Here is a 57,069-nt window from a genome sequence, read left to right as displayed (position 1 = left end):
TCACGGTGCGCACCAGCTCGAAATCGTCGAGCTCCTCGGTCAACGCCTCGTTCAGCCCGGGCAGCACGGTGGTCTGGATGAACGCTTCGCTCACGGCGGTGGCGAGGTCGTTCTTGTCGGTGAAGTACCGGTACAGCACGGTCTTGGACACGCCGACGTGCCCGGCGATCTCGTCCATGCCGACGTCCGGGCCCAACGCGCGCACCGCCTCCATGGTGCCGAGGATCAGTTCGGTACGACGGGCCTGCTTGTGCCGGGCCCACCGCTGCTTACGGCCGTCCGAGGTCACGGCGTCCACGGCCGGCGCGAGGAGGCGCTGTTCGATCTCGCGCGTCAGGATCGCGGCAGCGTTCACCGCGGCGCGCGCAGCGCCGGCCGGTCGGGGTGGGGTAGCCATCACGTGGCCACCCTAATGGGTCATGGGTGACACTGGTCTGATGTCCACCACCTTGCCCGCACCGCCCTCCGTCCGGACGTCGCCCGGCGGACTGACCGAGCCGGACGCCGAGCGGCTCGCCAGCCTGCGCCGAATGAAACTGCTGGCGGTCTCGTTCCTGATCTTCGCCGCCATCGTCTACCTGATCATGCGCTGGTTGGAGCACCGCGACGGCGCCGACGTGGCCGCCTGGGTGGGGTACGTGCGCGCCGCCTCGGAGGCCGGCATGGTCGGTGCGCTCGCCGACTGGTTCGCGGTGACCGCGCTGTTCAAGCACCCGTTGCGACTGCCGATTCCGCACACCGCGCTGATTCCGCGGAAGAAGGACGAGATCGGCGAACAGCTCGGCGGGTTCATCGAAGAGAACTTCATGATCCCGGAGGTGATCGCCGAGCGGGCGCGCACGGTGAACCTGCCCGGGCGGGTGTCGGGCTGGGTGGCCGATCCCGCCAACGCCGGGCGGGTCAACGACGAGGTGTCGCGCGCCTTCGGTCTCGTCTCGGAGATGCTGCGCGACGAGGACGTGGAGACGTTCATCCAGTCCGTCCTCAAGTGGGCGGCCGAGCCGGTGTGGGCGCCCCCGGTGGGTCGCGTGCTGCAGCAGTTGGTCGACGAGGATCGCCTGGAGCCGGTGATCCAGCTGCTGTGCGACCGCGCGCACGACTGGGCGCTGGGCAGCCAGGGCCTGATCGACCGCGTCGTCGACCGGGACGGCCCCGCGTGGACGCCGCGATTCGTCAACAACCTCGTCGGCGACAAGATCTACCGCGAGCTCACCGAGTTCACCTTCAAGGTGCGCGCCGACCCCGACCACGAGCTGCGGCTGGCGATGATCGAGTTCGTCCACAACTTCGCCGACGACCTCCAGCACGACGGCGTGATGATCGCCAAGTTCGAGGGCATCAAGGAGGAACTGCTCGGCCGCGACGAGGTGACCGGCGCGGCGTCGACCGCCTGGCAGGCCGGCAAGGCGGTGATCGAGCAGATGATCGACGACCCGAAGTCGACGCTGCGCACCTCCCTCGCCGACGCGGTGGTCCGATTCGCCGTCCGGGTTCGCGACGACGAGCCGCTGCTGGAGAAGATCAACAGCTGGGTGGCCCGCGCCGGGCAGCACGTGGCGGAGAACTACTCCACCGAGATCATCTCGGTGATCACCGAGACGGTGCGCGGGTGGGACGCCGAGGAGACCAGCCGCAAGCTCGAGCTGCAGGTGGGTCGCGATCTGCAGTTCATCCGGATCAACGGCACCGTGGTGGGCGCCCTCGCCGGACTGGCGATCTACACGGCCTCGGAGCTGCTGTTCGGCTGACTTCCCGCAGAGGACGCCGGGGTGTCTGGTTGCTCTCACGACCGGCGTTGCGCTTGCACTTGTTAGCGCGGTTTCGGGATACTTGAGCCGAGAGGACGGCACCGGTGAGCAGCGACGACGATAAACAGGGCAGTGACAACTCCACGCACGACATCGGGGGTTTCATTCGCGCACAACGGATGGCCGCCCAGGTCTCGCTGCGCCAGTTGGCCGAGCGCGCCGGGGTGAGCAACCCGTACCTGTCGCAGATCGAACGCGGGCTCCGCAAGCCCTCCGCCGACGTGCTGGCGCAGATCGCCAAGGGCCTGCGGGTCTCCGCCGAGGTCCTGTACGTGCGCGCCGGCATCCTCGAAGAACGGCCGGCCAGCCCGGTCCGCGATGCGCTGCTGGTGGACACCACGATCAACGAGCGTCAGAAGCAGATGCTGCTGGAGATCTATGACACCTTCCGCAACGAGAACGCCGCGCACGCCGAGGCCGACGCTGCCGCGGAAACCGACTGAGTCGCACGCGGTTACAGTGGTCGATGTGAGTGTGGGCTGGATCGTAAACCTGATCATCTTCATCTTGATGCTCGTCCTGACCGTCCTGACACTGGTCGGGGCCGTGGCAGGGCTGGTGCACGCGGTGGCGACCCGGCCCGATGCCTATCCGGCCATCGACACCAAGAGCAAGGGCTTCTGGGTGGCTATCCTCGCGGTCTGCTCCGCGGTGGCCGCACTGTTCGGCGTGCTCCGCGTCCTGACGCTGCCGATCGCCTACTCGGGTGCGGTCCTGACGTCGTTCGCCGGCCTGTTCCTGCTGGCCTCGATGGTCGGCACCAGCGTGTACCTCGTCGACATCCGTCCGCGGATCGACGAGATTCAGGGCCGCTCGTGGTTCCGCAAGGCCGCGTGAGCCCCGTGGTCGCGCACCTCGGCGGCGTGCGGTGAGCGAGTATCGGATCGCGGAGCTCGCCGAGGTCTCCGGCGTCAGCGTCCGCAACATCCGGGTCTACCAGGATCGCGGCCTGCTGCCGCCGCCGGAGCTGCGCGGCCGCAGTGGCTGGTACTCCGAGGAGCACCTGGTCCGCCTCAACCTGATCTCCAGCCTGCTCAACCGCGGCTACACCTTCGCCACCATCAGCGAACTGCTGATCGCGGCCAGCCGCGGCATGAAGGTGGAGCACGTGCTGCGCGGCAAGCCGCGCCCCGCCGGTCGTCTGCGCAGCCTCAAGCGGGCCGCCACCATCACCATCACCGAACTGCGCAAGACGCTCGGCGCCAGCGACCGCTCCATCGCACTGAGCCAGAAGCTCGGTCTGCTGGCCAAGGACGGCACCCAGTTCGCCGTGCGCAACCCGGAACTCCTGGAGGGCGCCGAGGTGCTGGTCAAGGGCGGCATCGACATCGACACCCTGCTCGACCGGTGGCTGCGTGTGGAATCGGATCTGGCCGACGTCGCCGCCAGCTTCGTCTCGATCATCACCGACAAGTATTTCGACGAGAACCTGCCCACGCTCAGCGAGCAGTCGGTGTCCGAGCTCGCCGAATTGATCAACACCGTGCGTCCCATGGCGCACGACATCGTGGAGACCGCGTTCAGCAAGGCGCTCGACGCCGAGATCTCCAAAGCCATCGGTACGGCTACCAAGTATTTCGATGAGGAGACCGGGGATGAAGAGCACTGATCTGCGTCGTTGGGGGAAGGGTCTCGCCTGGGCGGGCGGCGGCGCGGCCGCGCTGCTCGCGGCCGACCTGGGGCTGGTGGTCGCCGGCATCCTGAAAGGCGCGTTGGCCTTCCCCGACCCGATCGACGACGGCCCGGACCCGCTGCTGATCGATCCGCACGGCCGCACCCGCTCCTCGGTGGTGGCCACCGCCGACGGCACGCTGCTGCATGTGGAGACCTCCCTCGATCTGGAGACGCATCCCAGCGACGAGGTGGTGGTGCTGGTCCACGGCTGGACCTGCAGCACGCGCTTCTGGAACGCGCAGGTCAATCATCTGGTCGACGAGCGGCCGATCATCGCCTACGACCACCGCGGGCACGGGCTGTCGGAGCTGGGCACCGCGCCGGTTTCCGTCGACATACTGGGTCAGGACCTGCAGGCGGTGCTCGACGCCGTGCTGCCGGAGGGCAAGCGCGCCGTGCTGGTGGGCCACAGCATGGGCGGCATGACCATCCTGTCGTGGGCGCGGCAGTTCCCGTCGGGCATGGGCGATCGGGTGGCCGCCGTGGTGCTGGCCTCCACCACCCCGCGCCACGTGGTGCAGGAGCAGCGGCTGACCGCCGACGACATGCCGTGGTTCGAGGAGTTGGTGAAGCCGCTGGTGGCGCGGTCGTTCGTGTCCTCGCCGGTGCCGCTGCCGAACAATGCCCTGACCAGCCGACTGACGCACTTCATTGCCTTGGGGCCCAAGGCCCGCCAGGCGCACGTGGACTTCGCCGACGACCTGATCGCGCGCGGCTCGCCCGTCGCCCGCGCCGCGTGGGGCCGTGCGATGTACAGCCTGAACATCATCGGCGCGCTCGAAGCGATCTCGGTGCCGACCATCGTGGCCGTCGGCAGCGAGGACCGACTCACCCCGCCGATGCACGCCGACTACATGGCGCAGGTGCTCGAGGACAACGGCGTGCTGTTGGAGTACGTGACCTACGACGGCGCCGGCCACATGATGCCGATCGAACGGGCCGCCGAGTTCAACCGCCTCCTCGACGACCTCCTGCACTCCCTCTAGGCGGCCGCGCAGCCCGCTCGTAGCGTCGTGACATCGGCCAGGCGGGGACCGGTCGGTTGCGGATTGCTCACCCGGGTAACGGTAGCCTGATCGCCATGGCGAGCAACTTCGAGCATTCGGTCAGCTACCCGTTCTCCGTGGCGACACTGTGGACGCAGCTCAGCAACGAGCAGTACTGGCGCGACCTGATCGAACGCACCAACGCCGAGCACGGCAGCCTGGTGTCGTTCGCCCACGACGGCGACCGCGTCACCGTCACCACCAAGCAGGGCGTCGGCGCGGAGAACCTGCCGTCGGTCGTCACCGCGGTGCGGCCCGGCGACGTCGAGATCCCGCGCACCATCGAGTTCGTCAACAGCGGCGCCACCATCATCGGTCAGATGGAGGCGTCGGTGTCCGGCTCGCCCGCCAAGATCCACGGCGACATCATGATCATGGGCGATTCGGCCACCGCCGACTACCACGGCAACTGCGCGGTGAACATCCCGTTCGTCGGCGGCAAGATCGAGCGCGCGATCATCGATCAGGTGAAGCACCTGCTCAACGCCGAGCGCGATGCCACCGTCGAGCTTGTGCAGGGCACGGGTCAGTAATTACGCTCGATCCCCATGGCACGACGGCTCAGCTATTCGGCGCGGTTCAAGTTCCCCGCGGAGAAGTTCTACGAAGCGCAGATGGAACGGCAGTACTGGCAGGACCTCGTTGACGGTTTCCGCATGCTGACCCCGGTCTCCGAACTCGACGAGTTCACCGCCGGTCCGGACGGCATGCGCGTGGTCCTCAAGCAGGCCATCCCGCGTGACATGCTGCCGCCGGTGGCGCAGACCGTGATGCGCAAGGACATGATGATCACCCGCGTGGAGACGCTCGGCGCGTTCGACACGGCGGCCACCGAGGGCACGTACACGGCGTCGATCCCGGCCGGCCCGGGGTCGCTGAACGGCGAACAGATCCTCACCGACACCGAGACCGGAAGCACGCTGCGCAAGACCACCGAGGTGAAGGTCTTTCTGCCGTTCGTCAACGGCACGCTGGAGCAGCTGATGCTCGTCAACCTGGTGGACCTGTTCCGTGCGGAGGCCGAATACAGCCAGCACTGGGTGGGTAAGCACCTCATCTAGCCCGTGCCGATCGGCCGCATCACCCGCGGCACCACCAACCTCAACCGCCTGCGGCGGGTGGATCGGTGGATCTGTGCCGACCCGCGGATCCGGTCCGTCCTGACGCACGCCGCTGCGCCGTTGGTCGTCGACCTCGGGTACGGCGCACGCCCGGACACCGCCTTGGAGCTTGCCGCTCGCCTCCGTGCGGTGGATCCGCGCGTGCAGCTGGTGGGGTTGGAGATCGATCCGGAGCGGTTGGCGCCGCCGTCGCCCGGCGTCCGGTTCGCGCTCGGCGGCTTCGAGCTGGCCGGGCTGCGGCCCCATCTGGTGCGCGCGTTCAACGTGCTCCGGCAATACGACGAGGACGAGGTGGCCGCGGCGTGGACGCAGCTCTGCGGCGGCCTGGCCCCCGGCGGTTTCCTGGTGGAGGGCACCTGCGACGAGATCGGGCGTCGTGCCTGCTGGGTGCTCCTCGACGGGCACGGGCCGCTGGAGTTCACCATGGCGTGGGCGCCGACGCACAGTGACCGCCCGTCCGACCTGGCGCCCCGGCTCCCGAAGGCCCTGATCCACCGAAATGTTCCGGGCGAGCCGGTGCACGCGCTGATCGAGGCGGCCGACCGCTGCTGGGACCGCGCGGCCGGGCACGCGCCCTTCGGTCCGCGGGAGCGTTGGCGGGTGGCGCTGGAGGTGTTGCGGGCCGAGGGCGTTCCGGTGCGGATTCGTCGGGGCCGGAGCGTGGACAATCTGCTCACGGTGCCCTGGTCGGCGGTCGCGCCGAACCGGTGACGGGCTGTTTCGCCGAGGGGGTCCGCGAGACTGTTGCACTTGGTGGTCACAGCACACCAAGTGCAACAGTCTCGCGACACCCCTCGCGGATTCGTTCGGGCACCCCGGTCCGCGGGTGTGCAACGCTGGAGGAAGCGGGCGCCCCGAGCCCGTCGAAGGAGTCGCAGCGATGAGAATTGCGATGGCGCAGTGTAATTCCGGCACCGACCCGGCGGCGAACCTCGAGCTGCTCGGTGCGTGGACCCGGGACGCGGCCGCACAGCGCGCTGACCTGGTGATCTTCCCGGAGGCCATGATGTGCCGCTTCGGCGTGCCACTGGCCCCTGTGGCGGAGCCGCTCGACGGCCCGTGGGCCGCCGGGGTGGCCGAGGTGGCGGCAGCGACCGGAGTCGCGGTGATCGCCGGCATGTTCACCCCGGCCGACGAGGGCCGGGTGCGCAACACCCTGGTGATCGCGGTGCCCGGGGAGCCGGTGCGCGGCTACGACAAGATCCACCTGTACGACGCGTTCGGGTTCGCCGAGTCGGCGACGGTCGCGCCCGGCAGCGAGCCGGTGGTGGTGGAGATCGCCGGGCATCGGGTCGGCGTCGCCACCTGCTACGACATCCGGTTTCCCGCGCTGTTCGTGGAGTTGGCCCGCCGCGGCGCCGAGGTGATCGCGGTCCCGGCGTCGTGGGGCGCCGGACCGAGCAAGTTGGAGCAGTGGCGACTGCTGGCCGCGGCGCGGGCGCTGGACAGCGCCACCGTGGTCGCCGCCGTCGGACAGGCGTTGCCCGACGACCCGGAACTCCGAAATTCACGGGCTCCCACGGGGATCGGCCATAGCCGACTCACAGATCCGTTCGGTAGCGTGATCGCAGATCATGGTGCCGGGCCGCAGCTGGGTGTCCATGACGTAGATCTGTCCACGATCGGGACGGCGCGTACGGCGTCGGCGGTGCTGACCAACCAGCGCGACATCCCCCGATCCCACCCGAACGACTAGAGGTCCATGAGCGACGAGAAGCCGGACGCCGACAAGCCCGACGCCGAGACGCCCGACGCCGCTGCGTCGGACGCCGCTGCGTCGGACGTCGAGATCCCCGCGCCCGAGAGTGCGGCGGCGGAGACCGCCGAGACCGAGAGCCCGGCGTCGGCGGGTTCCGAGTCGACGACGTCGCTCAGCGAACCGACCACCGACTCCCTGCCGGTGGTTCCGCCGCCGCCCGCGGTCGGCCTGCCGGGCACCCGCCCGGTGACGCAGCAGATGCCGGCCGCAGATCTCGGGGCCGAGGAGTTCGCGTCGAGCGGCCCGTCGTCGACCGTCGTGCGCTCGCGTCCGCGATGGAGTCGGCTCGGTAAGAGCCGCGGCCGCACCATCGGACTGGTGGCCACCGCGGTGGTGCTGCTGGTGATCATCGCCGGGGTCAGCACCGAGCTGTACGTGCGCAACCGCGTCACCGGCTGCCTGGAGGACGCGTTCGGCAACCTCACCGGGACGTCGACGTCGGTGTCGGTCCCGCGCGGCCCGATGCTGGCGGCGTGGTTCACCGGTTCGGTCGCGTGGGTGCAGATCGACACCAACGATTCGTCGTCGGGCACGGCCATGCGGCTGCACGCCCGCGCCGACGACGTCGCGCGCGACGGCCGGTCGGTGAAGAGCCTGCGCGGCAGCGCCTTCATCCCGTACGACCGCGTGCAGGAGATGGCCGCCGACAACGGGTCGGGCCAGCAGACGAGCGGGGCGGAGATCCAGTCGGTCACCGGCAACGCCGACGGCACCATGACGATCGACGCGAGCTATCCGGTGGCCTTCTTCTCGGTCCCGGCCACCGTGGTGATCAGGCCGACGCAGGTCGACGGCAAGGTGGAGTTCCGCGTGGAGGACACCACGGCGTTCGGGATCGGACTGCCCAACGACTTCGCCCAGGAGATGGTCGACCAGGTGACCGACGCGATGCTCGGCCCGCTGTTCGCCGAGATCTCGGTGGACGACCTGAAGGTGTCCGACCGCGGCATCGAGGTCACCTTCTCCGGTCAGGACGTGAATCTGCAGGCGGCCTCCGCGGTGACCGGCGGGCAGACCACCTGCACGTAGTCGGCTGGGCCCGGGCGGCTCAGGCGAAGACGACGGTCTTGCGTCCGTGCACCAGGACCCGGTCCTCGAGGTGCCACCGGACGCCGCGGGAGAGCACCAGCGTCTCGATGTCGCGGCCCTGCCGGACCATGTCGGCGGGCGTCTGGTCGTGATTGATGCGGCCCACGTCCTGCTCGATGATCGGGCCGGCGTCGAGGTCGGCGGTGACGTAGTGGCAGGTGGCGCCGATCAGCTTCACGCCGCGGTCGAAGGCCTGGTGGTACGGCCGCGCGCCGATGAAGCTCGGCAGGAAGCTGTGGTGGATGTTGATGGCGCGCCCGGCCCATGCCTCGCACAATTCGGCGGGCAGGATCTGCATGAAGCGGGCCAGCACGATGGCGTCCGGCTGGTAGCCGTCGACGATGCGGCGGACCTCGTTGAACGCGGCGGCCTTGCCCGCGGGGTCGCCGGCCGGGAACGGCACGTGGTGGAACGGGATGCCGAAGCGGGTGGTCAACGACTCCAGGTCGCGATGATTGCCGATCACCGCCGGAATCTGCGCCGGCAGCTCGCCGCGTTCGGCGCGCGCGAGGAGGTCGGTGAGGCAGTGGCTGTCCTTGCTGACCAGCAGCACCGCGGTCTTGGGCGTGCTGGTGTCGCTGAGCTGCCATTCGCTCTCCGGGCCGAGTGCCTCGTCGACCACGCGGGTGAAGCGTTCGCGGATCTCGTCGACGGTGAGATCGACACTGTCGGCGCGCACTGCCTGGCGGGTGAAGAACCAGCCGGAGGTCTCGTCGGAGTGGTAGGCCGCCTCGGTGATCCAGCCGCCGATGTCGGCGATGAAACCGGAGATGGCGGCGACGATGCCGGTGCGGTCGGGGCAGCCCAGGGTGAGCACGAAGCTGCGTCCATCGTCGGGGCGGCGGGAGGTCTCGGACTCGGTCACAGGGTCCAGTGTGCCAAGCTCGTTGGTGTGACTGAAACCAACCTGCGCCGGGCCGACGTCGCGGCCCTCGTCGACCACACCCTGCTCAAGCCGGAGGCCACCCGCGAGGACGTGGCGGCCACGCTCGCCGAAGCCGCGGAGCTGGGCACGTACGCGGTGTGCCTGTCGCCGTCGATGCTGCCGGTGAATTCGGGTGCGCAGAAGACCTGCGTCGTCGTCGGGTTCCCGTCGGGCAAGCACCATTCGCTGGTCAAGGCCGCCGAGGCGCGCCTGGCCGTCGACTCCGGGGCCGCTGAGGTCGACATGGTGATCGACGTCGGGGCCGCCGTGGCGGGCCGCTACGACGAGATCTTCGCCGACGTGATCACCGTGCGCGAGGGCGCCGGGGACGCGGTGCTCAAAGTGATCGTCGAGTCGGCGGTGCTGCTCGACACCATCGGCGCGGAGGGTCTCGCCGAGGTGTGCCGCCAAGCGGCCGCTGCCGGGGCCGACTTCGTGAAGACCTCCACCGGCTTCCACCCGGCCGGTGGCGCGAGCGTGGAGGCGGTGCGCGTGATGCGTGCGGCCGTCGGCGACCGCGTGGACGTCAAGGCCTCCGGTGGTATCCGGACCGCCGAGTTCGCCGCCGAGCTCATCGCTGCCGGCGCCAACCGCCTCGGCCTGTCCGGCACCGCCGCCGTGCTCGACGGCTTCCCCGAGTAGGCACTCTCCCGAGCGCGTGCCGCGGTCAGTCGAGTTCGCGGAGGTGGCCGAGGACCAGGGCCAGTTTGTGGCGACCGCGGTGGCAGCGGCTCTTGACGGTGCCGGGTGCGACGCCGAGGGCACGAGCGGTCTCGCCGACGGAGCGGCCCTCGAAGTCGATGGCGATGATGGCCGCCCGTTGGTCGGCTGGCAGCACGTCGAGAGCGCGGCCGATCGACAGGCGCAGATCGACGGTGTCGGTGAAGTCGTCCTCCCCGTGGTCGGGGAGCGCGTCGTCGGACTCGGGAAGCGGCCGGGTGTCGTGGTGTTTGCGCCGTCGGATCCGATCGAACGCGGCGTTCACGACGATCCGGTGCATCCAGCACTGCACCGACGCGTCCGCCCGGAATCCGACCGCTGTCCGCATGATCGAGAGGTAAGCGTCCTGCAGGGCGTCGGCAGCGTCTTCCGGGTCGCCGGTGGTGCGCAGCGCGACGGCGTACAGGTATTTCTCGTGTCTGGCGAACAACGCTCCGAAGGCTGACTTGTCGTCCCGCGCCCCCGCGAGCAACAGATCGGCATCGCTGACCAGTTCTAACATCCCCCATGTCATGCGAGAACAGTAAATGCAGGTGGGGGCCGGGAAAGTCGATTTTTTCGGGTCTGTGGAAAGCGCGTTGAATGTGCACGGAACCGTTGACAATTCGGCCGAGAAGGCAGTGCTACGGGCCTGCACACTGGAGTGTGTGCTGGCCCGTGCCGCTATCCGGTGCGGAGGTTGCGGCGCGCGTCCACCTGATCGCGCGGCATCAGCACGATGCGGTCCAGGTTCACGTGCGGTGGCCGCGACGCGACGAAGGCGATGACCTCGGCGACGTCATCGGTGGTGAGCGGGGTCAGGCCGTCATAGACGTGCCCGGCGCGCTCGGCGTCGCCGTCGAACCGGACCAGGGAGAACTCGGTTTCGACCATGCCGGGGCAGATCTCGGTGAGCCGCACGGGCTGGCCGAGCAGCTCCGGACGCAGGGTGCGGTGCAGCACGCTCTGGGCGTGCTTGGCGGCGGTGTAGCCGGCGCCGTTGTCGTAGACGTCGAGCGCGGCGATCGAGGTGATGGTGACGATCAGTCCATCGCCCGAGGCGATCAGCGCGGGCAGGAGCGCCTTCGTGATGCGCAGCGTGCCGACGACGTTGGTCTCCCACATCCAGCGCCAGTCGTCGAGGTTCGCCTCCGCGACGGGGGCGAGGCCCTTCGCGCCGCCGGCGTTGTTCACCAGGACATCGACGCGTTCGAGGGTGGCCGCGAAGCGTTCCACCGAAGCGGGGTCGGTTACGTCCAAATACATTGCGCGGCCGCCGATCTCGTCCGCGAGTGCGTCGATGCGGTCGACACGACGGGCGCCGATCACCACCGAGTAGCCGACGGCGGCCAGGGCGCGGGCGCTCGCCGCGCCGATGCCCGAGCTGGCACCGGTCACCACGGCGACCTTCCCGTTGCTCTGAACTGCTTCCGTGCTGCCCGAGTTCGTCATGCCCACCAGTCTAAGACGCCGATCTACGCCGGGTGCGGCTGCTAGATTCGACGCCATGAGCGCCAGCGGAGTGGTCGCGGCACAGCTGCGCGTCGGGACGGCGCCGTCGAGCTTAGTGCTCAACGCGATTCGCGTGGGCGGGCCGTCGGTCCGCGACCAGATCGCCGCGCGCACCGGCCTCTCGGTCGCGACGGTGAACCGCCAGGTGGTGGCGCTGGCTGCGTCGGGCCTGGTGCAGGAGCGGCCCGATCTGCACGACAGCCGCGGCGTCGGCCGCCCGAAGGTGCCGATCACGCTCGACCGCGACCAGTTCTGTGTGGCCGGCATGCACGTCGGTGCCCGACGGACGACGCTGGTGATCGCCGACCTCGGCGGCCGCACCCTGTACAGCCACGCCATCGCCACCCAGGATCTCGCCGGGGTGTCCGCGGAAGCCGCGGTGGAGCGGTTGTGCGGGCAGCTCGCCGAGCTCGCGGCGCGGTTCTCCGGTCGGCGGCTGCTGTGGGCCGGGGCGGCGCTGGGCGGTGCGGTCGACGCCGAGACCGGGGTGGCCGATCACCCGATCCTGGGCTGGCGCGATCAGAAGCTGGGACCGAATCTGCATGCGGCACTGGGCGTTCCGGTGACGGTGTCCGAGCACGTGCAGGCGATGGCCGCGGCCGAACTGCTCCTCGGCGGGGAGGTGGAGCCGCACGGTGCCGCGCTGTTCTTCTACGCCCGGGAGACCGTCGGCATGGCGATGATCATCAACGACCAGGTGCACCAGCCCACGCGCGGCGCCGGTTCGATCGCGGGGCTGCTGGTGGTGCCCGGCCCGCTCAGCGAAGCGCCGGTGGCACCGCTGCAGTCGGTGGTCGGCTCGTCGGCGCTCAAGGCGGCGGCGCAGCGGCTCGGCACGGCGGACGACGACCGGGCGCTCGTCGATGCGCGGGCTTCGGCCCTGGGGCAGGCGGTGGCGTCGATGCGTGACGTGATCAACCCGGACTCGGTGATCGTTGCGGGACAGGCGTTCACGGACCATCCGCGTGGTCTGGCCCCGGTGCAGGCGGCGTTCGACGCCGCGACCGCCACGCGCGAGCCGAGGGAGATCACGCCGACCCGATTCGGGCTGCACGTCACCGATGCGGCGCCGATCGCGGTGGCGCTGGCGGCGGTCTACGCCGATCCGCTCACCGTGGTCACCGGCGACTAGTCCCTGAGGCGCGCTACCGCCGCGCGGCCACGAACTCCAGGACCGTGGCGACGTGGTCGGTGGTGGGGACGCGGAACGCGGCACCCGTCTCGCCGGACCCCACCTTGATCCCCACGTCGCCGCTGTCGGTGCGCAGGTGCGCGAAGGCCTTCTCGTCGGTCACGTCGTCGCCGAGGTAGAGCACCGCGTCGGCACCGAACTCGTCCCGAAGTCGGTCCAGCGCAAGGCCTTTGCTGGTCTCGATCACCGCGAGCTCCACCACCGCCTTACCCTCGGTGACGTGCACGCCGGGCCACGAGGCGGGGCCTGCGGCAGCGAGAGCGAGCGCTTCGGCGGCATCGGACTCGGATGCGTTGCGTACGTGCAGGGTGGTGCTGGCGGGCTTGGTCTCCACGCTGGTCCCGGCGAATCGTGCTGCGAGGGAACGGAACTCGTCGATGATCCGGTCCAGCAGGGCCTGCTGGTCGACGGTCAGCGGCTGGTCGAAGCCGGTGTCGAACTCGGCGCCGTGACTGCCCACCAACACCAGGCCGTCGGTCGGTGCGTCGGCGACGCCGGAGATGGCGGCGAGGTCGTCGCGGGCGCGACCGGAGACCATGGCGGCCAGGGTGTTCGGGCGCTGGGCGCAGTCGCGCAGTGCCGCGAGCGATTCCGGGTGGGGCACGGCCATGTCCGGGCGGGGCTGGATCGGCGCGATGCAGCCGTCGTAGTCGGAGGCCACCAGGACGCGGGCGCGAGCGCAGAAGGCTTCGAGCGCGTGCCGCAGGTCGTCGTCGAGCTCGGGTGCGCTCACCGCGTACTCACTTTCCGGTCAGCGTGTCCAGGAAGCTGCGGGCCCACTGGTCCACGTCGTTGTTCATCACCTGATCGCGCAGGATCTGCATCCGGCGGCGGCGCTCGGCGTCGTCGTCGGTCGCGGCGGCCACCACGGCATCGTCGGTGGCGGCGTCGTCGTACGGGTTCATCAGGTAGGCCGCGTCGAGTTCCATTGCGGCGCCGGTGAATTCACTGAGCACCAGGGCGCCGCCGAGGTCGGACCGGCAGGCGATGTACTCCTTGGTCACCAGATTCATGCCGTCGCGCAGTGGGGTCACCAGGGCCACGTCGGCGGCCACGAAGTAGGCGAGGAGTTCGGCGCGCGGCACCGGCTGCAGCAGGTAGCGGACGGGCGGAGCGTCGACCGTCCCGTAGGTGCCGTTGATGTGCGCCACGGTGCGTTCCACCGTGTTGCGCAGCGTCGCGTAGCTCTCCACGTTCTCCCGGCTGGGGCTGGCCAGCTGCACGAAGACGGTGTCGGCCGGATCCAGTCGGCCGGACGCGAACAGGCGCTCCAGCGACTCGATGCGGACGTCGATGCCCTTGGTGTAGTCCAGGCGGTCGACGCCGAGCAGCAGCGTCCGGGGATTGCCGAGGCTCTCGCGGAGCTGCGCGGCGCGTGCGCGGACGGCGGCGGTGTCGGCCTGCGCGGCCACGCCGGCGGAGTCGATGGAGATCGGGAACGACCCCACCTGGACCGTCCGGCCGTCGACCTCGACGGTGCCGAAGTTGCTGCGGACGCCCACCGGTTCGGTGGAGACGGGCAGCCCGGTGAGGCGGTGGGTGAGACCGAGGAAGTTCTGTGCGCCGCCGGGCAGGTGGAAGCCGATCAGATCGGCGCCCAGGAGGCCTTCGACGATCTCGCGGCGCCACGGCAGTTGGCTGAACAGTTCCAGCGGCGGCCAGGGAATGTGCAGGAAGAAACCGATCTTCAGGTCGGGCCGCAACTCGCGGAGCATGGCCGGGACCAGTTGCAGCTGGTAGTCCTGCACCCAGACGGTTGCGCCGGGGGCGGCGGCCGCGGAGGCGGCTTCGGCGAAGCGCCGGTTGACGGTGATGTAGACGTCCCACCAGTCGGCGCGATATTCCGGCTTCACCAGGACGTCGTGGTACAGCGGCCACAGCGTCGAGTTCGAGAAGCCCTCGTAGTAGTCCTCCACCTCGGCCGCGCTGAGCGGCACCGCGTGGATGTCGATGCCGTCGACATGCGGATCGTCGGCGGAATCGGGCTGCCCGGTCCAACCGACCCACGCGCCCGGCTGGCTGTCGAAGACAGGGGCCAGGGCGGTCACCAGGCCGCCCGGTGCGCGGGTCCAGGTGACGGTGCCGTCGTCGCCGACCTGCTTGTTGACGGGCAGGCGGTTGGCAACGACCACGAAGTCGGACCCCGCGGTCGAGGTGTCGGGCCGCATACGACTAGTCGTCTTCTCCCGGAGCGATGCCCAGCATGGAGAACAACATCACGCATTCTTCGGCGTCGGTGGCGTAAGCGGCCACCACACGACGGGCCGCAGCGGCGGTCTCATCGGCGAGGGTATCCAGCTCTTCGTCTTCAACAAGGTCAGTAGTCTTCGGCGGCATGAGGGCCATTCTACCTGGTCGCGCGCCCGGATGCCGTATCGGCCGCAGCGCGATCGGCGTTCGCGACGATCGCATCGCGCACGAACACGGCCAGGCCGGGTTCCAGCGCATCGTAGGTGGCGGTGAATCGCGGGTCGGCCACGTACATCTCGCCGAGACCGCGGTGGAACTCGTGCGAGCATTCGTAGAAGCGGTCGTTGATCTGGGTGCGGGCGCGCTCGGCGATAGCCATCGCCTCCTCGCTGTCGGCGGCGACGCCGGAGCGCTTCGCGGCCACGTACGCGGCGTTGACGGCATCGTTCTCCGCCTTCACCGCGGCCCAGTCGGCCTTCGAGTAGCCCCGGGTGCGCGCGGCGGACTGGTGCCAGGCATCGGTGTCGCCCCAGCGGGCTTCGGCTTCGGTCTGCTCGTCGTGGAAGCCCTCGCCGAACAGTTCGGTGAGCTCGGCGTCGGTGGCGGGTCGATGGTTCATGGTTCTCTCCAATGCGCGGTCGATGGCGGCGACGAGCTGGTCGAGCTCGTCGCGTCGGGTGGTGAGGGCACGGCGCTGGCGGCGCAGATGCTCGGCGGGGTCGTCGGGGCCGTCGAGCAGGACGGCGATCTGCTCCAGCGGCAGCTCGAGGCGTCGGTACAGCACGATCTGCTGCAGCCGCTCCAGGTCGGCGGCGTCGTAGAGCCGATAGTCCGACGGCGACCGGTCACTCGGGGTGAGCAGCCCGATCGCGTCGTAGTGGTGCAGGGTGCGCACCGTGACTCCGGTGAGGTCGGCCAGCTGCCCGACGGTCCAGCGTTCTGTCATGCCTCCAGGGTGCGCCCTGACGTCGGGTGAGGGTCAAGCGCCGCCGGGCGGTCGCGGTCGGCGCAGGGGGCGGAGCGGGCGCGCCGAGGCACGCGCCTTGAGGACCTGGCGGCGGGACCGCTCCTGCAGGGTCGACAGTATGGCGGGCTGGTGCAGGGAACGGGCGATGAACTCGCCGAGGGTGACTCCGGCGGCCAGGGAACACCCGATGCCGAAGGCGAAGGCGGTCTCGCCCAGGCCGTCGGCGATCCGCCCGCTCATCAACCCGTAGAGGCCGCGGTAGATCGCCAGGCCGGGCAGCAGCGGGGTGATGCCGGCGACGGCGATGACCAGGGGCGGGGTGAGGGCGCGGCGGGCGGCGAGGCCGCCGACCAGGCCGACGAGCACGGCGGCGAAACCGTAGCCGAGCATGTTGCCGAGCGTGGTCAGCGTGAGCGAGGCGGCCACACCGGCGCCCAGGATGCCGGCCAGGAAGGCGGCCGGCAGGGCGCGTCGTTCCGCGTAGGAGGCGAAGGCGAAGGCGACGGCCGCCAGCGCGCCGCCGGTGATGCGCGCGGGGATCTCGGAGGCGCCGAAGGGCGTCACGGTAGTGAGTTCGGGCAGGTCCACGCCGACGGCGGCCAGCAGCCGGATCGCCAGCGCCACGCCCACCAGGATGCCGCCGGTCATCACCACCACCTCGGTGAACCGCGCGGTGCCGGTGATCGGAGCGCCGGTGATCGCGTCCTGCACGGCGCCGACCAGGGACAATCCGGACAGCAGGACGACGATGCCCGCCGCGATGATCTGCGACGGCAGGAAGGCGAAGCTGGTGTCGGCGGCCCATCGGAAGATCACCGCCGCCGGGATCACCGCGATGAAACCGCCGGCCAGCTGCTGAAAGAACGGGGGCGTGCCGATGCGGGCCAGCCTGCGGTTCACCGCGACGATCACGACGGAGGTGACGAATGCGGTGAGCGACACCAGCCAGGCGCCGCCCAGGTAGATGGCGACGCCGAAGGCCAGCAGGCCCCACGCGAGGTTCGCCGCCCAGTACGGATAGGGGTGCTTGGCGGCCAGGATGTCGTCGACGATGCGGTGCGCCGTCGCGGGATTGATCGCCAGCTGCCGGATGCGTCGGATCAGCCGGTCGATCTGGGCGAGGCGGGTGAAGTCGTGCGAGCGGTAGTGCACCGTGCGGACGGTGGTGATCGGCGGGAGCGTGTTGCCGCGGCGTGCGCTGACCAGAATCGTGTTGAAGGTGACGTCCACGTCGACGTCGTCGAGCCCGTAGATGCTGGCGACGAAGGCCACCTGGTCGCGGGTGTCGATGGCGCCGGTGCCCGAATCCAGGAGCACCGCGCCCACCTTGGTGGCGAGGTCGAGGACCTCGGTGATCGCGGCTTCGTCGGTCCATTCGATCGGCCGACGCGGTGCGACGACGATGCTGCCCGGCTCGATGGTGTCGATCGTGGCTTGGGTGGAGCCGAGAATCTTCCTCACGCTGCGGCGGATATACTCACGCACGCACATGCCTCCTTAGCTCAGTGGTAGAGCAACGCTCTTGTAAAGCGTAGGTCGTCGGTTCAAGTCCGACAGGGGGCTCCACAACGGCCCAGGTCGCAGCGCTCCCGCGCCCCGAGACCCCGCGTGTCGCGACCCATCCTTCGTGTCGACGGGTTGCAGCGCGGGCGACACGAGGCACGGGGCGCGACATAGGGGGCATGGGCTCGGCGGAGTCAGGACTTCGCTCGGTACACGTCGCGCCGGTGGCCCAAGCGCAGGACGAGCACGATCAGTTCGTCGTCTTCAACGTCGTACACCACTCGGTGGTCGCCGACTCGGATCCGCAGCTCCCCGTGTCCGCCCTGCAGGGTGATGCAACCTGGTGGGCGCGGATCGTCCGCGAGCTTCTCGATCGCCTGGAGAATGCGCCGGGCGGTCTGCTTATCGAGCTTGCGGAGCGCCTTAGCCGCCGAGGCGACGTAGGTGATCCGGTACGTCACGGGTCAGAAGCCGAGCTCGGCGGTGAGGTCCTCGTGTGAAATGCGTTCGGTCTCCGCTCTGGCTGCTGCAGCGGCACGAATGTCCGCCTCGTTCTCGAGTGCCTGGACTGCACGATCGTAGAACTCTGGCGAAACGACCACCGCGCGTCTACCTGCGCCGCGCGAAGTGATCTCGACAGGCTCCCGCTGCGCGACGGCGATGAGATCGGCCTGCCGGGCACGGAAATCGGACAAGGTCACGGTGGTCATACCTAGAGCGTACAACTTGTACAAGTTGTACGCCATCTCGTGTCGCGACCCGTCCTTCGTGTCGACGGCTTGCAGCGCGGGCGACACGAGGCACGGGTCGCGACACGGGGGTCGGGGGTCGGCGGGGTCCGGGTCAGTAGATGACGAACAGGTCGGTGCGCAGGTCCGCGGCCGGGGTTACCGACGGGTCGGTGGTGTAGACCTCGGCGATGAACTTCACCTCGCCCAGCTCCGACGCGCCGAAGTGCTCCATCAGGCGGCCCCAGGAGGCGCCGAGGCTTTCGTAGCCGCCGAGATGACTGAACGCCAGCGCGCGGCCCACCGGGAAGGTGCCCGCGTCGAAGCCGTCGGGAACGACGGCGACGGGGAAGCCGATCTCCAGATCGAAGGTGCCCAGGGGCGGGCCCGAGTACAGCGCGTAACCGGGGCCGATCGGGGCGGCGGCGGCCAGTTTGGTGTAGCCGGCGTCGAAGATCGACGGCAGGTCGGCGAGCGTCACCGATTCGGCGAACTCGGCGACGGTGAGCGTTTCGGGCAGTTCCACCGGGGTCGGTTCGGTGAAGGGTTCGTCGCGCAGAATCAGTGGCACGTTCATGCCTTTCACGGTAGACCCCGCCTACGACGATCCGCACGCCCCGAAAAGGTCGGGGCGTGCGGATCGGTGGGGTCGGTCGGACCGGTGTCAGTCCTTCAGGTTCGCGGCCAGCCAGTCGATGGTCTGCATGCCGAACAGGTCGGTGCCCCAGCCGTACATGTCGGTGAGGAAGCGGACCATGCTGCAGTCGGTGGGCTGGTAGTCCACCTTGGCCCCGCGGCTACGCCACTGCTTGGCCAGCGTGCGGGAGTCGGCCGCCGGCACCAGCGACATCGGGGAGTCGTCGGCCGCGCACGAGGCGATCAGCGTCCGGTTGCCGGTGGCCGGGGTGCCCTTGCCGAGCCGATTGTCCTTGAACGCCCGCTGGAAGTCCGGGATGTCGGCCGGGTTCTGGCCGTTGAACAGCGTGCTCAGCGGCACCATCGGCAGCGTGAAGTACGCCGGGGTCTGGCACTGCGTCCGGTAGTAGTCGGCCACCGCGCGACCGACGCCGTTGACCTTGGCGTTGATCTTCATGTCCGGGTAGTGCGGCTCCAGGCCCAGCAGGGTGGCCATCGCGAAACCGGAGCCGACGGAGCCGTCGGCGGTGCGGATGAAGTTGCGGTAGTCCACCACCATGCCCTCGAGGACCGTCGCCTTGATGTTGAGCTCCGGCGCGTACTGCTCGTGCAGTTCGGAGGCGAAGCCGATGCCCACGCCGCCGCCGGCGACGCCGAACAGGCCGATCGGCGCGTCTGCGGCCAGGCCGATCTTCTCGTCGCCGAGGGTGGCGCGCAGGCCGTCGAGCGTCGACATCGCGTTGTAGCGGCCGGCGAAGACACCGTGCGGGCTCATGTCGCCGTTGTTGCCGACGTCGGAGATCACCACGGCGTAGCCCTTGTCGAACATCAGCGCCAGCGGGCCGAGGGCGGACATGGATGCGCCGTCCATCGGGTCGGCGCCGGTCCACATGGTCGACGGGTGGCAGTTGCCGCCGACGCTGTCGTTGGCCATCTGGAAGCCGACCACCTTGCGCTCGGCGTTCTTCTTGCCGTCGCGTGGAATCATCACGATGCCGGTGCTGATGTCGCGTCGACCCTGCAGATCGGTGGTGACGAACATCGTCTTGTACGCGTCCAGGTGGGCCGGCCGCACGCCGGTGTACTGCACGGCCACCTTCTTGGCCTTGAGCAGCGTGCCGGGGACGTCGGCGTCGGTCAGCTTCGGTTCGGCGTAGAACGGATCGCCGGGCCGCATTGGCTCGACGAGTTGGTCCGGGGTGGCGACGGTCGCGTCGCGGAGCGTGCCGACCACGTAGCCGTTGAAGATCTCTCCGAGGCCGGGGGTGCGGTTGGGCGTGCGGCCGGGGTCGGCCGATGCCGGGGCCGCGAGGCCGAGCGTCACCGCGGCGGCGCCGACCACGGCCAGGCCGGTCAGAAGTGAGCGTTTCACTGGTAGGTCACCTTCATCGTCTCCAGGGCCGACTGCAGGGTCGGCAGGATGTTCCAGATCGGTCGGTGCGACTCGAACTGCTGCTCGTACGGCACCCGCAGCTGGGCGCTCAGCGTGCCCCAGTGGTGGTCGACGAGGTTCTTGTACTTGGGCAGGAGCTGCTCGGTGATGTAGTCCCAGCGCTCGGGGTACACCGACCAGTTCCAGGTGGGCAGCGGCAGCGTCAGCGTGGCGGTGCGCCCGTCCGGTGCGGTGCCGGTGACCTGCAGCGGCCGGTACGAACGCGGCGGCACGACGCCGGCGACCGACGGCGACCCGGCGACGGTGGTGGCGTAGGTCAGGGCCTGGCCCACGTCGCCCTTGTAGGCGCGCACGGCGTCCCACTGATCCTTGATCACCTCGCCCTGCTCGCGCTGGAGCAGTCGGGCGTTGCCCGCGGCGACGGCGGCCGGCTCCTTGGAGGCGATGTTCTTCCACGCCTGCAGGATCTCGTCGTCGATCAGGTCGGCGGCGTGCAGCTCGGCGATCGCGGGCATGCCGGCCTTGGTGTAGGCGCGGTGGGCGGGCATCAGGTCGGTGAAGATGTTCTTCTGCATCACCAGGATGTCGCCCTGCACCTTGCGCAGGTCGGCCGCCGAGATCACGGCGCCCACGCGGGCCAGTGCGCGCAGCCCGGTGGGCAGCTTGTCGACGAAGACCGGGCCCAGGGTGCGGTTGGTCTCGCTGACGATGGCGTTGGCCACCGGCTGCAGGCGGGCGAAGTCGTAGATGTCGGTGGCCATCTCGAAGTCGGCCAGGCCGCCGCCGAAGTCGGCGCCCACCATGCCGGCCATGCCCGCCCACTGCAGTTCGCGATGGGCCAGCTGCAGGTTCTCGTAGTAGCGGTACGACTTGATGAGGTTCTGCCGGTTGGCGCTCACCCCGGCGCGCGGGTTCCACGACTTCAAGTCGATGCCTGCGGCGCGGGTGGTGTCGGCCAGCCAGTACTGCAGCAGCAGTGCGCGGTACGACGTCGGCGCCGCCCCGCTCCGGCGCGCCTGGTCGACCAGCTTGCCGAGCGTCGGCACGTCGGTGGGCAGCTTCGGGTGGATGCCGCCGGGGCCGTGCGCCGCGTCGCGGTTCACGGTCGGCAGATTCAGGTACTGCGCCAGCGGGCCGGCCGCCTGGGCGGGCGCCGCGGTGGCGACGGCCCCGCTGATGCTGAGTGCGGCGACCAGACCGATTGCTACCCCGCGAAGCAATCCGGTGCGGCCGCTGATCCTCTGATGAGTCATGGAAGTACTTTCCGGACAAGCAAACCCGCAGCGTGCGGGATTATTGAGCCCTGAAATGCGGCTTTTCCGTGCGGCGCGTCCGTGATCTTCTCGTCGGCGGACGCGGACTGTGGCGGGTGTCATCCCACCGTCGTCGACGGCCCTCATCCGGCACACTGGTGCAGGTGAGCATCGAGGAAGTGACCGTCGAAACCACCTTCGGTCCCGTGCGGGGAGTCGCCGACGACGACGTCCACGTCTGGCGCGGCATCCCCTACGCGCAGGCGCCGGTGGGCGAGCTGCGCTGGCGTCGCGCCCGGGACCCGCGGCCGTGGACGACGGTGCGCGCGGCCACCTCGTTCGGGGACGTCTGCCCGCAACCGGCGATGCCGGTGATCGACCTCGGCACGGGCGCTTCCCAGGACGAGGACTGCCTGTACCTGAACATCTGGGCCCCGGCTGGAGCCGCCGTCGGCCAGGCACGGCGGCCGGTACTGGTCTGGCTGCACGGCGGGGCGTACATCTGCGGCTCCGGCAGTCAGCCGCTGTACGACGGAGCGGCGCTGGTGCGGGCCTCGGTACGCGAGGACCAGCCCGCGCTGGTGGTCACCCTCAACTACCGGATGGGTGCGCTGGGCTTCGCCGAGTGGGGCGAGGAGATCGGCGACAGCAACTGCGGCCTGTCCGACGTGCTGCAGGCGCTCCGGTGGGTGCGCGCGAACATCGAACGCTTCGGCGGCGACCCCGAGCAGGTGACGGTCTTCGGCGAGTCCGCCGGCGGCGGACTGGTGACGACGCTGCTCGCGGTGCCCGCGGCCGAGGGGCTGTTCGCGCGGGCCATCTCGCAGAGTTCCCCGGCCACCAGCGTCTATCACCTCGAGCGCGGGCTTCGGCACACCGACATGCTGCTCACCGAGCTGGGTGCCCCGGCCGATGTCACCCCCGCGCAGCTGCGTGAACTCCCGGTGCAGGCCCTCGTGGACGCCAGCGTCCGGGTGTTCAACGAGGTGCCGGTCCGTTACGCGGGCACCATCGCCTACACGCCGGTGGTCGACGGCGACCTGGTGCCCGAGCATCCGCTGCAGGCGATCCGCGAGGGCCGGGCCCTGGACGTCCCGCTGCTGATCGGCACCAACCGCGACGAGACCTCGCTGTTCAAATGGATGAAGACGCCGCTGATGCCGGTGACCGGGGCGCAGGTGGACGCCATGTTCGAGCTGATCGCGCAGGAGCGGCCGGAACTGGCGATCCCCGCCGACGACGTCGTCGCCGAGGCGTACCCGGGGCGCGTGCGCGACCCGGAGAAGAGCAGTGCCCGGTCGATGGGCGTCTCCCGCGACCTCGCCTTCCGCATGCCCGCGGTGTGGATCGCCGAGGCGCACAGCCATCGCGCCCCCGTCTACCTGTACCGATACGACTGGGCCACACCGCTTTTCCGGGCGCTGGGCATCGGCGCCACCCACGCCACCGAACTGCCGTACGTCTGGGGCAACCCGGCCTCCAGCAAGGCCGACATCAGCTATCGGCTCGGCGGCCGCAAGACCGGCCTCGCCGTGACCACCCGCATGCAGCAGCGCTGGCTGGGCTTCGCGGCCACCGGGAACCCGACCTCGGCGGATTCGACGGCCCGGTGGCAGCCGTACGACCCCGCCGACCAGCACTCGCTGCTGATCGGGGCCACCGACACCCCGGTCACCAGCCTGGACCGAAACCTGTTGCGCGCCTGGGGCGATGAAGTGCTGAGCTTCCGGTGAGCGGGCCCGGGGTCCGCCCGTTTCGGGCCGCGCCCCTGCACGACGGCGGGTTCGTCCACGGCGCGGTGGTCGACGCCGGTGCCACCCTGTTCACGGCGGGCATCTCGCCCCTCGACGACGCCGGTGAGCTCGTCGCGCCCGACGACGCCGAGGCCCAGACGCGGTGCGCCCTGGCGCAGCTGGACGCCGTGCTCGCCGCCGGCGGCGCCGCCGCCGAGACGGTCGCGTCGCTGACCGTGTACGTGGCCGGCGACCGCCGCGAGCTGCTCGGTCAGGTGTGGCAGATCGTCGATCGGTGGTGGCCGGCGACGCCCCCGGCGATCGTGGTGGGGGTGACGGTGTTGCCCTACCCGGGCCAACTGGTGGAGGTGCAAGCCGTTGCGGCCGTTCGTCTCTGACGCCCAGCGTCGCGCGCGCCTGCAGCACCGGCAACTCCTCGCCGGGGACACGGGAGCCTCGCCGGAACAGCTGGCCGACGCCGTCGTCGGGCTGCACGCGACCACACCGTCCACCGTGCACCTGTCGGCGTGGGCGCGCGAGGCGAGCATGCGCCCGGAACGCCTCGAGGCCGCGCTGTACGAGGACCGGTCGCTGGTCAAGCACCTGGTGATGCGCCGGACACTGTTCGTCATGACGCGGCCGCTGCTGGCCGCGGCCGTCGGCGCCGTGGGCGCGCGGGTGGCCGCCTCCGAACGCACCAATCTGCTGCGCGACATGCGGCGCAACGACTTTCCCGATCCCGACGGCTGGATCGATGCGGCCTGCGACGCGGTGGTCGAGGCCCTCACCGACCGGGGCCTGAGCACTCCGGAGCTGCGGGGTGCGCTCGCGGAGTTCGACGTGTCGGTGCAGGTCTCGCCCGGCAAGTCGTACGGGGGACCGTCGCCGCTCCTGCCGCGCGTGGTGAACCTGCTGACCGCGCGCGGCGACGTGGTGCGCGGGGTGAGCACCGCGCCCTGGCATCAGGCGCGCAACACGTGGACGTCGATGACCTCGTGGCTCGGCGCCGAACTGGAGCCCCTGGACGCCCACCGCGGGCACGTCGAACTGGTGCGCCGCTGGCTGCACGCCTACGGGCCGGGCACCGAGACCGATCTGGTGTGGTGGCTGGGTTCCACCAAGACCGCGGTCCGCAAGGCGCTGGCCGAGCTCGACGGACTCGAGGTGGACCTCGAGTCCGGCGACGTGGGGTACCTGCTGCCCGACGACCTGGCCGACCTGGACGAGGTGCCCCCGCGGGCGCTCCTGCTGCCCGCGCTCGATCCCACCACGATGGGTTACAAGCAGCGCGGCTTCTACCTCGGGGCGCATGCCGCGGACCTGTTCGACAGCACCGGCAACGGCGGTCAGACGGCCTGGTGGGACGGGCGCATCGTGGGCGGCTGGATGCAGCGGCCGGACGGCCCGGACATCGAGATCCTGCTGCTGGAGGACGTCCCGGCGTCGGCGCAGCGGGCGCTGCGGGCGCGCGCCGACGAACTCGCCGAGTGGCTCGGGGACCAGCGGCCGGTGGCAGGCTTCCCGTCGCCGCTGATGCGGCGACACCGCGACTCACAGTGACCTGACAGGAATCCGGCAGGTATCGGCCAGCGCCGCGGTACAGAATGGGCACATGTCTACCGCTGCTCCCGACCGTCCAGCGAAGGTGCTCGTGGTCGACGACGAGGAGAACATCCGCGAACTGCTGTCGGTCTCGCTCAAGTTCCAGGGCTACGACGTGACCACCGCGGTGGACGGGCACAACGCGATCGACCTCGCGCGGTCGGTGCGCCCGGACGTGGTGATTCTGGACGTGATGATGCCCGGCATGGACGGCTTCGGGGTGTTGCGTCGACTGCGCGCCGACGGGATCGACGCCCCCGCCCTGTTCCTGTCCGCGCGAGATTCGGTGCAGGACAAGGTCACCGGGCTGACCATCGGCGGCGACGACTACGTGACCAAGCCGTTCAGTCTCGAAGAGGTGGTGGCACGACTGCAGGTGCTGTTGCGGCGCAGCGGTTTCGGCGACGACGACGGCGAGCCCACGCGCCTGTGCTTCGCCGACCTGGAGCTCGACGACCAGACCCACGAGGTGTTCAAAGCCGGTGTGCCGGTGTCGCTGTCGCCCACCGAGTTCACGCTGTTGCGCTACTTCATGGTGAACGCCGGGACGGTGCTGTCCAAGCCGAAGATCCTCGAACACGTGTGGAAGTACGACTTCGGCGGCGACGTGAACGTGGTGGAGTCGTACGTCTCATACCTGCGGCGCAAGATCGACACCGGCGACAAGCCGTTGATCCACACCCTGCGCGGCGTCGGCTACGTGATGCGCGAGCCGCGGGGCTGACATGCGGCCCCGGGTGTTTCGCGGTGTGCCGCTTCGGATCTCGCTGGTGCTGGCGACCCTGGCGCTGGTGATCCTCGGTCTGGCCGGTTCGGGGGTGGCGGTGACCTCGGCGATGCACGACGACCTCCTGAACCGCGTCGACAGCGGCCTCGTCGAAGCCACCGACACCTGGGCGCGGCCCGGTCGCGGCGGCTTCGAGGGCGGCCCGCGGGGCGGTCCGGGGCCGCGGCGCCCGCCGTCGAGCTACTACGTGCAAGTGACCGGTGGCCCCTTCGGGAGCTCGGTGACCAGCGACTATCCGTGGACCCCGGACCTGGACGAGCTGCCCGCAGGCGACGTCGGGCCGACCACCGTGGACTCGGACGGGCAGGGCCCGCACTGGCGGGTGATCCAGCGGTCCGCGGGTGCGGGCACCGTGACGGTGGCGACCCCGCTGCGCGACGTCGATCGGACGATGAGTCGGCTCATCTGGCTGCAGGTGGGCATCGGCGCGGTGGTGGTGGCCGTGGTCGGTGCGGCCGGCTACCTGCTGGTGCGCTCGGCGCTGCGTCCCCTGCGACGCGTCGAGGAGACCGCCCACGCGATCGCCGCGGGCGACCTGAACCAGCGCATCCCGGACATGCCCGACGGCACCGAGGTGGGCAGCCTCGCCGCCTCGCTGAACACCATGCTCGGCCAGATCCAGGAGGCCTTCGCGGCGACGGAGGCGTCGGAGCAGCAGGCGCGCGCATCGGAGGAGCGCATGCGGCGGTTCGTCGCCGACGCCTCGCACGAACTGCGTACGCCGCTGACGTCGATTAAGGGCTTCGCCGACCTGATCCGCAGCGGCATGACGCCGGACCCGGCCGACGGCATCGCGCGCCTGTCCGCGGAGGCGGACCGGATGAGTCTGCTGGTGGAGGACCTGCTGATGCTGGCGCACCTGGACGCGCAGCGCCCGCTCGCCAAGGCGCCGCTGGAGCTGTCGGTGCTGGTCGACGACGCCGTGGCCGCGGCCCGCGTGGCCGCCGACGGGCGGGAGATCGTCGTCGAACATCAGCACGCCGAGGGCGGTCCGGTGGTGGAAGCCGACGCGGCGCGGCTCACGCAGGTGGTGCGGAACCTGATCGGCAACGCGGTGGGGCATGCGCCGTCGGACCAACCGATCCGCGTGGTGGTGTCGGTCGTCGGCACGCAGGCGCGGGTCGAGGTGATCGACACCGGGCCCGGGCTGTCCGAGGACGAGGCCGCGCAGGTCTTCGATCGCTTCTATCGCGGGGACGCGTCACGGCGCCGGTCGGGCACGGCGGGCGGCAGCGGGCTGGGGCTGTCGATCGTCGCGGCGCTGATCGCCGCGCACGACGGCACGGTCGGCGTGGCCTCCCGCGAAGGCGAGGGCGCGCGGTTCTGGTTCATGCTGCCGCGCCTGGACGCCCCGGACTAAGGTTGAGGCATGGCATCGATTTTCACGCAGATCATCAATGGCGAACTGCCCGGCCGGTTCATTTGGAAGGACGGCCAGACGGTCGGTTTCCTGACCATCAACCCGGTGACGCCCGGCCACGTGCTGGTGGTGCCGCGCAAGGAGATCGATCACTGGGAGCAGATCGACACCCCCACCTTCACGCACCTCACGAGCGTCTCGCAGATGGTCGGCCGCGCCATCCAGAAGGCCTACGACGCGCCGCGGATGGGCCTGCTGATCGCCGGTCTGGAAGTGCCGCACCTGCACATCCACGTGTTCCCGGCCTGGTCGGAGGAGCTCTTCGACCTGCGGGCCGCCGAGCAGAACCCGGACCCGGCCGTCCTCGACGAGTCGGCCCGCCGCATCCGCGCCTCGCTGCGCGCCATGGGCTACCAGGAGAACGTGCCCGACGAGCCGACCGCTTAGTTCCGCCTCAGCGGTGGTGTGCGGGGCCGCGGCCCCGGCTCACCACCGCTGTCGTGCGTCGTCGCCCGATCCCATCAGGCGCGACTGCGCGACGACCCCGGCCAGCGCGAGTGCCGCGTAGATCAGCCACCACCACCAGTGCGCGCCGATGGTCGCGGTGACGGTGCCGCGGCTCACCTCGGCGGTGGTCAGACTGTTGGTGAGGAACATCAGCCCGGCGACGAAGACGGTCGCGCCGCCGAGTGCGCTGAGCACGACGAGCACCACCGCCGGCAGGTCGACGGCCAGCGCCAGCCAGGCCAGCAGCACACCGGCGACGACGCCGATCAGGATGATCAGCCAGTTCCAGTCGATGCCCAAGGCCACCATGACGGCGGTGCCGAGGGTGAAGCCGATCGAGGCCATCGCCAGGGTGATCGCCACCGCGTAGTACAGGTACGCGAGCAACGCGAACAGCAGCGCGACGACGATGCCGACGATCCAGCCGACCGCGGTGCCGAGGTACCCGTCGTTGCTCACCGCCGACACCAGGCCGGCGCCCACGTTGAACCCGACGAACGCGCCCCACGCCGCGATGACCACGCGCATGGCCACGATCCCGTAGAAGCAGAACAGTGCTCCGGCCACGAGCGCCAGAATTCCGATGAGGATGGTCGACATCGTTTGATCGTACGAGTACGCGGGGCCTGCGCGGACGGAGTTGCCCGCAGGGGACTCGGTTACACGGTCTGGTGCACCAGCAGCGGGAGCACCGGACCCGAGCCGGCCTCGCGCAGGGCGGCGACGGCCAGGGTGATCGGCCACGTCGACGACGTCTCGTCGATCACCAGCAGCACGCTCGCGCCGTCGAGCTGCGGCGGCGCACCCAGCCGGTCGCGCCAGTGGGCCGCGTCGGCGGCGCCGTTGGCATCGCGGCCCGGTCCGGGCCCGGGCGTCACCGGGAAGTCGGCGCTGTCCGCGCGCTTTCCGATGTCGCGGAGACGACGCGCCAGGTCGGTGGCCAGCCCGGTCCCCAGGTCGAGCGCGCAGATGAGTTCGGGCCTGACCCCGGCGCGACCCCACTCGGCCAGCACCGCGACGGCGGCGCGGGTCAGTTCGGTCCGTGCGGTCTCGGCCGCCTCGCCCGACTGGCGGGCGGCGGCGAGGGTGTCGGTCCACTGCGGCGCGTCCGCGAAGGCCAGCACCCGGCCGGCCTCGGCCATCTGCCCGGCCGGGATCCGGCCGCGGCTGCCGAACACCCCGCCCGGCCACATCTTGCGCGGCTCCAGCAGCTGCGCCTGACCGCGCAGCGCGGCGGAGATGATGCCGAGCGTCTCGGTGGGCACCTGCGCGGACAGGCCCGGCGTGAGATGGCCGAGGCACACGCTGCAGCGGCCGCAGTCCTGCGCCAGCGGATCGTCGAGCGCCTGCGTGAGCAGCTTCATCAGGCAGTCGCGCCCGCCGATGTAGGCGCGCATGATCTCGGCCTCGCGGCGGCGCACGGCGAGGACGCCGGCGTAGTGCTCGGCGTCGTACGTCCACGGGGCGCCGGTGAGCACCCAGCCGTCGGGGGTGCGTTCGGTGGCGCCGTCCACTGCCAGCTGTTTGCACGCCAGCTCCACGCGGGTGCGGCGCATGCCGGTGCGCGCCTCCAGCTGCGGGACGCTGGCCGGGCCGTCGGATTCGGCGAGGGCGGCCAGCAGTCGGTCCATCCGCTGCGGGTCGGGGATGGTGGCGGTGGCGAAGTAGTCCCACACCGCCTCGTCCATGCGCGAGGCCAGCAGTACCACCACCGCCTCGTCGAGCGCGCGCCCGGCACGACCGACCTGCTGGTAGTACGACACCGGGGACGGCGGCGCGCCCACGTGCACCACGAAACCGAGGTCGGGCTTGTCGAAGCCCATGCCGAGCGCGGAGGTGGCCACCAGTGCCTTGACGCGGTTGCCCAGCAGGTCGTCCTCGAGCCCGTGGCGCTGGTCGGCGGGCAGCTGGCCGGTGTAGGCGGCCACCGGGTAGTCGTCGCCGTGCCGGGCCTTGATGGCGGTGACCAGTCGGTCGGCGTCGGCCACGGTGAGCACGTAGACGATGCCGGAACCGGGCAGCGTGGCGATCTGATCGGCCACCCAGCCGTACCGCTCGATCGGCGACAGGCCGTCGATCACGTTGAGGTGCAGGGACTTTCGCGCCAGCGGCCCGCGCAGCACCAGGGTGGCCGCGCCTAGCTGCGCGGCGACGTCGGCGGTGACGCGCTCGTTGGCGGTGGCGGTGGTGGCCAGCACCGAGGTCTGCGGGTTGAGCTGCTGCAGGACGTCGGCCACCCGCCGGTAGTCGGGCCGGAAGTCGTGACCCCAGTCGGAGATGGCGTGCGCTTCGTCGATCACCACCAGACCCAGGCGGCCGGCCAGGGCGTCCAGGACGCGGCGGCCGAAACCGGGATTGGCGAGCCGCTCGGGGGACACCAGCAGTACGTCCAAGGCGCCGGACGTGAGGTCGTCCTCGATCGCCGACCACTCGTCGACGTTCGACGAGTTCAGCGTCGCCGCGCGCAGACCGCCGCGGGTGGCGGCGGACACCTGGTCGCGCATCAGCGACAGCAGCGGCGACACGATCAGCGTGGGCCCGCCGCCGTTGGCGCGGATCACCGCGGTCGCGGCCCAGTACACGGCCGACTTGCCCCACCCGGTGGCCTGCACCACCAGGGCTCGGGAGCCGGGCGTGGCCAGCGTGGCGACGGCGGTCTCCTGATCCGGTCGCAGGCGGGCGTCGGGGCCGGCCAGCGCGGTGATCACCGCGTCGGCGGTGGGACGGTCCCGGCTGGACAAGCTGCGCGTCTGCATGTCGTCGAGATTATCCGCAGGGTACGACGAACACCGGTCTACGCTTTTCCGAGTGAGCATTCCGACGAGTCTGCGGCGGATGAGCGGCCGCGATCCGATGCAGGAGCAGCGCGCCGCGAGCGGACTCGAGGTGTTCTACGACCTCGTCTTCGTGGTCGCCTTCTCCATCGCCGGTGTCCAGCTGGCCGAGTACCTGGCGGACGGGCACTTCCGGTCCGCGATCCTCGGCTACGGCATCGCCACGTTCGCGGCGGTCTGGGCGTGGATCAACTTCGCGTGGTTCTCGTCGGCCTTCGACACCGACGACTGGCTGTACCGCCTGCTCACGCTGGTGCAGATGATCGGGGTGGCGATCATCGCGATCGGCATGCCGCCGGTCTTCGCGTCCATCGACGCCGACGCGCACGTCGACCTCGTGGTGGTGATCGTCGGCTACCTGGTGATGCGCGCGGCGATGATCGCGCAGTGGCTGCGGGCGGCCGCGCAGGCGCCGGACTATCGGGCCACCTGCCTCACCTACGCGGGCATGACCGCGCTCGCGCAGCTCGGATGGATCGTGGTGGCGGCGGTGCCGTTGACGCTCGGTCCCACCCTGATCGGCATCGCGATCTGCATGGCCGTGGAACTGCTGGGCCCGGGTCTGGCGGAGACCCGATTCACCCCGACGCCGTGGCATGCCGGGCACATCGTCGAACGCTATTCGACGCTGGTGGTGATCACCCTCGGCGAGGGCGTGGTAGGCACCGTCGCGGTGCTGCAGGCGCTGATCGGCCGCACCGGCTGGAGCCTGCAGACGGCGGTCCTCGGGCTCACCGCGATGGGCGTGACGTTCGCGATGTGGTGGCTGTACTTCCGGCTCGACGTGGGGCGGCCGCTGGAGCGCAACAAGCACCGCTCGTTCGTGTTCGGCTACGGCAGCATGGTGATCGTGGTGGCGTGCGCGGCGGTGGGCTCGGGCATTCACCTGATCGCGCTTTGGTTCGAGGGCGAGACCGCCATCTCTGATCTCGCCGTGTACGGCTCGGTCGCGATCCCGCTGGCGCTGTTCTGTTTCGGGACCGTCGCCATGTACTACTTCCTGGCCGGGCTCGACCACCGGCTGGTTCCGCTGCTGCTGGCCGCGGCCGTGCCGCTGCTCGTCGGCGCGGTGATCGCTGCGGTCGGCGGCGGGCTGCTCGTGGCGACGGTGGTCGGCTGCCTGGCGCCGGTGCTGGCCGTGCTGGTGGTGGAGTTCGGTTCCCGGCTCCGGTACCGAACGCACTAGGCTGAACGACGTGCGAGTACTCGTGATCGGCTCGGGCGGCCGCGAACATGCCCTGCTTCTTGGACTTCAGCGTGACCCGTCGGTGACGGAGCTGCACGCCGCTCCCGGCAATGCGGGCACCGCGTCGGTGGCCACCAACCACGCCGTCGACGTCGCCTCCGCCGAGGCGGTGGTCGCGTTGGCGCAGCAGCTCGCCGCCGATCTGGTGGTGATCGGTCCCGAGGTGCCGCTGGTGCTCGGCGTGGCCGACGCGCTGCGCGCCGCCGGGATCGCGACCTTCGGCCCGAGTGCCGCCGCCGCACAGATCGAGGGTTCCAAGGCGTTCGCCAAGGACGTCATGGCCGCCGCCGGGGTGCGCACCGCGCGCGCCGAGATCGTCGACAATCCCGCCGACCTCGACGCCGCCCTGGACCGCTTCGGTCCCACCTGGGTGGTCAAGGACGACGGCCTGGCCGCGGGCAAGGGCGTCGTGGTGACCCCGGACCGCGCCGCCGCTCGCGCCCACGCCGCCGACTGCCTGGAGCACGGCCATCCGGTGCTGCTGGAGAGCTTCCTGTCCGGACCCGAGGTCTCGCTGTTCTGTCTGGTCGACGGCGACACCGTGGTGCCGCTGCTGCCCGCGCAGGACCACAAGCGCGTCGGGGACGGCGACCAGGGCCCCAACACCGGCGGCATGGGCGCGTACACGCCGCTGCCGTGGCTGCCGCAGGCGATGGTCGACCGGATCGTCGACGAGGTGTGCAAGCCCGTCGCCGCCGAGCTCACCAAGCGCGGCACCCCGTTCAACGGGCTGCTGTACGCCGGGCTGGCCGTCGACGACGAGGGCCCGGCCGTGGTGGAGTTCAACTGCCGCTTCGGCGACCCGGAGACGCAGGCGGTCCTGGAACTGCTGGAGTCCCCGCTCGGTGAGGCGCTCAACGCGACCGCCACCGGCACCCTGGCGCAGCTGGCGCCGCTGCAGTGGCATCCTGGTGCCGCCGTCGTGGTGGTACTGGCCGCCGAGAACTACCCGAGCACCCCGCGCACCGGCGACGTGATCGTCGGGTCCGACGGCGAGGGTGTGCTCCACGCGGGCACCAAGCTCGACGCGGACGACCGCGTGGTCTCCGCCGGCGGCCGCGTGCTGTCGGTGGTGGGCCGCGGCGCTGACCTCGCCGCCGCCCGCGCCCAGGCCTACGAGCGCCTCGCAGCCGTCAAGCTCCCCGGCGCCCACTTCCGCACCGACATCGGCCTCGCCGCCGAGCAGGGCCGCATTTCTCTGTAGACCCCGCCGCGCACACCCCCTCTCCGGCGTGTCGCGACCCTGTTGCCGCCTCGCGCTCGGAGCCCGGAGAGCGAGGCGCGATTAGCGTCGCGACGTGCGGGTTCGGCGGCGGAGGGTGCGCGCACACCGCCCCTCTGGCGTGTCGCGACCCTGCTGCCGCCTCGCGCTCGGAGCCCGGGGAGCGAGGCGCGATTAGCGTCGCGACTCGCGGGCTAGGCGGGGTGGGGGCGACGGTGGGGCAGCGTCGACGACGGGCGAGCTCAGCAGAGGCCGAGGTGGAAGAGGGCGCGTTCGATCGGGTCGACGGCCCGGCCGCGCTCCATCAGGTCCCAGTACGTCCGGACGACGAAGACGCCGAGCGAGCGCAGTGCGTCCTCGCGCTTCTTCTCGCGCCAGTACGCGTCGGCCGGGGTCTCGCCGTCGGCGAGGTACCGCTGGTACTTGCCGCGGCCGTCGAACTCCCAGACGAGTTTGCGCTCCCAGTCGCCGTCGACGCGGTGGGTCTCGCCGCCGACGTGGTACTCCACCTGAAGTTCCGGGGCCGGCAGCCCGCGCTGGATCATCTGCGCACGACCCCACGATTCGCCGACCGACTCCGCCCGCCGGTCGGCCCACGGCAGCGCCGCCTTCGCGACGCGGGTGCCGCGGCGGCGTCGTCGATCCAGTTGCGCCGCCAGCTCGTCCCGGTCGACCCCGGCCCGCAGCGCGGCGTCGAACACGGTCATGGCCTGGGAGAAGGCGAGCGGATCGTGCGCCGGTGCGAGTTGGGCGACGTCGGCCGCGGTGCGCGCCAGGCTGGTGATCCAGACGCCGTTGACTTTCACCACATCTCCGGCGGGCAGATCGCTGGCGTGCAGGAGGGAGTTCTTGCGTGCTCGTCCGCCGCCGATCTCACCGTTGGTGAGGTGCACCATCTCCAGCTCCGGTTTCAGAAGCGGCAGCCCGTGCACGATCGCGGCCGACGTGTGGCTCAGGGCCGTGTTGCCGCCGTGGTCCCGGCCCGTCGCGATCGCGAGGCTCTTCAGCCGGAACGCCTCGATCTCCGCCTCGGCCACCGCGGTGCGGTCTTCGGGGTCGACGTCGATCCGCGCGCGATAGACGCCGCTGGTGAGGCGGATCAGCTGCTTGGTCTTGACCGAGTGAGCGAGGTCGTGGTCGGAGAATCCCGCCTCGACGGTGAGGTCGCGTCGGATCAGGCCGTGGCGGTCGACGGGATAGTCGAGCTTCGTCGGTGTCATACCAGGCAGCAGACACCCGCTCGACGACCCTCACCTCGGCCCTGTCCACAGGCCCGCACGGTGCCGTCGGGGTTGTCCACAGCTCCGTCGCCCACCCCGCCGCCCCGCCTCCCCGCAGGTCAGAGGGGTCGACGACGCCGCAGCGAGACCTACGCCGAAGGGCTGGATAGGGCGAGGTTGCGGCCGAGGAATTCCACCTGCTCGGGCATCACCGAACGCCAGAAGCGCGTGGTGTGGCCGCCGGGGGAGGTGCCGAAGGCGGCGGGCGGACGGAGTTCGGCCGCCCACTGCCGGGTGTAGGTGTAGAACTGGTCGGCCGCGCCGATCGAGATCATCACCGGGATCCGGGAGAACGCCTGCTGCTGGCCGAACAGCGAGTTGGCCAGGTAGTCCTCGTACGAGTCGAAGGCGCGCGGCGGGTAGGCCGTCGGGTCGGCCCACATCGCGGGGGAGCTGACGGCGATCGCGGCCACGCGCGGGGCGCCGATCATGGCGCCCATCCGCAGCGCGCCGTAGCCGCCCATGGACCAGCCGTAGAGGCCGAAGCGGTCGGTGCGGAGGTCGAGCTCCTGGTTCTCGCCCAGCATGGGCAGGAATTCGTCGAGCATCATGGCGCCGCCGTCGGCGCCGTCGTTGCGACGATGGAAGTAGTTGCGGCCCACGTCGGCGGCGGCCAGCGCGAACGGCGGGCCACCGGCGTCGACGTACCGCTGCAGCACGCCCTGCATGTCCATGAACGAGCTGAAGATGGTGCTCTCGTCCGTGTTCAACGCGTGCGCCACGAGCACCACGGGCAGGGTGCCGGTCACGCCGCTGGGACGGGCGACGGCCCACTTGGTCTCGCGGCCAGCCATCTTGGCCGACTTGAACGAGCCGGTGATCACGGCGGGTCCGCCGGGGGCGTTCGGGGCTTGAGTCTGGGTGGGCAGTTCGTCATCGCCGCCGCGGCCGTCGAGGCCCTCGGGGTCGGTGGCGGTGTGCGCGATGCCGCACGCGGACAAACCGGCCAGAGACGCCACACCGGCGGCGCTTACCAAGAAGCGCCGCCGGGTGGGTCCGGTGAACAGATCGGTCACAGGGCGTCGATCACAGCCTGCAGCTTCACTGCCACTTCGTCGGCGACCTCGATCAGACCGGGGTTGTCGGGGACCACGTTCACCATGAGCTGAGGGTTCATGGCTTCCACGTGGATGAGGTCGACGTCGTCGGGGTCACGACGAACGACGACGTTGCACGGAAGCAACAGGCCGATCTGCTTCTCCGCGCTCACGGCGCGGTAGGCGGACGGCGGGTTGCAGGCGCCGAGGATGAGGTAATCCTCCATGTCGACGTCGATCTTGGTCTTGAGCGTGGCCGACATGTCGATCTCGGTGAGCACGCCGAAACCCTGCTCGGACAGTGCCGCGCGGACGCGGTCGGCCACCTCGGGCACAGTGCCCGTGGTGCTGGTCGCGAGGGCGAGTTCCATGTCTTCTCCTTCGTCGTCAGTGCCGGTACGGGTCAAGCCAGGGCCAAGAACAGCTTCTCGAGCTGCGCCACGTCCAGATTCTCGCCTGCGGGGCGGTCGGCGTCGTCGAGCATGCACTCGCGAAGTCCGGTCGCCACGATCTTAAAGCCTGCGCGGTCCAAGGCTCGGGATACCGCCGCGAGTTGAGTCACGACGTCCTTGCAGTCCCGGCCGTCCTCAATCATGCCGATTACTCCGGCCAGCTGTCCATGCGCGCGGCGGAGCCGGTTCACGATGCTGGTGACTTCTTCTTCGTCGCCGATCATGGTCGCGTCCTTTCTTCGGTCTGCGACTGGTCAACAGTCGATGTGTCCATTCTATGCCCCTTGGGGTATCAGTGCTTGAAGCTGATCGTCGGCAGGATCCGGTCCAGCCACTTGGGGCACCACCAGGCGCCGTGGTGGGACACCCGCAGGATCGCGGGCAGCAGGATCAGGCGGATCAGCAGGGCGTCGAGCAGCACCGCGACGCCGAGGATGATGCCCATCTCCTTGGGCGGCAGCGGGTCGGCCAGCGCGAAGGAGAAGAACACCGCCACCATCACCGCGGCTGCGGCGAAGATGATGCGACCGGACTGGCCCATCGCGTCCTGCTGCGCCTGGCGAGCGTCGCCGTGCCGTTCGTAGTGCTCCTTGGCCGTCGCCAGCAGGAAGACGGTGTAGTCCATCGCGATCGCGAAGATCATCGCGAAGAAGAACACCGGACCCCAGCCGTTCAGGAAGCCCTGCGGGTCGAAGCCGAGCAGGTCGGCGCCGATGCCGTCACCGAAGATCAGCTTGGCGACGCCGAACGCGGCCGCCGTCGACAGCAGACTCACCACGGTGCCCAGCAGGGCGATCACCGGAGCGCGCAGCGCCACCAGCAGCAGCAGGAAGCCCAACGCCAGGATGGTCGCGGCGACCCGCGGGAACCAGGTGTTCAGCGCGTTCTGCAGGTCCAGGTTCTCCGACGCCGGTCCGCCGACGAGGACGGAGCCGGGCAGGTCGGCACGCAGGGTGTCGACGGTGGCGCCCATGGACTCGTCCGACGGGTCGACCTTCGGCATGGCCTGGATCATGGCCAGCCCGGAGCCGTCGCCGGCCGGCTGGGCGGGCATGACGGCGGCGATGTCGCCGTTGGCGGTGAGGATCTCGGTGGCCTCAGCGGCCTCCGACTCCGGCGCGATGATGGTCAGCATGCCGGGGGCGCCCGGACCCATCTGCGCGGCGACCACTTCGTAGCCCTGGCGGACGGGAGCGTCCTCGGGGACCACGGCGATCGACGGCATGGCCACCTTGATCCCGAAGACGGGCAGGGCCAGGGCGATGAGGATGCCGACGGCGACGATGGCCGGAGCCCACGGACGACGGTCCAGGAACTTGCCCCACTTGGTGAACAGCGGCGAGTGGCCGTGGTGATGGTGCGCCTTCTTGGTCCACGGCAGCGAGCCCGCGTTGACCTTGCCGCCCAGCGCTGCCAGCACCGCCGGCAGCAGGGTGAGGCTGGCGGCGAGGACGAAGGTGACGGCCAGCATGATGCCGACGGCCATGGTGCGGACCGCGGGTGCGGGGACCATCAGCACGGCCGACAGCGAGACCAGGACGGTCAGGCCGGACAGCAGAATCGCCTTGCCCGCGGTGTCCATCGTCTCGGCGGTGGCGCGCAGCGCGGCGGTCTTGTCGTCGTACTTCTCCCGGGCCTGCGCGTAGGCCGTGCGGAACCGCGCGACCATGAACAGGGCGTAGTCGATGCCCAGGGCCAGCGCGAACATCATGGCGAAGTTCATCGCCCACACCGAGATCGGCGTGACGGCGTTGAGCAGCACCAGGGCGCCCGCGGAGGCCACCAGGCCGGCCAGGGTCAGCAGCAGCGGCAGACCGGCGGCGACCACCGAACCGAACGCGACCACCATGATCGCCAGCGTCAGCGGCCAGGAGATCATCTCGGCCTTGATCATGGCGTCGTGGTTGGCCTTGTTGAAGTCACTCCACAGCGCGGACGCACCGGTGGGGTAGACCTCGACGTCGTCGGTGGCCAGGGCCGTGATCTCGGCCTTGTGGTCGTCGACGGCCTTGACCATGTCGTCGGTGCTCGCGTTGGCGCCGATGATGGCGATCGCGGTGCGCCCGTCCGGACTGACGGTCATGCCCGGCTGCGGATCGATCACCGCGGCGAAGCGGTCGTCGCCGTCGGCGATGGCGCGCAGCTCGGTGAGGATCTCGTTCTGGGCGGCCGGGTCGAGCGGGCCGTCGGGCGAGTTCAGGACCACCTGCACCGCGGCCGACGAGTTGCCGCCGAAGTGCTCCTGGGCCAGTTCGCGGACCTGCACCGACTCCGAGCCGTTGGCCTGCCAGCCGGCGCCGGCCAGCGAGGAGAACACGGACGGGGCGGCGGCGCCGAGGCCGATCACGAGGACGGCCCAGATGGCGAACATCCAACGACGGTGGGTGCCGGCCCACGTGCCGAGACGGGCCAGGGGGCCGGGCTTGGATTCGCTCGGCTCACCTGGCGGGGAGGTATGTGGTGGATCAGTGGTGACGTCGGTACTCATGACGGCCTCTCGGTGTGATACCCCTAGGGGTATGAACAGGTGACGGCTAATATACCCATGGGGGTATCGGATTGGCAAGGGCCAGTCGCCTCCGAGGTCGCGGATTCACCCCGCGGGCGACCTGGGCCGTAGAATGCTCGACGTGGGAAAACCTGCCATCAGCAATGTCCTGGCCAGCCGCTACGCCTCTGCAGATCTCGGTGAGATCTGGTCGCCGCGGAACAAGATCATCCTGGAGCGCCGCCTCTGGATCGCGGTGCTGCAGGCGCAGCGCGAGCTGGGGATCGACGTCCCCGCCGACGCCATCGCCGACTACGAGCGCGTCGTCGACCAGGTGGATCTCGATTCCATCGCCGAGCGCGAGCGGGTCACCCGCCACGACGTCAAGGCGCGCATCGAGGAGTTCAACGACCTCGCCGGTCACGAACAGATCCACAAGGGCATGACCAGCCGCGACCTCACCGAGAACGTGGAGCAGCTGCAGATCCTCAGCTCGCTGACCTACGTGCGTCGACACAGCCTCACGCTGCTCGCGCGCCTCACCGAGGGCGCCGCGCTGTACGTGACCACCGTGATGGCCGGCCGCAGCCACAACGTCGCCGCGCAGGCCACCACGCTCGGCAAGCGCTTCGCGTCGGCCGCCGACGAATTGATGGTCGGGATCACCCGGCTCGACGAGCTGATCGCGCGCTACCCGCTGCGCGGTATCAAGGGCCCGATGGGCACCAGCCAGGACATGCTCGATCTGCTCGACGGCGACGAGGAGAAGCTCGACGCCCTCGAAGCCAAGGTCGCCGCGCACCTGGGCTTCGCCAACGCGCTGACCTCCGTCGGCCAGGTGTACCCGCGCTCGCTCGACTACGACGTCGTGTCCGCGCTGGTGCAGGTGGCGGCGGCACCGTCGTCCCTGGCCACCACCATCCGGCTGATGGCCGGCCACGAGCTGGTCACCGAGGGCTTCCAGCCCGGCCAGGTGGGCAGCTCGGCCATGCCGCACAAGATGAACACCCGCAGCTGCGAGCGCGTCAACGGCCTCGCGGTGATCCTGCGCGGCTACGCGTCGATGACCGGCGAGCTGGCCGGCGCGCAGTGGAACGAGGGCGACGTCTTCTGCTCGGTGGTGCGCCGCGTCGCGCTGCCGGACGCGTTCTTCGCGATCGACGGCCTGCTGGAGACCTTCCTGACCGTGCTCGACGAGTTCGGCGCCTACCCCGCAGTGATCGCCAACGAGCTGGACCGCTACCTGCCGTTCCTGGCCACCACCAAGGTGCTGATGGCCGCGGTGCGCGCCGGTGTGGGTCGCGAGACCGCGCACGAGGCAATCAAGGAGAACGCCGTCGCCGTGGCACTGGCCATGCGCGAGGAGGGCCGCGAGCCGGACCTGCTCGACCGCCTCGCCGCCGACGAGCGTCTGCCGCTGGACCGTGCTCAGCTCGACGAGCTGATCGCCGACAAGTCGGCCTTCGTCGGCGCGTCCACCCAGCAGATCGCCAACGTGATCCGGGCGGCCACCGCGCTGCTCGAGACCGACCCGGAAGCGTCCCGGTACCGTCCGGCGCCGATCCTGTAGCTCGACCCCACTGCATCAGTAAGAAGGAGACCGCGCGATGCGTCCCGCCCTGTCCGACTATCGGCACGTCGCCTCCGGCAAGGTCCGCGACATCTACGAGATCGACGAGCAGACTCTGCTGCTGGTCACCTCGGACCGGATCTCGGCGTACGACTTCATCCTGGACACGCCGATCCCGGACAAGGGGCGCATCCTCACCGCGGCCAGCTTCTTCTGGTTCGACGAGCTGACCGTGCCGAACCACCTGGCCGGCGGCCCCACCGACGAGCGGATCCCCGCCGAGCTGGTGGGCCGCTCGATGGTGGTGGCCAAGCTGCCGATGGTGCCGGTGGAGTGCGTGGCCCGCGGCTACCTGACCGGTTCGGGCCTGGTGGACTACCGGGCCACCGGCGCGGTGTGCGGCGTGCAGCTGGCGCCCGGTCTCACCGAGGCCGATCGGCTGCCGCAGCCGATCTTCACCCCGGCCACCAAGGCCGACATCGGTGATCACGACGAGAACGTGAGCTTCGAGCAGGTGGCCGCGCAGGTGGGCGACGACCTGGCGCGCACCCTGCGCGACGTGACGCTCGACATCTATTCGCGCGCTTCGGATCTGGCGCGCGAACGCGGAATCATCTTGGCCGACACCAAGTTCGAGTTCGGCCGGGCGGCCGACGGTTCGCTGGTGCTGGCCGACGAGGTCCTCACCCCGGACTCCTCCCGCTACTGGGAGGCGTCCACCTGGGAGCCGGGCAAGGTGCAGCCGAGCTTCGACAAGCAGATCGTCCGCAACTGGCTCACGTCCGACGCGGCGAACTGGGATCGCCACGGCGACGTGCCGCCCCCGCCGCTGCCCGCCGACGTCGTCGAACGCACCCGTGCGCGGTACATCGAAGCGTACGAACGGATTTCGCAGCTCTCCTTCGACGATTGGCCGGACGCCGAGAATGCCTGATCCCGCTGTGCCGAACACCCCCGCCGTGCCCGACTCTGTTGCGCCCCCGAGCGTGCCGCCCACCATCAAGAAGGTGCCGTCCTCGCGCGAGCACCACGGCGACGTCTTCGTCGACGAGTACGAGTGGCTGCGCGATCGCGAGAACCCCGAGGTGATCGCCTACCTCGAGGCGCAGAACGAGTACACCAAGGCGCAGACCGCGCCGCTGGCCCAGCTGCGCACCGACATCTACGAAGAGATCCGGTCGCGCACCCAGGAGACCGACATGTCGGTCCCGGTGCGGTCCGGGCAGTACTGGTACTACCTGCGCACCGAAGAGGGCAAGGCGTACGAGATCCGTTGCCGCTGCCCGATTTCCGGGCCCGACGACTGGACGCCGCCGGTGGTGGCGCCCGACGTCCCGGTGCCCGGCGAGCAGGTGCTGCTCGACAGCAACGTGGAGTCCGAGGGCCACGAGTTCTTCGCGCTCGGCGGGTACTCCGTCTCGCACGACGGCCGCTGGTTGGCCTTCTCCACCGACACCGTCGGCGACGAGCGGTACACGCTGCGGATCAAGGACCTGGAGACCGGGGAGCTGCTCGACGATGTCGTCGAAGACACCGCGGGCGGGGCCACGTGGTCCCGGGACGCGCGGTTCCTCTTCTATCTGACGGTCGACGACGCCTGGCGCCCGGACACGCTGTGGCGGCACGAGGTGGGCGGCAGCGGCGACGACGTCCGCGTCTTCCACGAGCCGGACGAGCGGTTCTGGGTCGGCTTCGGCGCCACCCAGAGCGAGGACTTCCTGGTGATCGGGGCGGGGTCCAAGGACACCTCCGAGGTCTTCGTGCTGTCCATGGACGATCCGACCGGCGAGTTCGTTTCGCTGGCCGGACGCACTGCGGGCGTGGAGTATTCGGCCGAGCACGCGAAGTTCGGCGGCGAGGACTACTTCGTCATCGTGCATAACGCGCCGAGCGCCGAGGGGCAGAGCCAGGCGAACTTCGCGGTCGACGTGATGCCGGTGAACGACCCGGCCGCGCGTCGTCCGATGATCGGGCACCGCGCCACGCACCGCATCGAGGACGTGGAGTGCTTCGCCGATTACCTCGTGCTGTCGTACCGGGAGGCGGCGCTGCCGAAGCTGGCGATCGCCGACCTGCGCGGTCGGGACACCCTGCCCGGCGCGGATGACTTTGTACCCGTGACCTTTTCGCAGGAACTGTGCTCGGTGGGCTTGGGCGGCAACCCGGAGTGGAACACCCCGCGGCTGCGCATCGGGTACGCCAGCTACGTGGAGCCGACCGAGGTGATCGACCTCGACGTCGCCACCGGCGAGCGCACGCTACTCAAGCGCGCCACGGTGCTGGGGGAGTACGACCCCGCCGACTACGTGGCCACCCGCGAGTGGGCGACGGCCGTCGACGGCACCCAGGTGCCGATCTCGATCGTGCGGCGTCGTGATGTGACCGGCCCGATGCCGTTGCTGCTGAACGGATACGGCGCCTACGAGATCAGTTCGGACCCGGGCTTCTCGGTGTCGTCGTTGAGCCTGCTGGATCGCGGGATGGCGTTGGCTACCGCGCACATCCGCGGCGGCGGCGAGATGGGGCGGTACTGGTACGAGCAGGGTCGTCTGCTGTCGAAGAAGAACACCTTCACCGACTTCGTCGCGGTGGCCCAGCACCTGGTGGACACGGGTTGGACGACACCGGGGCAGATGGTGGCCGACGGCGGTTCGGCCGGCGGTCTGCTGATGGGTGCGGTCGCGAATCTGGCGCCGGAGCTGTTCGGCGGAATCCTGGCGGCGGTGCCGTTCGTCGATCCGTTGACGTCGATCCTGGATCCGTCGCTGCCGCTGACGGTGACCGAGTGGGACGAGTGGGGCGACCCGCTGCACGACCCCGAGGTCTACGCCTACATCCGCAGCTACGCGCCGTACGAGAACGTCGCCGAGCTGCCGTACCCGGCCATGCTGATTCTGAACTCGTTCAACGACACCCGCGTGCTGTTCACCGAAGCCGCAAAATGGGCTGCGCGCCTTCAGGAGTCGACCACGTCGGGCAAGCCGATCCTGCTCCGCACGGAGATGCTCGCCGGCCACGGCGGCCCCTCGGGCCGCTACCGCCGATGGGAGGAAGCCGCCTTCGAGCTGTCGTGGGTCCTCGCCCAGTCGGGCGCCTACACCGCCCCACCCGCTCCCTGAGCCTGTCGAACGGCCCCGCCCGCTCCGGCGTGTCGCGACCCCGTTGACGTGTCGCTTTCCGGGCTCCGCACGCGACCCGGCAACAGGGTCGCGACTCGCGGGGTGAGCACGCTCAGCTCGAGTCTCATCGAAGGGATAGTTCGTTGCGAACTCTCACACGTCCGACCGCAATGGCCGGCGTCGCGCTGGCGGCGGCCGGTGCCCTCGCACTGGCTCCGCTGGCGAGCGCTGCGCCGGCCCACGCCGCGGCAGCGCCGATTCTGGAGCAGGTGGTGGCCAATCAGGTCACGAGCGCCGCGGCGCTGGCGACAGGCGGCGAGCAGGCCGTCACCGCTTACATCGCCGCCGTGAACGCGGCTTCCCTTCCCTCGCTCGAGTCGGCGGCGACCAATATCGCCGCCGGCAAGGTCGACGTCGCGCTGATGAACCTCTTCGTTGTTACTGCGGCGCCGACGGTCGCGTCAGTCGTTGCCTTGCTCGGGCCGATTCAGCAGGTCGCGACGCAGCCGCTGAACAACCTGCAGACGCTCGGTGCGAACGGCATGGACGTCGTGGCCGGGTTCGGGCTTGGGATGTTCAGCGGCGACGTCGTCGGCGCGATCGACGACGCACGTACTCAGATCGCAGGGCTGCTCGGTGCCCCGGCCGTCGCTGCCGGAACCTTCGCGCCTGAGCCCGCGAACTCGCTGACCGTCACCCTCCCCGGACTCGAGTCGGACTCGGATGCGCAGACCGCCCCGGCTCGGGACCTGACCGTCGACACGCCGGCCCCGGTCGCTGACGCACCGGACACTTCCGGCGGCGACCTCGTGGGTGCCGACGCCCAGAGCAGCTCCGGCTCGGGTGAGATCGACCTGTCTTGACGTCCGACGACGACGGCCGCTTCTGCCCATCGGCCCGCTTGCGGTGGGCAGAAGCGGCCGTTCGTTGTCACGGGCGTTGACTACTCGACGGCCTCTCGGATCGAACGACTCGATAGTGATCCGAAGCTGTCGACCCTGTGGGTTTGTCCTCCGTTCCGATGAATATTGCGGAGCTGACCTGGGCCAAGTGCCGCCGGTAGTGCTGGCGTCGGGTAGCTTTCGGGAAAGGTGTCGGCCAGTTCCGTGGTGCGAACGCCATGGCTCTGTTGCAAAACGCGAGGCGGTCGTCCCTGAGGGATGATTTCACAGTGCCTCGGCAGCCGCCCCGTGGAATCTGGCGGAGACGCCGAGGGCTGCGACCGCGTCTTCGGGGCCCGATTGCGGAGTACTGGGAGTTGGTGACCAATTGCAGACCACGTCAAACGAAACTGCGGGAGACGAGCAGTGGACGGGACGGCTAGAAATCCTATGCGAGGTCTTGAAGTCCCGGTCGCCACGACCGGAACTCACTGAAGTCCATCTCGAGACGATTCGCGGCGCATATCAACACGTGAGGAGCACGTTCAGATCGCTGGCGGAAGATGCGGGCGCTGAGCCACTGTATCCGCCTGACGAAATTGTCCGAGAATTAAGGTTGCTCGGTTGGGCGATTTATGAGGCAGCGCTGCTTGCAATCCATATTGTCCAACCGGCATTCCTTGTCCTTCTGAACAATAGCCGGCAGGAATCGATTGATGCGTATAACCAAATCCGGGAATTGTCGCAGTTGGGGCAGACTCTGCCCTGGCCGGAGTTCAGCCTCCGTGCACTTGGCGCCGTCCGGAGTCAGGCATTGGCGCACTCGCTGAAAGATTCGGAGGCAGGCTATCAGGCTGCCAGGACGGTGCATAAATCACTGGAAGATCTACTTCAACGGCGCACCGATGAAATAACCTCCGGCATCTACAGTGACACGATTCACTATTTGGACCTGAAGCGGGACGTCGATGAGTTGGCTGAGCAGTCCTTCTTGGCGCGAACCGGAACGGCATGCCGCGAGCCGGAGCATTCCCTCTGTCGGTGGAGCGAGGCCGTGGCGGCAGGGCGAAAGGATGACTCCGCTCAGAAAGATGAGCTGATCCACCTTGCGCATGGGTTGCGCATCGGCATTATCAGCGGAGAGAGGGCAATGAATCGAGCCGAGCACATCCTCGGCAATTACGACGTCATCGCCGAGAAAGATGCCACCCACCTGCTTGGGCCGACTATGATGCAGAATCCCGCGATTATGACTGCTCGTGCGCATTTGCTTGTCCTGCCGATGTGTCCACGGCTTGAGTCGTACGGTATGCCGGTGCCTGGAAGGGAAGGCTCTTGGTCTGCATATATCGAGAACCTTGTCGACGGGTTCACTGCGGCATATGCAAGAATCGAATCCTCTGCAGAAATGAACGCGGCCAATAACGTTCAGCTAATTTACGAGCACTTCAAGGCCTTGGTTCAGCTACGTCTCGCATTCTTTCTACTGTTTCCCGAACGGGCCCTACCGACTCGGCTTGAATCTTTGGGTCTTGATCAAGGATGCGATCTCAATGATCTCGATAGTATCTCGAAATGGCTGGTGGCACACAAGGATGCCGACGTGAATGTGATCAGTAGTGCGACTATGCCCGAGTACCTTCGCGGGATAGAGCAATTGCGCAGTGTTCCCGGGTATCGAGAATGGCGTGAGAACTGGCTGAATATGGATCGGTTTTCGTCTGAAGAGGGCCGGCGGGATCGAGTTCTCGCTGCGTTACAGATCTTGTCGAAATGATCGAGAGCGCAGAGCGCAGGCGTCGGCTGCTAGTTCGTCGCTGCGTGCGCAGATACGACCTCTTGATCAGTGCGCATGAGACAGAGAACGCGATTCGAACCGTCCTGCCCCATGCGGTCGACAACGATGACGGCCTCGCGCAGGCAGCGGCGATTCATCTTGGATTGGCCAGCAGTCAGGATCCGCTGGACACCGATATAGCGACGAGGGTTGAGAACCTATGTCATGCGGCTGCGATTGCACTGTTCGCGGACCAAATCGGCGGTATTATGTGGTACCGGCGAGAGCTGGTCGAACGGCAGATATCGACTATTCAAGATGTGGATATCTCGTGGAGGGTGTCTGAGCAGAGGCTTCCTACGCCGGCTGAGCTATATCGCTATGCTCTGGTCCTGCTGGGTCACTTCGACGAAACTACCGATTTCGTACAGATAGTGCCATACCTGGAACGACGGATTCCGGCCCTACTCAGTTGGGTGCGTGCCTGCAGGCTGCAGTTCAGCGTCGAGCCGGGGTGGGACGACCATATTCGGAATGGTCTTGACCGTCGGTTGGCCTCAGGTAGCGGGGTGGAACACTACCGATTTCACTTCGAGTATGAGCGTCTGGCCGCGCAGTGTGAAACTGGATCCATCGAGGATGTTTCGTCTTATCTGGCCGGTGCACACGCGGAGTTCCTGCGGGATACCGAAGGAATCATGGGTGAAACCTCGTTGTGGGTAAAGGTTCTTCTGGGGAGATCATTTGCCGAGTACCTTTGTGGTCGCATAGGTGAAGGCGTCGTGGTTGATGTATTGACCATTGATGTTCCGAATACTCTCGAGGCTGGTCGGCGTGACTCGGTGGGGCACGTAATCCATGAGCTTAATGCGGCGCTCTGCGCGGTGGATTTTGCCGCCGAGTTGGAATCTCCCTCGCCTCAAACTCTGTCGTCTCTGGTTACGGCGGCGATCGATCGTATAGATTGGATCATGAACAGATGGAGAGTCCTGGCCCGCAGTGGTGGTGCTCTATCCGTGGTTCTCAAGGCGTGTTTGGGTGATCTTGCAGAAGTCTGCGCAGCTCATTCGGAAATACTGGCGGAATGCGGATTCCGAATCGCGCTGATTGTCAAGCGGTCGACCTTGACGCATCTCTTGCGCGATCCGGCAGTCGAACTTCCGGAGATTTTTCGTGAGTATCTGAAGAATATCAGTATTCACGACGACAATCTTTGGGACGCGGAGGGCGAAGAGAGGTACGCGATCGAGGAGGAGCGTGACCGGACTATTGAGGAATATGAGCTCAGAATCAGTGCGGCCCTCGGGCCGATGGTATTGGAGCTCTATGATCCGGGGCTACTCGATGTCCGCGAGGTGATTGCAAGAATTGCTTCTGTCGAAGCTCTGGACTATGTCTGGGTCGGGCGGAGTGCGCGTCCGCTTCTCACGCAATGGTTCCGGACGCACATCAGCCGGACCGGCGTCGTGACCTTCACTGGTCCGTACAAGTCTCTCAAGGATGCGCCGGTTCCGCTCCAAACAACGGATGAGTGGGTAAGGGAGATCTCTCCGGCATTGCTGCCGCCGGAAATGTCGTCTACGGCTGATGAAAACCAGATACTGCTGATCTCGCCGCACGCCGCACATGACGGGATACCGTGGCCGGCTCTGCGGCTTGACGGAGAGTATCTTGTGGAGAATCGTACGGTTTCGGTGGTGCCGTGCCTCGCGAATCTTGCCGATGAGGAACTCGGATCGGTGACTGGACCGAGCGTCGCGCATATGGTGGCGGCGCCGATTGTGAGGGGCGACCGAACGATCGGCGCCGGCCTCGACATGGGTGCCGAGCTTGCGAGTTGGGGATACGAGCCTCCCCCGGACGTTCTGGTTCACACAGTGCAGGAGCGTGCCGGCGAGGGGAGTCGTAGGACCGATATCGACTTGCTTCAGCTCCTGCGAACCCGAGCGAAAGATTACGGCTTCCTTCATGTGTCGGCCCACTGTGGTGGGACTGGGTTGCGGCAGGCCATTTACCTGCCGCAGTCGTTGTCGGTTGCACAGGCGTTCAATGTGTCCTGGCCGCCAGCGGTGCTCCTTGCAACCTGTCATTCGGGTGAGGGTATGAGTGGCGCCGAGCCGCTGGCGCTCTGTGTCGCTGTGATGTTCGGCGGAGCGAGATCTGTGATCGCCGGTGTGGGACCAGTTATCAGCAGTGGGGCCAGTTACCTTGTCGCCGCGATTGTCGAGGCTGTCCGCGGTGGCACAGTGCTCACTTTGCCGGAGCTCCTGCGGGATGCGCAAAGGGCGGCGATCGTCGGGGGGTTGGATCCCGACGAGTGGGGAAGGTTGGTAGCTTATGTACGAGGGACGGGTTTCGCGATGAAAGGTGAAAGATGAGTTCGAATCCAGGGCTGACGGTTCACATTGACCCCGAAGATTTCGACGACTTCGAGGCCGAGTGCGATCGACTCGGTGTTGAGGTCGAGGAAGTTCGCAGTGTCGGCGCAATCATTGAGAGTATGGACTCGATCATGGTCGTCGGCGGTTTCGGAGCGATGTCGCTGAGGACTGCTCAGGTAACCGTTCGCGGATCCCTGTCGAACGTTCGCAAGCTGGACCTCTTGTTCGACCGGCGATCGGGAGCGCACATCATTTACACGGGGCCGAACGGGAGCCTGGCGGATGCGCGGAACCGGGAGCTCGAGTACGGTCTCGTCCGTGTCATTCAACCGCGCGGATGCGTAGATATCCTGGCTAAGGATCGGATTCACGATTCTGTTTCGCGACTTGAGTTCGTGGGTGAAGTGAAGAGCTGCGTCGAGTGTAATGATGATTTGCGAGACATTGCGAACGAGATTTCCGATTGGGACGGTGTTTCTTCGTCTGAGTTCACTGTTGCGGGATTGGGTTAATATTGGTCCGGACTTTTACTTCTCGACTGGATCAGTTGGCTGAATTGGGGCTTCGAGCACGATGCTCGATCGTGGTCTGACCGGTGTCGTTGTCGACTCAGGTGGCACCTCGACGAGGTGGGGTTTCCTCTATAGCGATGGTTCTACAGAGCTGCTGGCCACGAGGAGCTATCACCCGCGGAACTTTGATGACGAGTTCTTTGTGGAATCCGATCGGTTCCTGAAGGCGCATCTTGATCGACCGGTTCCAATCTTCTTCTTCGGTGCAGGATTGGGCGGGGGCAAGGGGCGTGATTGCCTGCAAGAATTTCTTGGTGAATACTTCTCCACGGTGATGGTCGAGTCGGACATCGAAGGCATTGCGCAGTCCCTGAGAAAACGCGACGGCGCGGTCGCCATCATGGGTACGGGCTCGGTGCTGGTGTTGGTGGAAGATGGTGCGGTTTCGCGGATGGTCGGCGGACTGGGCCCTCAACGGGGAGACGAAGGTAGCGCGTACTTTTTCGGAAGCATGGTGCTTGCTGACTTTCATGATGGAAAGTTGAGCGCGGAGCAAGCTGCGATGCTTGCGAGAGTCATGCCTGGACCGGTGCAATCGGCGCCGGAGGATGTGGCTGGCCTCGCTGCAGATCTGGACCCGATCCTCTTCGAGGAGTTTCATGTCGCGAACATCAAGGAGTTCTTTCGGGTTCATGTCGACGAAGAGATGTGCGGATCGGAGATTACTTTTATCGGCTCCTACGCGTATTTTCAGAGCCGAGAGGTCCGTGCGGTCGCCGAGATGCACGGTCTGCATGTCGTCGAGTTCATTCGAGATCCGATCGATCATCTCTGCCGTCATTTCGGGACATGCAGCGGACTGGATTCGGCGTGAATGGACGAGAGGTCGGACTGATCTTGCTGCCGTAGCGCGTCAGGATTCGCCGGGGAGGGAGAAGAGGCCGGTGGGGGTGAGCTCGACGAGGCCGTCGGTGAGCAGGGAGTCGAGGGCGCGGTCGCGCTGACCGGGGTCTCGGGTCCACGCGGCGTCGAGGGCGGCGCGGTCCACCGGGCCGGAGTTGCCGCGGAGCACGTCGAGCAGCTTCCCGCGGGCCTGTCGGTCGGTGCCCTCGTATTTCTGTGTACGACGAGGCGGCCCGTCGTACGACGGCCGGCCCCGCGCCAGCCAACGACACTGATCGGCGATCGGGCACTCCTCGCACTTGGGGTTGCGCGCCGTGCAGACCAGCGCGCCCAGTTCCATCAGCGCCGCCGAGAACACCGGAGCCTCAGCAGTAGGGGCGCCGGAAGAGTCGCGCGGCAGCAGCGCCTCCGCGTCGGCCAGGTCGCCCCGCGCCGGCGAACCGGGCTCCCGCCCGTGCACGGCCCGCGCGATCACCCGCCGCACGTTCACGTCGACCACCGGCACCGCCTGCCCGTACGCGAAGCACGCCACCGCGCGGGCGGTGTAGTCGCCGATCCCGGGCAGGCCGAGGAGCACGTCGACATCGTCGGGGACGCGGTCATCGTGTTGTGCGGCAAGGACTTTCGAGCAGTCGTGCAGGCGCAGCGCCCGCCGCGGATAACCGAGCTTGCCCCACGCGCGGAGCACCTCGCCGGCCGGTTCGGCGGCCATCGCCGAGGGGACGGGCCATCGTCGAACCCAGTCTTGCCACGGCTCCACCACGCGCGACACCGGGGTCTGCTGCAGCATGATCTCGCTGATCAGAACGTGCCAGCCGGTCACCGCGGGATCGCGCCAGGGGAGGTCGCGCCGAGCGTCGTCGAACCAGGTCAGAATGTCCGCTTCCACGAGCCCGGCCGAATCCCTTCCACTTGGTGAGGTGTAACACTAGAAGCATGAAAGATCTCACCCCGACGGAAGCCTGGCAACTCATCAAATCCGGCAACGAGCGCTTCGTGCGCGGGGAGGCGATTCATCCCAGTCAGGGTATCGCCGATCGCCCGGAGCTGGTCCAGGGCCAGACCCCGCACGTGGTGCTGTTCGGTTGCGGCGACTCGCGCGTCGCTGCCGAGGTGATCTTCGACCAGGGTCTGGGCGACATGTTCGTGGTCCGCACCGCCGGTCACGTCATCGATTCGTCGGTCCTCGGCTCCATCGAGTTCGCCGTCGAGCTGCTGAACACCCCGCTGATCGTGGTCCTCGGCCACGACAGCTGCGGCGCGATCGCGGCGTCGCTGCGGGCGCTCGACGAGAACGAGCTGCCCCCCGGCTACATCCGCTCCATCGTGGAGCGTGTGCTCCCGAGCATGATCGAGGGGCGCCGCGACGGCCTCACGCGCGTCGACGAGTTCGAGCAGCGCCACGTCACCGAGACCGGCAAGCTCCTGGTGGAGCGCAGCCGCATCATCGCCGAGCAGGTGGCCGACGGACGCCTCGCGGTGATCGGCCTGAACTACCACTTGAACGACGGCGCCGCCACGCTCTCCAGCGTCATCGGCGACATCGGCGAGCCCGCCCCGTAGGTCGTTGAAGGGTGTGATCTCCCGCCGCATGTCGCGACACGCCGCCCGGGGTCGACGACGCCCCTGGCGTGCGGCGATACCGTGGCAGACGTGATTGAACCGCAGGGACCGTTGCCTGATGAGGTCTACTGGAAGCGTCGGCTGCTCGCCGCCGCTGCCGTCGTGGTGGCAATCGCGCTGATCATCGCCCTGATCATCTGGGCCAGTTCCGGTGGGAAAGACGAACCCGGCACCACCAACGCCGCGGCCACGTCGTCGACCACCGAGTCGGCAGCGCCGGAACCGTCCGGCGAGAAGCCGAACCAGGGGCAGGCCCCGGCACCCAAGTCGCCGGTCGAGTCCCCGGCCCCCACCAGCGAAGCCCCGCAGACCGAGCCGGCCCAGGGCGCCGAGGTGGCGCCGTGCACGGACCAGACGCTGTCGGTGGTGCTCTACACCGACAAGCCGACCTACACCAAGGGCGACCAGCCGGTCTTCACCGTCGTGGTGACCAACGGCGGCCTCGCACCCTGCTCGCGCGACATCGGCAAGGCGTCGCAGAACGTGACCGTCCGTTCGCTCGACGGCACGCGGACCCTGTGGTCCGCACAGGACTGCGCCCCCGACAAGACGGTGAACGTCCAGGTGCTGGCGCCGGGGCAGCAGGCCTCGGACAAGATCACGTGGTCGGGCACCACCAGCAGCCCCGGTTGCGAGAAGCCGCGCGTGGCGATCCCGGTGGGCGCCTACCAGGCCATCGCCACCGTGGGCGTCAAGGAGTCGGCCCCGATCACGTTCAACGTGATCGCCCCGCCCCAGCAGTAGTCGCTAGTCGAACCGCTCCAAGCTTGCTTCGGCGAGCCGGGAGAGGCCTTCGCGGATGTGCCGGGCCCAGATCGAACCGATGCCTTCGACGGCTTGCAGGTCGGCCGAGCTCGACGCCAACAACGACTGCAGGTTCCCGAACTCGCGCACCAGCCGATCGATGTGCCCGAACTGCAGGCGCGAGATCCGGGCCAGCAGCCGGTAGCCGCGGGGCGTCATCGGCAGGTCTTGCGCTTCGATGGTCGACGGGTAGCCGAACGCGCCGGCCACCAGCGTGAGGTCGAGCAGGTCGGCGTTCGACAGGTCTTCCAGCGCGTCGAGGATCTGGCGCACCTGCTCGGTGCTGGCCGGCTCGGGCGCGGAGTAGTAGTCGCGCACCAGGAGTTCGCGCATCATGTCGTTGTCGCTGATCAGTTCCTCGAGCTGCAGCGCCACCTGGCGTCCGTAGACGCCGAGCTCCAGCACGTACTCCTCGATCTCCACGCCGACGCGTCGCACCATCTCCATGCGCTGGGCGGCGCTGCACGCGTCGCGCAGCAGCACGTAGTCTTCGATCTCCGCGCGCGAGAGCTGGGCGCTCACCTCGTCGAGCCGCGACTTGTACCGCTCCAACGTGGCGAGGGCGACGTTGGCGCGCGACAGCAGTCCGTCGGGATTCTCGACGACGCGGCGAATGCCGTCGACGTACAGGCTCACGATCGACATCGAGGCGCTCACCGAGATGGTCGGCGTCCCGGTCTGCAGGGCGGTGCGCTCGGCGGCGCGGTGCCGGGTGCCCGACTCCGCGGTCGGGATCGACGGGTCGGGCATCAGCTGGACGTTGGCGCGCAGAATGCGGGTGCCGTCGTCGGACAGTACGACGGCGCCGTCCATCTTGGCCAGTTCCCGCAGGCGGGTGGGGGCGAAGGCGACGTCGAGGTGGAAGCCGCCGTCGCAGATCCGTTCGGTGGCTTCGTCGTAGCCGAGGAGGATCAGGGCGCCGGTGCCGCCGCGGAGGATCCGCTCGAGCCCGTCGCGCAACCCGGTGCCGGGCGCCACGCGCCGGAGTGTGGCGCGGACCTGCTCGGATGTGGAGTCGGTCATCATGGTGTGGAGGTTACCCGGTCGCTACCCTGCCCCTGCTTCCTGAGCTTGTCGCACGCGCCCTGAGGTCGTCCTACGCTCCCTGAGATTGTCCCTACGCCCGCTGAGCAGTCGAAGGGGCGGCACCCCAAGGGGTCCGCTTCCTGCCCCGCTCGCGTGCGTTCTCCGACGACGGGAACGCGCTACTCACCGCCGATCCGCCGCGCACCGGTGCCGAGCTGGAGGTCCGGCGGGTTGCGATCTGTCGCTCGCTACCGGGCCTTCGATACGGGAATAGTCGGCCCCCACGGTCTGCACCCGGTCCGATCCTGCAGGACCTGGTTGAACTCGCCTGCCCTGCCTCGTGCGAGCACGTCGTCAGTGGCCAGTTCAGGAGGCAGGATGCCGACGTAGAGGTAGTAACCGTCGTCGGCCTCATCGAACCGCGAGCATGCGGTCAAGATTCGGAAGTTGCCGGTGTAGTTCGCGAACTCATCACCCCGGGCAGGGTTCACGCGGCGAGAGAAGTTCAGCCCGCCGGTGGCAACCCTCACCCCATTTCCAACGTCATACATGTTTTCGTCACCGAATGATGTATCGCGCGCGTCGGGAGCAAATATCTTGTTATTCAGCTCATCTGCATCAATCCCCACAAGATCAACGGGGTGAATATCTTGTCGCATGTCCTGCACTGCAGGGATAGTGGTTTCACCAGCATGGTCCTCAGTGCTGCCCCCATCTGTGTTCGAACATCCCGCCACCAGCGATAGCGCGAGAACCGCCACGATAGCGGGGACCGCCCTTACGCCTCTTTGAGAACGGTTACGCAATGCACTCCCCGGCCTTCCTTGGCACTCTGCTGATCCGACCGCTCCGCCAGACCCCCGCCTGTCACATAGTACTTATCAATGTAGTATGTGGGATTATAGTTAGACATGTATGCGACGGTCCCCTTCGCCGAGTCCGGGTTTTTCGGTGCACCACAAACTACTTCCACGGTAACAATGTCGCTGCTAGTCACGGAGAGCTCCGCCTTGACAAATTCGCCGCTTAATCCGCCGGTGAAACCGATTGTCACCCCGCGCTCAGTGCTGTGAGACAGCGTGCACGGATTGCTGTGCTCATCGTAGGAGCAAGCCCCTGCCTGGTCACTGAAGTCGGTCTTGATATCTGATGTCACCCGGGTCACTACCTCTCGATAGTGGTGGCAGTTTGACCCGATTCGCTGCTCAGTAAAAGGAACTCCAACACAAGCACTGTCATCCGTGTCGTTGTTTCCCGCGGCGTAGTTCGCATGGTCGGGGCGCTTGGTCGGCTGCGAGTTCAGCGGGGACGAGATCTGCTGTTCCCGAGGGCGCGGCAAAGGGGAGGCCGGAGAGGTGTCAGAGGAACTCCTTGTGCGAGGGGTTTCAGCTGGGGCTTTCCGTGTCGCCGAGGATGGTGAGCGCGCCCCGTCTCGATCTCCGATACGTGACTGGTTCTGGTCCACCCCACTGGCAGGCTCTTCGCGTTGGGTTGTCGGGTTGAGGCTGGGGCCTTCTCCACGGGTAGGTGCTGGTTTTTCGGGTTCTGTCGTCGGATCGGGCGCGGCGGACGATGGTGACGGAGGCGGGGAAGGTGGCGGCCCGTCGTTGCCTCCACGGCATTTGTACGGAACCAGAGGCTGCGGTGCCTGCGAAGGGCTCTTGCCGGGGTTGGCTTGGGCCCAGGTGTTCTTCCACGCGTTGTTGTAGGCCGTTGTCTCGCGCTTGCAGCGTTCAGCAGGCGTTTCGGCGCTGACCGGTGGCGGGCCGATGACGACGAGGAGCATGATCACGACTGCGATGGTGGCCACGAAGCTCGCTGCGGCCCAGGACAGACTTCTGAGTCCAGTGGCGTTGTTCATGCCGTCCCGCCGACCAAAAGTGTAGTCATCGAGAGCGCGCCGAGCAGAGCGGGCTGCAGGATGAAAGTTCGTCTCATTATCACTCCGAAATTGTGGTGTCTCTACGTGTGAGCCCCCGACTGAGGGCCTGCAGCAACGGTAGGAGCATCCGGTCAACCGTCGGGGGCAAGAAGCTGTAAACGTGAAGGTAGAGGGAAGAAGTTGCATTCCGGTCCGGAGTTTCTCGGATGCGCGAGCTGGGAAAACGGTTTCAGTGTTTTCCGACGGAGTCGTTTAGCAGGGCAGCCTCCAACTCCGGTCACCTGAGGTAGACCGGGTGGATGCGGAGTCGTCTGCAGCCACATCAATCAGTACGAATCTGACCGCCGGTTCAGCGGTTTTGCACGCAAGTGGGCGTCTCATTACGAGCGAGCCCCAGAGGCCTGGGCGCGATACAGATCACGGCGGAGTAGGCGGAGCATGAGCACACATCGTCGGTTGTGCGGACGACTTCGTGGCGCGTTCGCATGGCCCCGCCGACCCGTCACCGAGCCACCAAACCCCAGGGGGCTCACCCTCGTCGAAGGGCGAGATGCGCAGCAGCGTGGACCCGGAAGGGTCCACGCTGCTGGCGGGGTGTTCCTAGCTACTGCCTACTTCAGCGAGCGAGCGATCGCCGGCCACGAAGCGTGCAGTTCGCGCTCCCAGTAGCCCCACGAGTGGGTGCCGGTGGGACGGATCACGACGGTCGCCGGGATGTTCAGCGAACGCAGCTTCTCCGCCATCTGCTGGGTGCAGACGTTGGTGACCGCTTCGATGCCGCCGCCGAGGATCACGCGGTCGGTCAGGGCGATGCCTTCACCGGCGCTGCTGCCGGGCTCGAGGGATTCGTCCTCGCCGGGCAGGCCGCTGTTCGACGACAGGTAGATCTGCGTGCCGCGCAGCTTGCCGGCATTCAGGTACGGGTCGTTCTTGCGCCAGCCCGGGCCGCCGTAGGCGCCCCACATGTTGCGGGCGTCGGCCTTGCCGCGGTCCTCGATCACGGTGCGGATGTACCGCTCGCCGAGGGGATCGCTGGTGCGGGCGCAGCCACTGTACGACGCTGCCATGGTGTACAGCTTCGGCGCCGCGATCGCGAGGTTGAGCACGGTGGTGCCCGCCATCGAGATACCGGCGACGGCGTTCTTGCCGTTCGACTTCAGGTAGGCGTCCATCACGGGCGGCAGTTCCTTGGTGAGGAAGGTCTGCCACTTCTGCACGCCCAGCACCGGATCGGCCCGCTGCCAGTCGGTGTAGTAAGAGAACGCACCCTTCATCGGTGTCACCACGTTGACGTGCTTGCCCGCGAAGAACTCGGCGTAGTTGGTCCGGTTGGCCCAACTGGCACTGTCTTCGCCGCCGCCTGCGCCGTTGAGCAGGTAGAACACCGGCGCGGGCTTGCTGCGGTCGGCCGGACGCAGCACGTCGAGGGGAATGTTGCGACCCATCGACGCCGAGTACACCGTCACCAGTTCGCGCTGGGGACCGTACGTGCTGCTGCCGGTGACGCGGGACTCGCCGGTCGCCGGATCGGCGGCTGCGACACCCACCGGGGTGCCGACGCTGATCGCGATGGCCGCAGCCGCAGCCACCAGGCCGCGGGCTGATCGAGTGAACTTCATGTGCTTCGCTTTCTTACTTCAGTACTGCAGTGCTGGGGTCGACGGTGCTGGGGTCGACGGGGATGCGCCGGCGGCTGTCAGGGCAGGAGACTGCCGAGACTGCCGGTGTCCAGGCTGCCGGATCCGCCCAGATCGGGCAGTCCGCCGCCAATGCCGCCGCCGATGCCCTTGGCCACGGTGATGGTGGGGCCCTTGTCCTGATCGGTGCGGTTGTTCAGGGATCCGGTGATGTGCATGGTGGTGGACATCGTTTCCCCGGTGGCGCACGACGGGTTGACGGTGAACTGCATCGCCAGGGTGCTGACGGCGCTCCAGTTGTTGCCGAGCTTTCCGGTGCCGTCGACGGTCCAGGAGCCCTTGGCCAGGACGTAGCCGGGTTCTTCGCCCGAGCCGTCCTCGATGTTGTCCACGGGCTTATCGTTCCAGGCGGCGCTGCCGGCCACGTACGACAGGCAGGTGGGGACCACCTGCTTCACCCTGCTGATCGTCTCGATGGCCACCCGGCGCTTGATGCTGGTCGAGAGCGTGATGGTGTCGCCGACCTTGGGGGTGGAGTCGCTGACGGTCATCCAGTACTGGGAATTGTTGTTGGTTCCGTACCAGGGTTCGGAGGTGGCCGGTGCCGCGGTGGCGGTGCCGGCGGTGGCGCCGAGAAGGGCGATCGCGAGGGCCGCGGCTCCGGTGCCGGAGGCGAGGCGGGCTGCTGTGCGCATGAGAGTTTCTCCTGATTCTGTGGGTCGACGGTGCTGAGGGTCAGCCGAAGAGGCCGTTGAAGACGCCGCCGAAGAGACCGCTGAGGCTGCTGCTGCCGCCGTTGTCGCCGCCGCCGTTGTTCCCGCCGCCGTTGTCGCCGCCGCCGTTGTTCCCGCCGCCGTTGTCGCCGCCGCCGTTGTTCCCGCCGCCGTTGTCGCCGCCGCCGTTGTTCCCGC

General features: G+C 68.5%; 56 protein-coding genes and 1 tRNA gene (1 of these 57 cut by a window edge). 31 read left to right on the top strand and 26 right to left on the bottom strand.

Annotation, left to right across the window (positions count from 1 at the left end; genetic code table 11):
* Positions 1-397, bottom strand: the 5' portion of a protein-coding gene (locus ABD989_RS06540) for a TetR/AcrR family transcriptional regulator (protein WP_345312849.1). It extends 386 nt beyond the left edge of the window; the window shows 397 of its 783 coding nt (coding positions 1-397); the start codon lies at positions 395-397; its stop codon lies beyond the left edge, outside the window.
* Positions 398-419: 22 nt separating this feature from the next.
* Here ABD989_RS06540 and ABD989_RS06535 point away from each other — a divergent pair, with 22 nt between their 5' ends.
* From ABD989_RS06535 to ABD989_RS06490, 10 genes are all read left to right on the top strand, one after another.
* Positions 420-1,748 (top strand): DUF445 domain-containing protein, encoded by a 1,329-nt coding sequence (locus ABD989_RS06535; RefSeq protein WP_425556490.1) that lies wholly within the window; start codon positions 420-422, stop codon positions 1,746-1,748.
* Positions 1,749-1,852: 104 nt separating this feature from the next.
* Complete coding sequence (locus ABD989_RS06530) at positions 1,853-2,251, top strand: helix-turn-helix domain-containing protein (RefSeq protein WP_345312847.1); 399 nt, start codon at positions 1,853-1,855, stop codon at positions 2,249-2,251.
* 25 nt (positions 2,252-2,276) lie between these two features.
* Positions 2,277-2,645, top strand: coding sequence for a DUF2516 family protein (locus ABD989_RS06525; protein WP_246992472.1), 369 nt, complete (start codon positions 2,277-2,279; stop codon positions 2,643-2,645).
* 31 nt (positions 2,646-2,676) lie between these two features.
* Positions 2,677-3,417 (top strand): MerR family transcriptional regulator, encoded by a 741-nt coding sequence (locus tag ABD989_RS06520; RefSeq protein ID WP_246992470.1) that lies wholly within the window; start codon positions 2,677-2,679, stop codon positions 3,415-3,417.
* On the top strand, positions 3,404-4,468 hold the full coding sequence (locus ABD989_RS06515; protein ID WP_345312846.1) for an alpha/beta fold hydrolase: 1,065 nt from the start codon (positions 3,404-3,406) through the stop codon (positions 4,466-4,468). Before ABD989_RS06520 ends, ABD989_RS06515 begins: the two co-directional genes overlap by 14 nt.
* 95 nt (positions 4,469-4,563) lie before the next feature.
* On the top strand, positions 4,564-5,061 hold the full coding sequence (locus ABD989_RS06510; RefSeq protein ID WP_345312845.1) for a DUF2505 domain-containing protein: 498 nt from the start codon (positions 4,564-4,566) through the stop codon (positions 5,059-5,061).
* Positions 5,062-5,076: 15 nt separating this feature from the next.
* The gene (locus ABD989_RS06505; RefSeq protein ID WP_345312844.1) at positions 5,077-5,589 is read left to right on the top strand and encodes a DUF2505 domain-containing protein; all 513 of its coding nucleotides are present in this window, start codon (positions 5,077-5,079) and stop codon (positions 5,587-5,589) included.
* Positions 5,590-5,592: 3 nt separating this feature from the next.
* On the top strand, positions 5,593-6,360 hold the full coding sequence (locus ABD989_RS06500; RefSeq protein ID WP_345312843.1) for a class I SAM-dependent methyltransferase: 768 nt from the start codon (positions 5,593-5,595) through the stop codon (positions 6,358-6,360).
* A gap of 169 nt (positions 6,361-6,529) precedes the next feature.
* Positions 6,530-7,345, top strand: a complete 816-nt coding sequence (locus tag ABD989_RS06495) for a carbon-nitrogen hydrolase family protein (RefSeq protein ID WP_345312842.1) — start codon at positions 6,530-6,532, stop codon at positions 7,343-7,345.
* Positions 7,346-7,351: 6 nt separating this feature from the next.
* Positions 7,352-8,437: an LmeA family phospholipid-binding protein gene (locus ABD989_RS06490; protein ID WP_345312841.1), complete on the top strand. Its 1,086-nt coding sequence runs from the start codon at positions 7,352-7,354 to the stop codon at positions 8,435-8,437.
* A 19-nt stretch (positions 8,438-8,456) separates the two neighbouring features.
* On the opposite strand, the gene purU is transcribed toward ABD989_RS06490, so the two are convergent.
* Positions 8,457-9,362 carry a formyltetrahydrofolate deformylase gene (purU, locus tag ABD989_RS06485; protein WP_345312840.1) on the bottom strand — a complete coding sequence of 302 codons (906 nt, stop codon included), beginning with the start codon at positions 9,360-9,362 and terminating at the stop codon, positions 8,457-8,459.
* 27 nt (positions 9,363-9,389) lie between these two features.
* Between purU and deoC the strand changes: the two genes are divergently transcribed.
* On the top strand, positions 9,390-10,064 hold the full coding sequence (deoC, locus tag ABD989_RS06480; protein ID WP_345312839.1) for a deoxyribose-phosphate aldolase: 675 nt from the start codon (positions 9,390-9,392) through the stop codon (positions 10,062-10,064).
* 25 nt (positions 10,065-10,089) lie between these two features.
* Here deoC and sigM read toward each other — a convergent pair whose 3' ends face one another.
* A complete protein-coding gene (gene sigM, locus ABD989_RS06475) occupies positions 10,090-10,656 on the bottom strand; it encodes an RNA polymerase sigma factor SigM (protein WP_246992447.1) in 567 nt (188 codons plus the stop codon).
* A gap of 149 nt (positions 10,657-10,805) precedes the next feature.
* Positions 10,806-11,573 carry an SDR family oxidoreductase gene (locus tag ABD989_RS06470; RefSeq protein WP_345312838.1) on the bottom strand — a complete coding sequence of 256 codons (768 nt, stop codon included), beginning with the start codon at positions 11,571-11,573 and terminating at the stop codon, positions 10,806-10,808.
* Positions 11,574-11,628: 55 nt separating this feature from the next.
* Between ABD989_RS06470 and ABD989_RS06465 the strand changes: the two genes are divergently transcribed.
* Positions 11,629-12,765, top strand: a complete 1,137-nt coding sequence (locus ABD989_RS06465; RefSeq protein ID WP_246992443.1) for an ROK family transcriptional regulator — start codon at positions 11,629-11,631, stop codon at positions 12,763-12,765.
* Positions 12,766-12,778: 13 nt separating this feature from the next.
* Here ABD989_RS06465 and otsB read toward each other — a convergent pair whose 3' ends face one another.
* Genes otsB through ABD989_RS06440 form a run of 5 tightly spaced genes read right to left on the bottom strand, consistent with a single transcriptional unit; the run spans position 12,779 to position 17,467 of the window.
* Positions 12,779-13,558 (bottom strand): trehalose-phosphatase, encoded by a 780-nt coding sequence (gene otsB / locus ABD989_RS06460; RefSeq protein ID WP_372493112.1) that lies wholly within the window; start codon positions 13,556-13,558, stop codon positions 12,779-12,781.
* Positions 13,559-13,565: 7 nt separating this feature from the next.
* The gene (locus tag ABD989_RS06455; RefSeq protein ID WP_246992441.1) at positions 13,566-14,993 is read right to left on the bottom strand and encodes an alpha,alpha-trehalose-phosphate synthase (UDP-forming); all 1,428 of its coding nucleotides are present in this window, start codon (positions 14,991-14,993) and stop codon (positions 13,566-13,568) included.
* A gap of 4 nt (positions 14,994-14,997) precedes the next feature.
* Positions 14,998-15,162 carry a hypothetical protein gene (locus tag ABD989_RS06450; protein ID WP_246992439.1) on the bottom strand — a complete coding sequence of 55 codons (165 nt, stop codon included), beginning with the start codon at positions 15,160-15,162 and terminating at the stop codon, positions 14,998-15,000.
* A gap of 10 nt (positions 15,163-15,172) precedes the next feature.
* Entirely contained in the window at positions 15,173-15,961 is a 789-nt protein-coding gene (locus ABD989_RS06445; RefSeq protein WP_345312837.1) for a MerR family transcriptional regulator, read from the bottom strand.
* 33 nt (positions 15,962-15,994) lie between these two features.
* Entirely contained in the window at positions 15,995-17,467 is a 1,473-nt protein-coding gene (locus ABD989_RS06440) for a threonine/serine exporter family protein (RefSeq protein WP_246992435.1), read from the bottom strand.
* Positions 17,468-17,473: 6 nt separating this feature from the next.
* Here ABD989_RS06440 and ABD989_RS06435 point away from each other — a divergent pair.
* Positions 17,474-17,548, top strand: a tRNA-Thr gene (locus tag ABD989_RS06435).
* 131 nt (positions 17,549-17,679) lie between these two features.
* On the opposite strand, the gene ABD989_RS06430 is transcribed toward ABD989_RS06435, so the two are convergent.
* From ABD989_RS06430 to ABD989_RS06410, 5 genes are all read right to left on the bottom strand, one after another.
* The gene (locus ABD989_RS06430) at positions 17,680-17,946 is read right to left on the bottom strand and encodes a type II toxin-antitoxin system RelE family toxin (protein WP_246992433.1); all 267 of its coding nucleotides are present in this window, start codon (positions 17,944-17,946) and stop codon (positions 17,680-17,682) included.
* A gap of 3 nt (positions 17,947-17,949) precedes the next feature.
* Positions 17,950-18,195 (bottom strand): type II toxin-antitoxin system prevent-host-death family antitoxin, encoded by a 246-nt coding sequence (locus ABD989_RS06425; protein ID WP_246992431.1) that lies wholly within the window; start codon positions 18,193-18,195, stop codon positions 17,950-17,952.
* Positions 18,196-18,328: 133 nt separating this feature from the next.
* Complete coding sequence (locus ABD989_RS06420; RefSeq protein ID WP_246992429.1) at positions 18,329-18,790, bottom strand: GyrI-like domain-containing protein; 462 nt, start codon at positions 18,788-18,790, stop codon at positions 18,329-18,331.
* 87 nt (positions 18,791-18,877) lie between these two features.
* The gene (locus ABD989_RS06415) at positions 18,878-20,221 is read right to left on the bottom strand and encodes a lipase family protein (protein WP_345312836.1); all 1,344 of its coding nucleotides are present in this window, start codon (positions 20,219-20,221) and stop codon (positions 18,878-18,880) included.
* Positions 20,218-21,495 (bottom strand): hypothetical protein, encoded by a 1,278-nt coding sequence (locus tag ABD989_RS06410; RefSeq protein ID WP_246992425.1) that lies wholly within the window; start codon positions 21,493-21,495, stop codon positions 20,218-20,220. Before ABD989_RS06410 ends, ABD989_RS06415 begins: the two co-directional genes overlap by 4 nt.
* A gap of 164 nt (positions 21,496-21,659) precedes the next feature.
* On the opposite strand from ABD989_RS06410, the gene ABD989_RS06405 reads away from it, so the two are divergent.
* From ABD989_RS06405 to ABD989_RS06380, 6 genes are read left to right on the top strand one after another with little or no spacing between them, the layout of a single operon-like run.
* A complete protein-coding gene (locus ABD989_RS06405) occupies positions 21,660-23,228 on the top strand; it encodes a carboxylesterase/lipase family protein (RefSeq protein WP_345312835.1) in 1,569 nt (522 codons plus the stop codon).
* Positions 23,225-23,626 carry a RidA family protein gene (locus ABD989_RS06400; RefSeq protein WP_345312834.1) on the top strand — a complete coding sequence of 134 codons (402 nt, stop codon included), beginning with the start codon at positions 23,225-23,227 and terminating at the stop codon, positions 23,624-23,626. Before ABD989_RS06405 ends, ABD989_RS06400 begins: the two co-directional genes overlap by 4 nt.
* A complete protein-coding gene (locus ABD989_RS06395; protein ID WP_345312833.1) occupies positions 23,607-24,788 on the top strand; it encodes a winged helix DNA-binding domain-containing protein in 1,182 nt (393 codons plus the stop codon). The genes ABD989_RS06400 and ABD989_RS06395 overlap by 20 nt, the downstream gene beginning before the upstream one ends.
* 52 nt (positions 24,789-24,840) lie before the next feature.
* Positions 24,841-25,554: a response regulator transcription factor gene (locus tag ABD989_RS06390; RefSeq protein ID WP_345312832.1), complete on the top strand. Its 714-nt coding sequence runs from the start codon at positions 24,841-24,843 to the stop codon at positions 25,552-25,554.
* Positions 25,555-25,579: 25 nt separating this feature from the next.
* Positions 25,580-26,977 carry a sensor histidine kinase gene (locus ABD989_RS06385; RefSeq protein WP_345312831.1) on the top strand — a complete coding sequence of 466 codons (1,398 nt, stop codon included), beginning with the start codon at positions 25,580-25,582 and terminating at the stop codon, positions 26,975-26,977.
* Between the two features lie 9 nt (positions 26,978-26,986).
* A complete protein-coding gene (locus tag ABD989_RS06380) occupies positions 26,987-27,424 on the top strand; it encodes an HIT family protein (protein ID WP_246992415.1) in 438 nt (145 codons plus the stop codon).
* Positions 27,425-27,463: 39 nt separating this feature from the next.
* Here ABD989_RS06380 and ABD989_RS06375 read toward each other — a convergent pair whose 3' ends face one another.
* On the bottom strand, positions 27,464-28,084 hold the full coding sequence (locus ABD989_RS06375) for a TM7S3/TM198-like domain-containing protein (RefSeq protein WP_246992413.1): 621 nt from the start codon (positions 28,082-28,084) through the stop codon (positions 27,464-27,466).
* A 59-nt stretch (positions 28,085-28,143) separates the two neighbouring features.
* Positions 28,144-30,240: a RecQ family ATP-dependent DNA helicase gene (locus tag ABD989_RS06370; RefSeq protein ID WP_246992411.1), complete on the bottom strand. Its 2,097-nt coding sequence runs from the start codon at positions 30,238-30,240 to the stop codon at positions 28,144-28,146.
* A gap of 52 nt (positions 30,241-30,292) precedes the next feature.
* Between ABD989_RS06370 and ABD989_RS06365 the strand changes: the two genes are divergently transcribed.
* Positions 30,293-31,504, top strand: a complete 1,212-nt coding sequence (locus tag ABD989_RS06365; RefSeq protein WP_246992410.1) for a low temperature requirement protein A — start codon at positions 30,293-30,295, stop codon at positions 31,502-31,504.
* A 10-nt stretch (positions 31,505-31,514) separates the two neighbouring features.
* Positions 31,515-32,768 (top strand): phosphoribosylamine--glycine ligase, encoded by a 1,254-nt coding sequence (gene purD, locus ABD989_RS06360; protein ID WP_345312830.1) that lies wholly within the window; start codon positions 31,515-31,517, stop codon positions 32,766-32,768.
* Positions 32,769-33,028: 260 nt separating this feature from the next.
* Here the strand turns inward: purD and ABD989_RS06355 are convergent, their stop codons facing one another.
* The 5 genes from ABD989_RS06355 to ABD989_RS06335 all read right to left on the bottom strand — a co-directional run bounded on the left by ABD989_RS06355 (position 33,029) and on the right by ABD989_RS06335 (position 38,043).
* Complete coding sequence (locus ABD989_RS06355; protein WP_345312829.1) at positions 33,029-34,006, bottom strand: hypothetical protein; 978 nt, start codon at positions 34,004-34,006, stop codon at positions 33,029-33,031.
* Between the two features lie 149 nt (positions 34,007-34,155).
* Positions 34,156-35,082: an alpha/beta hydrolase gene (locus ABD989_RS06350; RefSeq protein WP_246992404.1), complete on the bottom strand. Its 927-nt coding sequence runs from the start codon at positions 35,080-35,082 to the stop codon at positions 34,156-34,158.
* Positions 35,079-35,474 (bottom strand): DUF302 domain-containing protein, encoded by a 396-nt coding sequence (locus tag ABD989_RS06345; protein WP_246992402.1) that lies wholly within the window; start codon positions 35,472-35,474, stop codon positions 35,079-35,081. The genes ABD989_RS06350 and ABD989_RS06345 overlap by 4 nt, the downstream gene beginning before the upstream one ends.
* A gap of 32 nt (positions 35,475-35,506) precedes the next feature.
* Positions 35,507-35,779, bottom strand: coding sequence for a metal-sensitive transcriptional regulator (locus tag ABD989_RS06340; protein ID WP_345312828.1), 273 nt, complete (start codon positions 35,777-35,779; stop codon positions 35,507-35,509).
* A 68-nt stretch (positions 35,780-35,847) separates the two neighbouring features.
* The gene (locus ABD989_RS06335) at positions 35,848-38,043 is read right to left on the bottom strand and encodes an MMPL family transporter (RefSeq protein WP_345312827.1); all 2,196 of its coding nucleotides are present in this window, start codon (positions 38,041-38,043) and stop codon (positions 35,848-35,850) included.
* A 142-nt stretch (positions 38,044-38,185) separates the two neighbouring features.
* Here ABD989_RS06335 and purB point away from each other — a divergent pair, with 142 nt between their 5' ends.
* From purB to ABD989_RS06295, 8 genes are all read left to right on the top strand, one after another.
* On the top strand, positions 38,186-39,613 hold the full coding sequence (gene purB / locus ABD989_RS06330) for an adenylosuccinate lyase (RefSeq protein WP_345312826.1): 1,428 nt from the start codon (positions 38,186-38,188) through the stop codon (positions 39,611-39,613).
* Between the two features lie 37 nt (positions 39,614-39,650).
* Complete coding sequence (locus ABD989_RS06325; protein WP_345312825.1) at positions 39,651-40,547, top strand: phosphoribosylaminoimidazolesuccinocarboxamide synthase; 897 nt, start codon at positions 39,651-39,653, stop codon at positions 40,545-40,547.
* Positions 40,540-42,732: a S9 family peptidase gene (locus ABD989_RS06320; protein ID WP_345312824.1), complete on the top strand. Its 2,193-nt coding sequence runs from the start codon at positions 40,540-40,542 to the stop codon at positions 42,730-42,732. Before ABD989_RS06325 ends, ABD989_RS06320 begins: the two co-directional genes overlap by 8 nt.
* Positions 42,733-42,875: 143 nt before the next feature.
* The gene (locus ABD989_RS06315; RefSeq protein WP_345312823.1) at positions 42,876-43,595 is read left to right on the top strand and encodes a hypothetical protein; all 720 of its coding nucleotides are present in this window, start codon (positions 42,876-42,878) and stop codon (positions 43,593-43,595) included.
* A 550-nt stretch (positions 43,596-44,145) separates the two neighbouring features.
* The gene (locus ABD989_RS06310) at positions 44,146-45,390 is read left to right on the top strand and encodes a hypothetical protein (protein ID WP_345312822.1); all 1,245 of its coding nucleotides are present in this window, start codon (positions 44,146-44,148) and stop codon (positions 45,388-45,390) included.
* Complete coding sequence (locus tag ABD989_RS06305) at positions 45,387-47,768, top strand: CHAT domain-containing protein (RefSeq protein WP_345312821.1); 2,382 nt, start codon at positions 45,387-45,389, stop codon at positions 47,766-47,768. Before ABD989_RS06310 ends, ABD989_RS06305 begins: the two co-directional genes overlap by 4 nt.
* Complete coding sequence (locus ABD989_RS06300) at positions 47,765-48,283, top strand: hypothetical protein (RefSeq protein ID WP_345312820.1); 519 nt, start codon at positions 47,765-47,767, stop codon at positions 48,281-48,283. The genes ABD989_RS06305 and ABD989_RS06300 overlap by 4 nt, the downstream gene beginning before the upstream one ends.
* Positions 48,284-48,344: 61 nt before the next feature.
* A complete protein-coding gene (locus ABD989_RS06295) occupies positions 48,345-49,157 on the top strand; it encodes a hypothetical protein (protein WP_345312819.1) in 813 nt (270 codons plus the stop codon).
* A 39-nt stretch (positions 49,158-49,196) separates the two neighbouring features.
* Here the strand turns inward: ABD989_RS06295 and ABD989_RS06290 are convergent, their stop codons facing one another.
* The gene (locus ABD989_RS06290; RefSeq protein WP_345312818.1) at positions 49,197-50,075 is read right to left on the bottom strand and encodes an HhH-GPD family protein; all 879 of its coding nucleotides are present in this window, start codon (positions 50,073-50,075) and stop codon (positions 49,197-49,199) included.
* A 47-nt stretch (positions 50,076-50,122) separates the two neighbouring features.
* On the opposite strand from ABD989_RS06290, the gene ABD989_RS06285 reads away from it, so the two are divergent.
* Together ABD989_RS06285 and ABD989_RS06280 are read left to right on the top strand one after the other, a co-directional pair.
* Complete coding sequence (locus ABD989_RS06285) at positions 50,123-50,749, top strand: carbonic anhydrase (protein WP_246992390.1); 627 nt, start codon at positions 50,123-50,125, stop codon at positions 50,747-50,749.
* 90 nt (positions 50,750-50,839) lie between these two features.
* Positions 50,840-51,553 carry a hypothetical protein gene (locus ABD989_RS06280; protein ID WP_345312817.1) on the top strand — a complete coding sequence of 238 codons (714 nt, stop codon included), beginning with the start codon at positions 50,840-50,842 and terminating at the stop codon, positions 51,551-51,553.
* 3 nt (positions 51,554-51,556) lie between these two features.
* Here ABD989_RS06280 and disA read toward each other — a convergent pair whose 3' ends face one another.
* The 4 genes from disA to ABD989_RS06255 form a co-directional block, all read right to left on the bottom strand.
* Entirely contained in the window at positions 51,557-52,639 is a 1,083-nt protein-coding gene (gene disA / locus ABD989_RS06275; RefSeq protein ID WP_246992386.1) for a DNA integrity scanning diadenylate cyclase DisA, read from the bottom strand.
* Positions 52,640-52,887: 248 nt separating this feature from the next.
* Entirely contained in the window at positions 52,888-53,298 is a 411-nt protein-coding gene (locus ABD989_RS06265) for a hypothetical protein (RefSeq protein ID WP_345312816.1), read from the bottom strand.
* A 1,834-nt stretch (positions 53,299-55,132) separates the two neighbouring features.
* Positions 55,133-56,140 (bottom strand): alpha/beta hydrolase, encoded by a 1,008-nt coding sequence (locus tag ABD989_RS06260; protein ID WP_345312815.1) that lies wholly within the window; start codon positions 56,138-56,140, stop codon positions 55,133-55,135.
* A gap of 77 nt (positions 56,141-56,217) precedes the next feature.
* Positions 56,218-56,853 (bottom strand): hypothetical protein, encoded by a 636-nt coding sequence (locus ABD989_RS06255; RefSeq protein WP_345312814.1) that lies wholly within the window; start codon positions 56,851-56,853, stop codon positions 56,218-56,220.
* Positions 56,854-57,069: the final 216 nt, after the last annotated feature.

This window comes from Gordonia alkaliphila, assembly GCF_039542465.1.
Classification (GTDB): Bacteria; Actinomycetota; Actinomycetes; order Mycobacteriales; family Mycobacteriaceae; genus Gordonia; species Gordonia alkaliphila.
The sequence above is the reverse complement of the archived record's forward strand: the minus strand, read 5'-3'. Positions and strand labels throughout refer to the sequence as shown.

Bases quoted from the DNA above. Each gene is read 5' to 3' on its own strand.
- ABD989_RS06535 (WP_425556490.1), top strand. From the start codon at position 420: ATGGGTGACACTGGTCTGATGTCCACCACCTTGCCCGCACCGCCCTCC.
- ABD989_RS06515 (WP_345312846.1), top strand. From the start codon at position 3,404: ATGAAGAGCACTGATCTGCGTCGTTGGGGGAAGGGTCTCGCCTGGGCG.
- ABD989_RS06510 (WP_345312845.1), top strand. From the start codon at position 4,564: ATGGCGAGCAACTTCGAGCATTCGGTCAGCTACCCGTTCTCCGTGGCG.
- ABD989_RS06505 (WP_345312844.1), top strand. From the start codon at position 5,077: ATGGCACGACGGCTCAGCTATTCGGCGCGGTTCAAGTTCCCCGCGGAG.
- ABD989_RS06495 (WP_345312842.1), top strand. From the start codon at position 6,530: ATGAGAATTGCGATGGCGCAGTGTAATTCCGGCACCGACCCGGCGGCG.
- ABD989_RS06490 (WP_345312841.1), top strand. From the start codon at position 7,352: ATGAGCGACGAGAAGCCGGACGCCGACAAGCCCGACGCCGAGACGCCC.
- sigM (WP_246992447.1), bottom strand. From the start codon at position 10,656: ATGACATGGGGGATGTTAGAACTGGTCAGCGATGCCGATCTGTTGCTC.
- ABD989_RS06470 (WP_345312838.1), bottom strand. From the start codon at position 11,573: ATGACGAACTCGGGCAGCACGGAAGCAGTTCAGAGCAACGGGAAGGTC.
- ABD989_RS06465 (WP_246992443.1), top strand. From the start codon at position 11,629: ATGAGCGCCAGCGGAGTGGTCGCGGCACAGCTGCGCGTCGGGACGGCG.
- ABD989_RS06455 (WP_246992441.1), bottom strand. From the start codon at position 14,993: ATGCGGCCCGACACCTCGACCGCGGGGTCCGACTTCGTGGTCGTTGCC.
- ABD989_RS06450 (WP_246992439.1), bottom strand. From the start codon at position 15,162: ATGCCGCCGAAGACTACTGACCTTGTTGAAGACGAAGAGCTGGATACC.
- ABD989_RS06445 (WP_345312837.1), bottom strand. From the start codon at position 15,961: ATGACAGAACGCTGGACCGTCGGGCAGCTGGCCGACCTCACCGGAGTC.
- ABD989_RS06425 (WP_246992431.1), bottom strand. From the start codon at position 18,195: ATGACCACCGTGACCTTGTCCGATTTCCGTGCCCGGCAGGCCGATCTC.
- ABD989_RS06420 (WP_246992429.1), bottom strand. From the start codon at position 18,790: ATGAACGTGCCACTGATTCTGCGCGACGAACCCTTCACCGAACCGACC.
- ABD989_RS06410 (WP_246992425.1), bottom strand. From the start codon at position 21,495: ATGACTCATCAGAGGATCAGCGGCCGCACCGGATTGCTTCGCGGGGTA.
- ABD989_RS06390 (WP_345312832.1), top strand. From the start codon at position 24,841: ATGTCTACCGCTGCTCCCGACCGTCCAGCGAAGGTGCTCGTGGTCGAC.
- ABD989_RS06380 (WP_246992415.1), top strand. From the start codon at position 26,987: ATGGCATCGATTTTCACGCAGATCATCAATGGCGAACTGCCCGGCCGG.
- ABD989_RS06375 (WP_246992413.1), bottom strand. From the start codon at position 28,084: ATGTCGACCATCCTCATCGGAATTCTGGCGCTCGTGGCCGGAGCACTG.
- ABD989_RS06370 (WP_246992411.1), bottom strand. From the start codon at position 30,240: ATGCAGACGCGCAGCTTGTCCAGCCGGGACCGTCCCACCGCCGACGCG.
- ABD989_RS06355 (WP_345312829.1), bottom strand. From the start codon at position 34,006: ATGACACCGACGAAGCTCGACTATCCCGTCGACCGCCACGGCCTGATC.
- ABD989_RS06345 (WP_246992402.1), bottom strand. From the start codon at position 35,474: ATGGAACTCGCCCTCGCGACCAGCACCACGGGCACTGTGCCCGAGGTG.
- ABD989_RS06340 (WP_345312828.1), bottom strand. From the start codon at position 35,779: ATGATCGGCGACGAAGAAGAAGTCACCAGCATCGTGAACCGGCTCCGC.
- ABD989_RS06335 (WP_345312827.1), bottom strand. From the start codon at position 38,043: ATGAGTACCGACGTCACCACTGATCCACCACATACCTCCCCGCCAGGT.
- ABD989_RS06325 (WP_345312825.1), top strand. From the start codon at position 39,651: ATGCGTCCCGCCCTGTCCGACTATCGGCACGTCGCCTCCGGCAAGGTC.
- ABD989_RS06320 (WP_345312824.1), top strand. From the start codon at position 40,540: ATGCCTGATCCCGCTGTGCCGAACACCCCCGCCGTGCCCGACTCTGTT.
- ABD989_RS06305 (WP_345312821.1), top strand. From the start codon at position 45,387: ATGATCGAGAGCGCAGAGCGCAGGCGTCGGCTGCTAGTTCGTCGCTGC.
- ABD989_RS06300 (WP_345312820.1), top strand. From the start codon at position 47,765: ATGAGTTCGAATCCAGGGCTGACGGTTCACATTGACCCCGAAGATTTC.
- ABD989_RS06295 (WP_345312819.1), top strand. From the start codon at position 48,345: ATGCTCGATCGTGGTCTGACCGGTGTCGTTGTCGACTCAGGTGGCACC.
- ABD989_RS06285 (WP_246992390.1), top strand. From the start codon at position 50,123: ATGAAAGATCTCACCCCGACGGAAGCCTGGCAACTCATCAAATCCGGC.
- disA (WP_246992386.1), bottom strand. From the start codon at position 52,639: ATGATGACCGACTCCACATCCGAGCAGGTCCGCGCCACACTCCGGCGC.
- ABD989_RS06265 (WP_345312816.1), bottom strand. From the start codon at position 53,298: ATGCGACAAGATATTCACCCCGTTGATCTTGTGGGGATTGATGCAGAT.
- ABD989_RS06260 (WP_345312815.1), bottom strand. From the start codon at position 56,140: ATGAAGTTCACTCGATCAGCCCGCGGCCTGGTGGCTGCGGCTGCGGCC.
- ABD989_RS06255 (WP_345312814.1), bottom strand. From the start codon at position 56,853: ATGCGCACAGCAGCCCGCCTCGCCTCCGGCACCGGAGCCGCGGCCCTC.